The organism is Maricaulis sp. MIT060901, assembly GCF_047123815.1.
Classification (GTDB): domain Bacteria; phylum Pseudomonadota; class Alphaproteobacteria; order Caulobacterales; family Maricaulaceae; genus Maricaulis.
On sequence record NZ_CP138920.1, the window covers coordinates 1,880,207 to 1,936,724 of the forward strand.

52 protein-coding genes and 3 pseudogenes (2 of these 55 cut by a window edge) are annotated in these 56,518 nt (G+C 61.3%); 22 read left to right on the forward strand and 33 right to left on the reverse strand.

All coding sequences use genetic code 11. The annotated features are described in order from the left end of the window. The 4 genes and pseudogenes from SIC17_RS09310 to hemC all read right to left on the reverse strand — a co-directional run. Positions 1 to 1,041: the 5' portion of a COG4223 family protein gene (locus SIC17_RS09310; RefSeq protein ID WP_412545179.1), read on the reverse strand. The gene continues 270 nt to the left of window position 1, outside the view; 1,041 of the gene's 1,311 nt are visible here — the first part of the coding sequence; its start codon is at positions 1,039 to 1,041; its stop codon lies off the left edge, out of view. A gap of 34 nt (positions 1,042 to 1,075) precedes the next feature. Continuing rightward, entirely contained in the window at positions 1,076 to 1,591 is a 516-nt protein-coding gene (locus tag SIC17_RS09315) for a uroporphyrinogen-III synthase (RefSeq protein WP_412545180.1), read from the reverse strand. Between the two features lie 52 nt (positions 1,592 to 1,643). Continuing rightward, positions 1,644 to 1,814 (reverse strand): annotated as a pseudogene (locus SIC17_RS09320) (uroporphyrinogen-III synthase); the annotation flags it as partial. Next, complete coding sequence (gene hemC / locus SIC17_RS09325) at positions 1,811 to 2,776, reverse strand: hydroxymethylbilane synthase (RefSeq protein WP_412545181.1); 966 nt, start codon at positions 2,774 to 2,776, stop codon at positions 1,811 to 1,813. The gene hemC and the pseudogene SIC17_RS09320, both read right to left, overlap by 4 nt. 37 nt (positions 2,777 to 2,813) lie before the next feature. Here hemC and tsaD point away from each other — a divergent pair, with 37 nt between their 5' ends. The 4 genes from tsaD to SIC17_RS09345 are packed head-to-tail and all read left to right on the forward strand — an operon-like array spanning position 2,814 to position 5,570. Beyond that, positions 2,814 to 3,944, forward strand: coding sequence for a tRNA (adenosine(37)-N6)-threonylcarbamoyltransferase complex transferase subunit TsaD (tsaD, locus tag SIC17_RS09330; protein ID WP_412545182.1), 1,131 nt, complete (start codon positions 2,814 to 2,816; stop codon positions 3,942 to 3,944). After that, positions 3,941 to 4,942, forward strand: coding sequence for an NAD(P)H-dependent glycerol-3-phosphate dehydrogenase (locus SIC17_RS09335; protein ID WP_412545183.1), 1,002 nt, complete (start codon positions 3,941 to 3,943; stop codon positions 4,940 to 4,942). The genes tsaD and SIC17_RS09335 overlap by 4 nt, the downstream gene beginning before the upstream one ends. Beyond that, positions 4,942 to 5,238, forward strand: a complete 297-nt coding sequence (locus SIC17_RS09340; protein WP_291891205.1) for a YciI family protein — start codon at positions 4,942 to 4,944, stop codon at positions 5,236 to 5,238. Before SIC17_RS09335 ends, SIC17_RS09340 begins: the two co-directional genes overlap by 1 nt. Beyond that, a complete protein-coding gene (locus tag SIC17_RS09345) occupies positions 5,235 to 5,570 on the forward strand; it encodes a Rieske (2Fe-2S) protein (protein ID WP_291891207.1) in 336 nt (111 codons plus the stop codon). Before SIC17_RS09340 ends, SIC17_RS09345 begins: the two co-directional genes overlap by 4 nt. A 1-nt stretch (position 5,571) precedes the next feature. Here SIC17_RS09345 and SIC17_RS09350 read toward each other — a convergent pair whose 3' ends face one another. The 3 genes from SIC17_RS09350 to SIC17_RS09360 all read right to left on the reverse strand — a co-directional run bounded on the left by SIC17_RS09350 (position 5,572) and on the right by SIC17_RS09360 (position 8,041). Then, positions 5,572 to 6,057 (reverse strand): hypothetical protein, encoded by a 486-nt coding sequence (locus SIC17_RS09350; protein ID WP_412545184.1) that lies wholly within the window; start codon positions 6,055 to 6,057, stop codon positions 5,572 to 5,574. Between the two features lie 80 nt (positions 6,058 to 6,137). Further along, positions 6,138 to 7,277 (reverse strand): Kelch repeat-containing protein, encoded by a 1,140-nt coding sequence (locus tag SIC17_RS09355; RefSeq protein WP_412545185.1) that lies wholly within the window; start codon positions 7,275 to 7,277, stop codon positions 6,138 to 6,140. 5 nt (positions 7,278 to 7,282) lie between these two features. Further along, positions 7,283 to 8,041 (reverse strand): creatininase family protein, encoded by a 759-nt coding sequence (locus tag SIC17_RS09360; RefSeq protein ID WP_412545186.1) that lies wholly within the window; start codon positions 8,039 to 8,041, stop codon positions 7,283 to 7,285. 324 nt (positions 8,042 to 8,365) lie between these two features. On the opposite strand from SIC17_RS09360, the gene SIC17_RS09365 reads away from it, so the two are divergent. Beyond that, on the forward strand, positions 8,366 to 9,151 hold the full coding sequence (locus tag SIC17_RS09365; protein ID WP_412545187.1) for a class I SAM-dependent methyltransferase: 786 nt from the start codon (positions 8,366 to 8,368) through the stop codon (positions 9,149 to 9,151). A gap of 62 nt (positions 9,152 to 9,213) precedes the next feature. On the opposite strand, the gene SIC17_RS09370 is transcribed toward SIC17_RS09365, so the two are convergent. From SIC17_RS09370 to rlmN, 4 genes are all read right to left on the reverse strand, one after another. Then, complete coding sequence (locus tag SIC17_RS09370; protein ID WP_291891216.1) at positions 9,214 to 10,671, reverse strand: methyl-accepting chemotaxis protein; 1,458 nt, start codon at positions 10,669 to 10,671, stop codon at positions 9,214 to 9,216. Next, the gene (locus SIC17_RS09375; RefSeq protein WP_291891218.1) at positions 10,668 to 11,033 is read right to left on the reverse strand and encodes a hypothetical protein; all 366 of its coding nucleotides are present in this window, start codon (positions 11,031 to 11,033) and stop codon (positions 10,668 to 10,670) included. Before SIC17_RS09375 ends, SIC17_RS09370 begins: the two co-directional genes overlap by 4 nt. A gap of 161 nt (positions 11,034 to 11,194) precedes the next feature. After that, positions 11,195 to 12,040 (reverse strand): GNAT family N-acetyltransferase, encoded by an 846-nt coding sequence (locus tag SIC17_RS09380; protein WP_412545188.1) that lies wholly within the window; start codon positions 12,038 to 12,040, stop codon positions 11,195 to 11,197. 50 nt (positions 12,041 to 12,090) lie between these two features. Continuing rightward, on the reverse strand, positions 12,091 to 13,275 hold the full coding sequence (gene rlmN / locus SIC17_RS09385) for a 23S rRNA (adenine(2503)-C(2))-methyltransferase RlmN (protein ID WP_412545189.1): 1,185 nt from the start codon (positions 13,273 to 13,275) through the stop codon (positions 12,091 to 12,093). Between the two features lie 345 nt (positions 13,276 to 13,620). Here rlmN and SIC17_RS09390 point away from each other — a divergent pair. After that, positions 13,621 to 14,085, forward strand: a pseudogene (locus SIC17_RS09390) (DUF4303 domain-containing protein). Between the two features lie 30 nt (positions 14,086 to 14,115). Here the strand turns inward: SIC17_RS09390 and SIC17_RS09395 are convergent. The 3 genes from SIC17_RS09395 to SIC17_RS09405 form a co-directional block, all read right to left on the reverse strand. After that, positions 14,116 to 14,619 (reverse strand): hypothetical protein, encoded by a 504-nt coding sequence (locus SIC17_RS09395; RefSeq protein WP_412545190.1) that lies wholly within the window; start codon positions 14,617 to 14,619, stop codon positions 14,116 to 14,118. 107 nt (positions 14,620 to 14,726) lie between these two features. Then, a complete protein-coding gene (locus SIC17_RS09400) occupies positions 14,727 to 15,248 on the reverse strand; it encodes a TrmH family RNA methyltransferase (protein WP_291891228.1) in 522 nt (173 codons plus the stop codon). 9 nt (positions 15,249 to 15,257) lie between these two features. Beyond that, the gene (locus tag SIC17_RS09405; protein WP_291891230.1) at positions 15,258 to 16,121 is read right to left on the reverse strand and encodes an isoaspartyl peptidase/L-asparaginase family protein; all 864 of its coding nucleotides are present in this window, start codon (positions 16,119 to 16,121) and stop codon (positions 15,258 to 15,260) included. Positions 16,122 to 16,504: 383 nt separating this feature from the next. On the opposite strand from SIC17_RS09405, the gene SIC17_RS09410 reads away from it, so the two are divergent. Then, positions 16,505 to 17,287: an SDR family NAD(P)-dependent oxidoreductase gene (locus SIC17_RS09410; protein ID WP_291891231.1), complete on the forward strand. Its 783-nt coding sequence runs from the start codon at positions 16,505 to 16,507 to the stop codon at positions 17,285 to 17,287. 266 nt (positions 17,288 to 17,553) lie between these two features. After that, positions 17,554 to 19,671 carry a TonB-dependent receptor gene (locus SIC17_RS09415; RefSeq protein WP_412546917.1) on the forward strand — a complete coding sequence of 706 codons (2,118 nt, stop codon included), beginning with the start codon at positions 17,554 to 17,556 and terminating at the stop codon, positions 19,669 to 19,671. Between the two features lie 88 nt (positions 19,672 to 19,759). Here the strand turns inward: SIC17_RS09415 and SIC17_RS09420 are convergent, their stop codons facing one another. From SIC17_RS09420 to dapF, 5 genes and pseudogenes are all read right to left on the reverse strand, one after another. After that, positions 19,760 to 20,281 carry a CC0125/CC1285 family lipoprotein gene (locus tag SIC17_RS09420; RefSeq protein WP_291891236.1) on the reverse strand — a complete coding sequence of 174 codons (522 nt, stop codon included), beginning with the start codon at positions 20,279 to 20,281 and terminating at the stop codon, positions 19,760 to 19,762. Positions 20,282 to 20,387: 106 nt separating this feature from the next. Further along, on the reverse strand, positions 20,388 to 20,663 hold the full coding sequence (locus tag SIC17_RS09425) for an usg protein (RefSeq protein ID WP_412545191.1): 276 nt from the start codon (positions 20,661 to 20,663) through the stop codon (positions 20,388 to 20,390). Between the two features lie 74 nt (positions 20,664 to 20,737). Further along, a complete protein-coding gene (locus tag SIC17_RS09430; RefSeq protein ID WP_412545192.1) occupies positions 20,738 to 22,027 on the reverse strand; it encodes a hypothetical protein in 1,290 nt (429 codons plus the stop codon). Positions 22,028 to 22,126: 99 nt separating this feature from the next. Beyond that, a pseudogene (locus SIC17_RS09435) lies at positions 22,127 to 22,591 on the reverse strand (YtoQ family protein). Next, complete coding sequence (gene dapF / locus SIC17_RS09440) at positions 22,588 to 23,430, reverse strand: diaminopimelate epimerase (protein ID WP_291891244.1); 843 nt, start codon at positions 23,428 to 23,430, stop codon at positions 22,588 to 22,590. The pseudogene SIC17_RS09435 and the gene dapF overlap by 4 nt, the downstream one beginning before the upstream one ends. 85 nt (positions 23,431 to 23,515) lie before the next feature. Between dapF and SIC17_RS09445 the strand changes: the two genes are divergently transcribed. Beyond that, positions 23,516 to 25,705 carry a prolyl oligopeptidase family serine peptidase gene (locus tag SIC17_RS09445; RefSeq protein ID WP_412545193.1) on the forward strand — a complete coding sequence of 730 codons (2,190 nt, stop codon included), beginning with the start codon at positions 23,516 to 23,518 and terminating at the stop codon, positions 25,703 to 25,705. 235 nt (positions 25,706 to 25,940) lie between these two features. Here SIC17_RS09445 and SIC17_RS09450 read toward each other — a convergent pair whose 3' ends face one another. Both SIC17_RS09450 and SIC17_RS09455 read right to left on the reverse strand, forming a co-directional pair. Then, positions 25,941 to 26,462: a hypothetical protein gene (locus SIC17_RS09450; RefSeq protein WP_412545194.1), complete on the reverse strand. Its 522-nt coding sequence runs from the start codon at positions 26,460 to 26,462 to the stop codon at positions 25,941 to 25,943. A 75-nt stretch (positions 26,463 to 26,537) separates the two neighbouring features. Further along, the gene (locus SIC17_RS09455; protein ID WP_291891252.1) at positions 26,538 to 28,220 is read right to left on the reverse strand and encodes a hypothetical protein; all 1,683 of its coding nucleotides are present in this window, start codon (positions 28,218 to 28,220) and stop codon (positions 26,538 to 26,540) included. Between the two features lie 159 nt (positions 28,221 to 28,379). On the opposite strand from SIC17_RS09455, the gene SIC17_RS09460 reads away from it, so the two are divergent. The 4 genes from SIC17_RS09460 to SIC17_RS09475 all read left to right on the forward strand — a co-directional run bounded on the left by SIC17_RS09460 (position 28,380) and on the right by SIC17_RS09475 (position 31,479). Further along, positions 28,380 to 29,093 carry a response regulator transcription factor gene (locus tag SIC17_RS09460; RefSeq protein ID WP_291891254.1) on the forward strand — a complete coding sequence of 238 codons (714 nt, stop codon included), beginning with the start codon at positions 28,380 to 28,382 and terminating at the stop codon, positions 29,091 to 29,093. A gap of 25 nt (positions 29,094 to 29,118) precedes the next feature. Further along, a complete protein-coding gene (locus tag SIC17_RS09465; protein ID WP_412545195.1) occupies positions 29,119 to 30,732 on the forward strand; it encodes a stimulus-sensing domain-containing protein in 1,614 nt (537 codons plus the stop codon). A gap of 67 nt (positions 30,733 to 30,799) precedes the next feature. Then, positions 30,800 to 31,207, forward strand: coding sequence for a PTS sugar transporter subunit IIA (locus tag SIC17_RS09470; protein WP_291891258.1), 408 nt, complete (start codon positions 30,800 to 30,802; stop codon positions 31,205 to 31,207). After that, positions 31,204 to 31,479 carry an HPr family phosphocarrier protein gene (locus tag SIC17_RS09475; protein ID WP_291891260.1) on the forward strand — a complete coding sequence of 92 codons (276 nt, stop codon included), beginning with the start codon at positions 31,204 to 31,206 and terminating at the stop codon, positions 31,477 to 31,479. Before SIC17_RS09470 ends, SIC17_RS09475 begins: the two co-directional genes overlap by 4 nt. A 75-nt stretch (positions 31,480 to 31,554) precedes the next feature. On the opposite strand, the gene SIC17_RS09480 is transcribed toward SIC17_RS09475, so the two are convergent. Then, positions 31,555 to 33,444, reverse strand: a complete 1,890-nt coding sequence (locus tag SIC17_RS09480) for a hypothetical protein (RefSeq protein ID WP_412545196.1) — start codon at positions 33,442 to 33,444, stop codon at positions 31,555 to 31,557. 195 nt (positions 33,445 to 33,639) lie between these two features. On the opposite strand from SIC17_RS09480, the gene SIC17_RS09485 reads away from it, so the two are divergent. Both SIC17_RS09485 and SIC17_RS09490 read left to right on the forward strand, forming a co-directional pair. Next, complete coding sequence (locus SIC17_RS09485; protein ID WP_412545197.1) at positions 33,640 to 34,074, forward strand: energy transducer TonB; 435 nt, start codon at positions 33,640 to 33,642, stop codon at positions 34,072 to 34,074. 273 nt (positions 34,075 to 34,347) lie between these two features. Next, positions 34,348 to 36,825, forward strand: coding sequence for an ATP-binding protein (locus SIC17_RS09490; protein ID WP_412545198.1), 2,478 nt, complete (start codon positions 34,348 to 34,350; stop codon positions 36,823 to 36,825). Between the two features lie 72 nt (positions 36,826 to 36,897). Here the strand turns inward: SIC17_RS09490 and SIC17_RS09495 are convergent, their stop codons facing one another. After that, the gene (locus SIC17_RS09495; RefSeq protein ID WP_291891269.1) at positions 36,898 to 37,218 is read right to left on the reverse strand and encodes a 2Fe-2S iron-sulfur cluster-binding protein; all 321 of its coding nucleotides are present in this window, start codon (positions 37,216 to 37,218) and stop codon (positions 36,898 to 36,900) included. A gap of 102 nt (positions 37,219 to 37,320) precedes the next feature. On the opposite strand from SIC17_RS09495, the gene tsaE reads away from it, so the two are divergent. The 6 genes from tsaE (at position 37,321) to trxA (ending at position 46,541) form a co-directional block, all read left to right on the forward strand. After that, positions 37,321 to 37,788: a tRNA (adenosine(37)-N6)-threonylcarbamoyltransferase complex ATPase subunit type 1 TsaE gene (gene tsaE, locus SIC17_RS09500; RefSeq protein ID WP_412545199.1), complete on the forward strand. Its 468-nt coding sequence runs from the start codon at positions 37,321 to 37,323 to the stop codon at positions 37,786 to 37,788. Beyond that, positions 37,775 to 38,875 (forward strand): aminoglycoside phosphotransferase family protein, encoded by a 1,101-nt coding sequence (locus tag SIC17_RS09505; RefSeq protein WP_412545200.1) that lies wholly within the window; start codon positions 37,775 to 37,777, stop codon positions 38,873 to 38,875. Before tsaE ends, SIC17_RS09505 begins: the two co-directional genes overlap by 14 nt. Further along, on the forward strand, positions 38,872 to 39,585 hold the full coding sequence (locus tag SIC17_RS09510; protein ID WP_412545201.1) for a nucleotidyltransferase family protein: 714 nt from the start codon (positions 38,872 to 38,874) through the stop codon (positions 39,583 to 39,585). Before SIC17_RS09505 ends, SIC17_RS09510 begins: the two co-directional genes overlap by 4 nt. Further along, positions 39,582 to 42,626 carry a double-strand break repair protein AddB gene (addB, locus tag SIC17_RS09515; RefSeq protein ID WP_412545202.1) on the forward strand — a complete coding sequence of 1,015 codons (3,045 nt, stop codon included), beginning with the start codon at positions 39,582 to 39,584 and terminating at the stop codon, positions 42,624 to 42,626. The genes SIC17_RS09510 and addB overlap by 4 nt, the downstream gene beginning before the upstream one ends. Next, on the forward strand, positions 42,626 to 46,138 hold the full coding sequence (gene addA / locus SIC17_RS09520) for a double-strand break repair helicase AddA (RefSeq protein WP_412545203.1): 3,513 nt from the start codon (positions 42,626 to 42,628) through the stop codon (positions 46,136 to 46,138). Before addB ends, addA begins: the two co-directional genes overlap by 1 nt. Positions 46,139 to 46,217: 79 nt before the next feature. Next, a complete protein-coding gene (trxA, locus tag SIC17_RS09525) occupies positions 46,218 to 46,541 on the forward strand; it encodes a thioredoxin TrxA (RefSeq protein WP_291900793.1) in 324 nt (107 codons plus the stop codon). Between the two features lie 67 nt (positions 46,542 to 46,608). Here the strand turns inward: trxA and SIC17_RS09530 are convergent, their stop codons facing one another. The 6 genes from SIC17_RS09530 to SIC17_RS09555 form a co-directional block, all read right to left on the reverse strand. Beyond that, a complete protein-coding gene (locus tag SIC17_RS09530; protein WP_412545204.1) occupies positions 46,609 to 47,970 on the reverse strand; it encodes a bifunctional folylpolyglutamate synthase/dihydrofolate synthase in 1,362 nt (453 codons plus the stop codon). Next, complete coding sequence (accD, locus tag SIC17_RS09535) at positions 47,927 to 48,856, reverse strand: acetyl-CoA carboxylase, carboxyltransferase subunit beta (RefSeq protein WP_412545205.1); 930 nt, start codon at positions 48,854 to 48,856, stop codon at positions 47,927 to 47,929. The genes SIC17_RS09530 and accD overlap by 44 nt, the downstream gene beginning before the upstream one ends. A gap of 31 nt (positions 48,857 to 48,887) precedes the next feature. Beyond that, entirely contained in the window at positions 48,888 to 49,676 is a 789-nt protein-coding gene (gene trpA / locus SIC17_RS09540; protein ID WP_412545206.1) for a tryptophan synthase subunit alpha, read from the reverse strand. After that, complete coding sequence (gene trpB, locus SIC17_RS09545; protein WP_412545207.1) at positions 49,676 to 50,908, reverse strand: tryptophan synthase subunit beta; 1,233 nt, start codon at positions 50,906 to 50,908, stop codon at positions 49,676 to 49,678. The genes trpA and trpB overlap by 1 nt, the downstream gene beginning before the upstream one ends. 11 nt (positions 50,909 to 50,919) lie before the next feature. After that, entirely contained in the window at positions 50,920 to 51,564 is a 645-nt protein-coding gene (locus SIC17_RS09550) for a phosphoribosylanthranilate isomerase (protein ID WP_412545208.1), read from the reverse strand. Positions 51,565 to 51,808: 244 nt separating this feature from the next. Continuing rightward, positions 51,809 to 52,738: a LysR substrate-binding domain-containing protein gene (locus tag SIC17_RS09555; protein WP_291891295.1), complete on the reverse strand. Its 930-nt coding sequence runs from the start codon at positions 52,736 to 52,738 to the stop codon at positions 51,809 to 51,811. A gap of 92 nt (positions 52,739 to 52,830) precedes the next feature. Between SIC17_RS09555 and SIC17_RS09560 the strand changes: the two genes are divergently transcribed. After that, positions 52,831 to 52,980, forward strand: a complete 150-nt coding sequence (locus SIC17_RS09560; RefSeq protein ID WP_291891296.1) for a hypothetical protein — start codon at positions 52,831 to 52,833, stop codon at positions 52,978 to 52,980. Here the strand turns inward: SIC17_RS09560 and SIC17_RS09565 are convergent. The 4 genes from SIC17_RS09565 to cmk all read right to left on the reverse strand — a co-directional run. Beyond that, positions 52,977 to 53,591: a putative metalloprotease CJM1_0395 family protein gene (locus SIC17_RS09565; RefSeq protein WP_412545209.1), complete on the reverse strand. Its 615-nt coding sequence runs from the start codon at positions 53,589 to 53,591 to the stop codon at positions 52,977 to 52,979. The two genes, SIC17_RS09560 and SIC17_RS09565, sit on opposite strands and share 4 nt — an antisense overlap. An 82-nt stretch (positions 53,592 to 53,673) precedes the next feature. After that, a complete protein-coding gene (locus tag SIC17_RS09570) occupies positions 53,674 to 53,979 on the reverse strand; it encodes an integration host factor subunit beta (protein WP_412545210.1) in 306 nt (101 codons plus the stop codon). Between the two features lie 125 nt (positions 53,980 to 54,104). Next, positions 54,105 to 55,808: a 30S ribosomal protein S1 gene (gene rpsA / locus SIC17_RS09575; protein WP_291891302.1), complete on the reverse strand. Its 1,704-nt coding sequence runs from the start codon at positions 55,806 to 55,808 to the stop codon at positions 54,105 to 54,107. Between the two features lie 182 nt (positions 55,809 to 55,990). Continuing rightward, positions 55,991 to 56,518 carry the 3' portion of a (d)CMP kinase gene (gene cmk, locus SIC17_RS09580; protein WP_291891304.1) on the reverse strand. It continues 99 nt past the right edge of the window, so 528 of the gene's 627 nt are visible here — the last part of the coding sequence; the start codon falls outside the window, past its right edge; its stop codon occupies positions 55,991 to 55,993.

Consider the following 56,518-nt stretch of genomic DNA (forward strand, 5'->3'; position numbering starts at 1 on the left):
CCGCTGGCCGCTGCCAGCTGCGGCACGGATCTCTTGGCCTGGGTAGGTCGTGCGCAGGTCATCGAGTGTCGGTGCGCCGGCACGAGAGTAACTTGCCAGCGCGGCCAAATCGGTATTGCCGCGCCAAAGGCGGGCAATGGCCGCGCGCTCGGCCTCGAACGCCCCCCCGGTGGCTGCGGCATCCCGGAGGGCTGTTAGGGCGATCGCGCGTGCGGCGAGAATGCGTTCGGCCTCTGTGTCGACCTCCGGCTCCCGTTCCGCGGCGGCCAGGGCGCCGTCGGCGGTGGTCTGGGCGGCGGCGACTGCTGAGCGTGCGTCCGCCAGCTCGGTTTCCAGGGCAGCGATACGGTTGTTGAGGGCCTGGATCTGTGCCGTGTGATCAGTTGCTGGCTGTGCGGCCGGCGCGTTTTCCAGCGCTGTGATGCGGTTGGCCAGGTTTTGCAGAAGTGACGGATCGATCGCCGCCTGGCTGGCGAGATTCGCCTGGTCCAGCGCGGTTTGTGTTGATTGACCCAGCTCTGCCTGTCCGGCTTCCAGGGCCTCGATGCGGGCGATCAGGCCGGACGGGTCGAAGGCAGCGACTTCGCCATCTCCGGTCGGGACCGGACGGGCTTCCAGTGAGGTCAGGCGGCTTTCGATGCCGGAGAGATCGGCCGTGTTTCCATCGCCCGTTGCTTGCGGGCGGGCTTCCAGCTCGCTGATGCGGTTTTCCAGCGAAGCGACTGCCGACTGCGCAGCGGTGCGCGCGTCAGCGGCCGGGTCTTCTGCTTCCATCGCGGCCAGGCGAGTTTCCAGTCCGGTCATGGACTGGGTCATCGTGGCGCGCTCGCTGGCCCCGGGATCGGTGCTGTCGCCCTGGCCCGGGAAGAACTGCACCGCGGCAAAGCCCAGCGCACCACCGGTCAGACTGGCGAGGGCAAAGGTGATGAGGCTGGCGCCCATGCGGGATGCGGCCTGGATATCAGGCGGCAATTCCTCGGAGCTGTCAGCGGGCTCGAACTCTGCGTCGAGCGGTTCCGGATCGATACTGGAGTCGGACATGACGGGCCGTGATTCGGGTTGAGACCCGAATACCCTAGGACGCGTTGCTCAGGGATGCCAGATCCATGGGTTGTCGCAGGGTCTCTAACAAATCCTCTTCTGTGGGACTGGAAGCCGGGATGAGGTCGGCGAAACCGGCGTTTTCCAGCGGTTTCAGCGCATTTCGGGACATGCCATAGACGCTGACCGTGCCCAGCCAGTGGTGCAGGCCGAAGCGGCGGGCCAGGTCGAGGAAGGCCTTGGCGCCACGACCGGAATGTACCAGCACCTGGACAGGAGAGCCGGAGACGATGGCGGCGATCGCCTCTTCGCTCAGCGCATCGACGGGTACAGTGCCATAGCCAATGGACTCGCGAGCGGTGAAACCGGCCTCGCGCAGGTCACCGGCCAGATTGCCAGCGGCATGAATGCCGCGCATATGCAGGATGGAGCCCTTTTTCGGCTTGAGCTTGCGCTTGAGGAGCGCGCCCAGTTTCTTCACATCGCCATTGGCCGAATAGACCTTGGTAAAGCCGATATCCCGGGCGACACGGGCGGTGCTGTTGCCCACGCAAAAAAACCGGTATGTCGCGCTCGGGGCGGCGTGGCCCCCAGGCGCGAACGCCATTGGCGCTGGTGAAAGCCAGGGCCTGCACGTCGCTCAGGTCGACATCAATCGTGGCGCGGAAATTCACGTCCAGCACAGGACAGATGATCGGATCGATGCCCATGGCTCGCAGTCCGGTCGCAGTCTGTTCCGCGCCCGGCCAGCCTCGGGTGACGATCACCGTCATGTGGTGAGGAACACCCTGGAAAGGTGCTCGCCTGCTGCTGATTTTACGATCGATCCCAGTTCCCGACCAAGCTGATCGGCGTCTGACAAAGACAATCCCGACATGTCCACGGATCTCGACTCACGCCACTTCATCTGACCGTCAGGAGTCAAAACTTCCGCGGTGAAGTCCATTGATACCTTATTAACGTGGGCGGCAATCGGTGTGCGACAGGAGCCGTCCAGCTCTGCCAGGAAGCCGCGCTCGGCCGTGATGGCGAGTGCTGTGGGTGCGTGGTGCAGCGGTTCCAGCAAGGCGCGGGCGTTATCGTCACCGCTGCGGATGGTGACGCCGACAGCGCCCTGGGCTGCCGCCGGCAGCATTGTGGAAGGATCAATCGGAGAGGCGTTTTCCAACTGGTGGCCCAACCGATTGAGACCGGCCTTGGCCAGGAAGGTCGCGTGGGCCTCGCCTGCGGCCAGTTTGGAAAGGCGTGTACCGACATTGCCGCGCAGGGGGATGACCTTGATGTCCGGGCGCAGGTTCAGCAATTGCGACTGGCGTCGCAGGCTGGCGGTGCCGAAGACACATCCTTCCGGCAGATCTTCCAGCCGGGTCTCGCCGCCCGAAGAAATCAGCACATCGCGTGGATCCTCGCGTTCCAGGATCGCTCCCAGTTCCAGACCCGCAGGCAGGGTCGTGGGCACGTCCTTCATCGAGTGAACGGCAAAGGCAGCGCGGCCCTCCAGCTGGGCTTCGTCGATTTCCTTGGTGAACAGTCCCTTGCCGCCGGCTTCAAGCAGGGTGCGATCTTGGATCTTGTCGCCAGTGGAAACGAGGCCGAGGATCGGGAAGGCCGCCTCCTTGTCGACCTCTGCGATCCCATGGGCTGCTGCCAGCAAGGCCTGGACTTCCAGGGCCTGAGCGAGGGCGAGCGGGGATTTGCGGGTTGCGATCGGCAGGGGGGAGGACAGTGCAGACACGTTGCAGCTTTCCGGTCAGGAGGTTATCGAACAGATTATGGACTTATCCCCCACTTCACCCGAAGCGCAAGCGCGCGCGCTCACCGTTCTCGGAATGGAATCCAGCTGTGACGAGACTGCAGCGGCTATCCTGCGTCGATCCGCCTCGGGCGAGACGGAGGTTCTGGCCGATCTCGTGCTCGGTCAGATGGAGGCGCATGCGCCCTATGGCGGCGTGGTTCCGGAGATTGCCGCGCGGGCCCATGCCGAGGCGATGGACGGTCTGGTTGCTGCCGCGCTGAAGGAAGCCGGTCTGACCCTGGACGAGATTGACGGCATTGCCGCGACAGCGGGGCCGGGACTGATCGGTGGTGTGATGGCGGCCTTGATGACAGCCAAGGGGTTGGCACTGGGATCCGGCAAGCCGTTAATCGCGGTCAATCATCTTGAAGGCCACGCGCTTTCGCCGCGTCTCTCGGAAGATGTGACGTTTCCCTACCTGCTCTTGCTGGTCTCTGGCGGACACACACAATTGCTGATCGCCGAGGGGATCGGGAAGTACAGCCGTCTCGGGTCCACGCTGGACGATGCGGCGGGTGAAGCCTTCGACAAGACAGCCAAGGTGATGGGGCTGGGTTTTCCCGGCGGACCCGCTCTGGAGCGTAGTGCCGTCACCGGTGATGCAACGCGTTTCGCGCTGCCCACGCCGCTAAAGGGCAAGCCGGGCTGTGACTTCTCCTTTGCCGGTTTGAAAACCGCCGCACGACAGATCTGGGACGGACTCGAAGCGCCGTCCGAGCAGGACAAGGCTGACCTTGCGGCCTGTGTGCAGCAGGCCATCGCAAGATCCCTGGCCAGCCGGTCCGCACGCGCCATGGCCATGTTCCGCGAGCGTTTTCAGGACGAGCAGGCTCCCGCTTTTATCGTTGCCGGCGGCGTGGCGGCCAACAAGACGGTGCGGTCAACGCTGGACCAGGCGGCTGCGGATCACGGCTTTGAACTCAAGGCGCCGCCGATGCGCTGGTGCACGGACAATGCAGCCATGATTGCCCTGGCCGGGCTGGAGCATCTCGCTGTCGGAGATGTGGATGAGCTGAACGCGCCCGCACGCGCACGCTGGCCATTGGACGAAAGCTCGGCCAAGCTGGCACCCGTGATCGGATCCGGACGAAAAGGACCCAAGGCATGAGCAATTATCAGTCTATCGGTGTGATCGGCGCCGGCGCCTGGGGCACGGCCCTGGCCCAGACCGCTGCTTCGGCCGGACGATCAGTGACCCTCTGGTCTTTCGAACAGGACGTTGCCGACGCGATCAACAACAAACACGAGAACACGATCTACCTGCCGGATGTGGCGCTGGAAAAATCCATCATGGCCACGACGGCGATGTCGGAGCTGGACGCCTGCGACGCCATCCTGGCCGTTGCCCCCGCACAGCATTTGCGCCGCGTTCTGGAGAGCTTCCTGCCCTATGCCCAGCCCGGCGTCCCGATCGCGCTCTGCGCCAAGGGTATCGAGCAATCCAGCCTGTCGATGATGACCGATGTGCTCTCCGAGACCATTCCGGGCGCAGTGCCGGCCGTACTGTCCGGTCCGAGTTTCGCCATCGACACGGCCAAGGGCCTGCCGACCGCGGTGACCCTGGCCTGCGCGGACGAGGCGATCGGTGCCGACCTGGTCGAGGCGCTGGGAACGACCCGTTTCCGTCCCTATCTGGCCAATGACCTTGTCGGCGCGGAGATTGGTGGCGCGGTCAAGAATGTGCTGGCGATTGCTTGCGGTATTTCCGAGGGACGTGGCCTGGGCAAGTCGGCTCACGCGGCCCTCATCTCTCGCGGGTTCGCCGAGATGACACGTCTCGCCCTGGCGCTCGGAGCGCAGCGCGAGACCCTGTCCGGCCTGTGTGGTCTGGGCGATCTGGTGCTGACCTGTTCCTCGCCGCAATCACGCAACATGTCTTGCGGATTGGCGCTGGGGCGCGGCATGCATCTCGATGATATTCTCTCATCGCGCAAGGCTGTTACCGAAGGTGTGGCCAGTGCACCGGCCGTTGTGGCACTGGCAAAACGTCACGGTATCGAAATGCCGATCTGTGAAGCTGTCGACACCATTCTCAAGGGCGATGTCAGCGTCGAGGAGGCTATCGAGGCCCTGCTGGCCCGTCCCTTCACCCTGGAGACCGCCTGATGTTGTTCATTGTTCACACCCGTGACCGTGAAAATGCGCTGGATCTGCGCATGGCCAATCGTGAAGCCCATTTGCAATGGCTGCGTGATGCGGGTGAGAGCGTGAAAGCCGCAGGCCCCTGGCTGGATGGGTCGGACAAGCCTGCTGGGTCTTTGCTGATCGTGGAAATGGCGGATCGCGCCGAGCTGGATACCTGGCTGGCCAATGACCCCTATGCGCTTGCAGGCGTGTTCGAGAGCGTTGAGGCGGCACCCTTCCGCTGGGTGATCAATCCGCCGGAAGGCGTACCGCTGTGAGTTCGGCGCCGGCGCCGGGAACGGTTCTCGGACGTCTTGACGAGCTGGAAGACGGCAAGGGCCAGGTCATGCATGGCGGACCGGGCGGCACATTCGTTGTGCGCTCCGGGGAAGAAGCTTTCGCCTGGCGAAATCTCTGCCCGCATGCGGGCCTTCCGCTGGGCATGCCGAACGGGCGGGTTCTTGTTCACCAGGGACAGAATATCGTCTGCCCCGTGCATGGCGCTAGTTTCGATGTGAAGTCCGGAGCCTGCACAGGTGGTCCGGCCGCCGGCGATGAATTGACTGCTGTGCCCGTTGATGTCGTCAATGGCGAGATAGTCGTACGCTAGCCTAGTTGGCCGCAACGATGGCCTCGGCGATCGCATCCGCCTCGCTGGCAAGCGGCCCGGCGATGTCCGCGACATTGGTGACCGTGCAGAAGGATCCGTCACGCTCGCGGTCATAGATCACCGCGTCGGTGGTGATATCGAACACATTGCCCGCAGCCCGGAAAAAGCTGGCTGAAGCCGCTTCAGTACGGGCGACAAGGGCCTGGTCCATTTCCACCAGGTTGAAGGCGTAATTGGCCTGGCGACCATCCAGATTATAGGAAATGTGCACGATGGCGGCGGGGCCGCGCTCGAGCAGGGCCTGGCCATCCAGCAGCTGGGCGGCGCGATCCGTCTCGTGGAAACAGGCCGCCGTCGTCGCCGGAGCTTCCGCGGTGTAGGGACCGGAAGCCGCTACTTCTTCAACCTCGGTCGGGCGAACAGTTTCCTCTGCGCCCGAACACGCGGCGAGTGCAAGCAAAACAGGACTGACGAGCCAGATTTTCATTTCGGTTCACTCCGAATTTTCAGCTTGCGGACCTATAGCGGCTCGCGATTTGCGCGTGAAATGAATGTTTTGTGTCGGGGTTAGTGGCACCCTGAGATGATAATCGTATCAAGATCGTCAAGGGTCGGCAGTTTCGTCACGCCATCCGTGACGACTTGACCTTGCATCATGCCACCGAGGATGAACGCATTTTGCGGGTCAAAGGCGATGATTCCCCGGATGTCCATGATCGCTGGGGCCGTCGGCATCGTTGTCCATCGAGGCGCGCGCCATACGACTGGGCTTGCGTTCGTCCACTCCCGACAAGAGCCCTCAAACGCGTTCCGGAATAGCCCGCCTTGCGCGTCTGCGCGTGGTTCACTTGGCGCCTGATTGTATCCGATGCCATTGAAGTTAAAGGCGTTGTCTGTCCCAGCCCAGAATGAAACGAAATGCGTTTCAAATGTTGTTGCTGCCCCTCGGTAAAACGGGCCGCCGGGCAGCTCACCGACATTGCCCCACTGAATGACCTCGGGGGCATCGACAATGACGCCGGCCCAGCAGTCTGAAATGGCCCGGAAAGACCGACGGGCGCCGTCGGATTCAGGTGGAAACACCGCGGTGCCGCCGCAAACCAGCATCTGCGCCTGAAATCGCGAATCCTGTCCGAGCAGAGCCCCCGCATGCCCGAACACTGGTGCGCCAGGAAAAGGTGTCGCTTCGAACCAGCGATCTTCCTCGACGTCATAGACCTGGACGAGGTCGACATTGTCCGTGTCGTGCCAGCCGCTGACGAGGTAGATGTAGCGATCCTGGTGCACCAGGGCGACAGTGTCATCGACCGGAACCGGGATGTCGGTGATATGGGTGTAGGTCTCGCTGGCCGGGTCGAAACGCCAGACCTCCGGCGTCGAGCGCTCGGAATGATCCTCGGCTACCGTGTAGCCGCCGAAAATATAGATCTGTCCGCGCACGGTCACCGCGACGGATGCGAGGCGGCCAATCCCGTCAGGAAGGCCGTCGATCTCGCGGCACGTCCGGACCGTGAGATTGCAGGCATAGGCATCCGCTGTAACATCGCGCCAGGTCTTGCCTTCGTGCAGGCCGGCAAAGGAATAGGCCATCAACTGACCGTCCAGTTCCACCCCCGCGACGGCGTTGTTGGTGACTGGCTCGGGCAGGCGCGCCCAGGCATCGTCCTGGACGGTCAGGGTGAGGGCAGTGAGGAGGTAGAGGATCACGCTTGCTACTCCGCGGCCGCTTCCAGCTTGGTCTCGAAGAAGATGGAGAGCTCGGCAATCAGCGCCTGTTTGGCGATCGAGACGATTTCCGCGCCCGCTTCCGGCGTTGCCTGAGACGGGTCAGAGGCGATGCGGCCGTCGGGGAAGGTTGCCCGGTAGTCGGCTGCGTCGGTGAAGCGGCCGTTCGGTGCGATTTTCGGGTCCATCTCTACCCGTTTGATGGCGTCGGGATAGGCGTATTGCGTTACCGAGACCTCCGAGGCGGTGGCGTGTGCCCCTTCGCCGACCGGGAAGAGCTTCTTGCAGGTCGCCATGACGCCCGGCAATTCCCACCAGTTCTGCTGCGCCAGCCGGACCGGGCAAGGGGCGTCATCGAGCGAATAGTTCGCGTAGTACTCGGCGAAGGCGGCATTGACCGTGGTGATGTTTCCGCCATGCCCGTTGAAGAAATAGATGCGGTCAAAGCCGTGTCGGACCAGCGAGGCGATCCAGTCATTCATGGCCGCGATCATGGTCGAGGGTCGCAGCGTCATCGAACCCGGAAAGGCCAGGTGATGCTGGGCAATGCCGACATTGAAGGTCGGGCCGACGAGAAAGCCGGATTCCTGGCCGGCTTCATGAGCGATGATTTCGGGACAGATCGCATCCGTTCCCACCAGGCCATTGGGGCCGTGCTGTTCGAATGAGCCGATGGGGATGATGATGCCCTTGCAGCGTTCCAGATAGGCTTCAACTTCCGGCCAGGTGGATGTGTTTAGCAACATGCGGATCTCCTCGTCTGGCGAGGAGAATGACGCCTGTTCGCGGAAGTGCAAGCGGGAAGAAAGGAGGCCGGCGCTTAAGCGCGCCGGCACTCCGCACGGTAGTGATAAGCCGCTCCGAGCGCCAGAAGCGCCGAGAGCAGAAGTATGATTTGCATTGTACGGCCTCCCCGGCCCCCCCGGTACGAATCAGTATCGGGTCGGGAAGAGAATCGCGCTCAAGTCCAAACCAAAGGTAAAATACCCGCGGGGGTGTCACGGGTTCGTGACTGGAAGCGTAAAGTATTTCTGTTGCAAGTATTCGACAGGGAGCAAATGGGGAAATCAATGAAGCCTGTTTATTGGTTGAGTGCGGCAACACTCATGCTGGCAGCCTGCAGTGGGGGAAGCGACCAGGCGGAGGACCAGCAGGTGGTCAGCGATGCGCCCCAGACGCGCTGGGACACGATCATGGAGGCGGTCGACGACGAGCAGAGGCCGGACGAGGACCGCGTGCTCGACGTTAATCGTCATCCGGCGGAGCTTCTGGATTTTGCAGGCGTGCAGCGGGGCTGGGTCGTCGCGGATATCGTCCCGGGTGGAGGCTATTATTCCCGCATCCTGTCGACGGCGGTCGGTGATATGGGGCGTGTTTACTCATTTAATCCCAGCTGGGTTGCCGAGCAATATGGTGACGCCAACGAAGCCATGAATGCCATGGCCCGCCGTCGCGCCAACCTCTCGCATCATGCTGATGATCTGGAGGATTTCGGCACCGGTTTTGACCGTCCACTCGACGCAGTTTTCATGGTGCTCTTCTATCATGACACTGGATATGACGGGACGGACCGCGCGGCGATGAACCAGGCGATTTTCAATGCGTTGGCACCGGGTGGAGTTTTTCTTGTTGTTGATCACCATGCGGTCGAGGGCAGCGGTCTTGATGCGGTCCAGACCCTGCACCGTATCGAATCTGCAGTCGTCATGCAGGAAGTAATGGCGGCCGGCTTCGAGTTTGTTTCCGAGAGCGACATGCTCGCCAACCCGGAAGATCCGCGCGACATTTCGGTCTTCGCGCCAAATATCCGGCGCAATACGGACAGGTTCGTCTATCTTTTCCGCAAGCCGGAATAGGGGCACGAAAAAGGGGCGGCCCGTCGAGCCGCCCCTTTTTTTGATTCTGGTGATGTTCAGGCCTAGGCGGCGTCAAGCGCAGCCTTGAAGGAGTCGAGTTCCTCATCGAGCTTGGAAGCGTTTTCGCTCAGAGCGGAGGACGCGCCCGCGAACTCTTCGGCAGCAGTACTGGCTCGGGATGCCGCCTCGTTTACCTCATCCATGTCGCGCGTGACATTCGCGGTGGCACTGGCAGCCTGTTCGGCAAGCTGGGCGATTTCACGGGTGGCATTGTCCTGTTGGGAGAAAGCATCACGTACGCTGCCGGATGCGGAGCGGATCTCGTCGATGATTTCGGAAATGCGGCCTAGCGCGCTGGCTGCACCACCGGACGCGCCACGCATGGCGTCGATCCGGCCGGCAATGTCGTTAGACGCGCGTGTGGTCTGTTCCGCCAGAGCCTTCACTTCCGAGGCTACAACAGCGAAGCCCTTGCCCGCTTCACCGGCGCGAGCCGCCTCAATGGTCGCGTTGAGCGCGAGCAGATTGGTCTGTTCAGCGACTCCGGCGACCATTTCCATGATCTCCTCGATCTCGCGTGCGGCAGACTGAAGCTCGTCGATGGAGCGACCGGCGCCTTCTGCCTCGGTGACCGCCCGCTCGGAGACTTCGTCCGAGTTTTCAAGGATGCGTGCCACCTCGGCGATGGAGGCGGAGAGTTCCTGTGCGGCAGCCGCTACGGACTGGACGTCGGAATTGGTGTTGGACGCTTGCGTGGACGCGCTTTCCGCGCCGGAACGTGTTGCGCGCGCGTCGCCATTGAGTTGGTCCGCGAGGCCGGCGACCTGGGAGGACGCACCGGAAACGGAGGTCACCACGACACGCAGGGCCTGCTCGAAATCACCAGCGATCTTGGCGATCGCGGCGCGGCGATTCTCGGCTTCAGCCTGAAGGCTGGTCTGAGCTTCGGTCGCGTCATCAGCTGCGGTCTGGGCTTCCGTCGCCTCACTCATGCTTTCATCAGCATCGGTGAGAGCCTTGGCGGTCTGATAGGTCATCCAGATCAGGGCGCCAGCCTGGCCGACGACAACCACGGCGTGGAAGACAACTCGGCCGAAATCTGCCCCGTCCGGGAAAACCGCCCAGGGAAGGGCAAAGTTCAAGGAGAGGTGGTGGACGGCCGTAACCGCAGATGCTGCGACGATGGCGCGCCAGTCAATCATGATGGCCGTCGCCGAGAGACAAGCGAAAAAGACCATGTGCATGTCAAGCTGCCAGGTGGCACCGCTCATCATGTAAACGAGCACGGCCGGGAAGGCCATGATCGCGGCCGCAGTTGTCGCGCGTGATGCGACTGTGTTTGAAGCGGTGCGCCAGCTCAGGAAGGATATCGCTGCCACTAGGCCAAGGAGGAACGTCCCGGGAATGACGCGGCTCGGCGCCACGAAGAAGGCAATAAGTGGGTAGGCGACAGCCACACCGATCGAGATGAAGGTCAGTGCCTTTTGCGCTTGGGCACGCAGGGTATCGAGACGGGTCATGATGCGGTTCCAGTGAGCTGGGACGGTGGAAGTGCCGAGGCTTCGGCACCGATCAGGCAGCCGCCGAGGACTTGCGGGTCGAGCAGGAGCAAGGCTCCGGCAGCGCGTAGGCTCTCAAGGTCTGCCTGGGAGGAAAATTCGACAATGCCGACATTGGGCAGGGCGCCGAAGCGCACGAGATTTTGTCCGGCCTGTGCTGAGGCGAGGAGAACATCCCGCTCGGACCAGCCGGGTGGGAAAATGGCAGCCACCTGGTCGCCTCGCAGCGGTTCGGCGAGGCCCAGCAGCGGCGTGCACACAACCGCCAAGCCGATCAGTATTAGCGGTGCAAAAGCAGAGATGTTGCCGGTGTTGGTGGTCAAATCGAATCTCGTTTTCAGGTGGCACGATTTGAACGAAACAAGGTTAACCAAGCCTTGCTGGGCTGGAAAGTTCGGTTGTTTGACTTGCGCGGTTGGCGGCCTGTCTAGAGCAGATTCGACGAAATAATGTCGCGAATTCGATGTGAGGATGGTCTGCCGGTCTACGCAGCCAGGTCTTGTGAAAGCATGCCGTAAATCAGTGTGTCGCGAACACCGATATGGGTTTTCCAGGCCCCCCGAAGACGGCCTTCATACTTGAAACCCAGACGCTCTACCAGCTTGATCGAGCCCGCATTGTCCGGGTCGATATCGGCGTAGAGTCGGCGGATTTTTCGCGTGGAAAAGGCGTGGCGCACCAGTGCTTTGCCAGCTTCCAGGGCATAACCCTTGCCCTGCGCCTGCGGACAGAGAATGTAACCGATCTCGGCCTGGCCGGACTTGCGATCCATGAGAATGATCCAGCCCAGGGCCTTAGCTGTATCCGCCTGTTCGGTAATGGCGAAACACTCGATATTCGCGCCGCGCACATTCCAGGTGATGTAGTCGCGCGCCTCGCCCAGCGTGGTGATCGGTGCGCTGGACCAGAAGCGCATGTTTCCGTCATCCGTCAGCGCTGGCAGCAGCGCCTCGGCATCGTGGATCGACATCGGTCGAAGGATCAGACGGGCCGTCGTCAGGATGACAGGGTCGGTCTTTGGCGTGCGGTCCTGCAGGAGGTCATTGGTCAGCTCCAGACGGGTTTCCTCGAAGCGTTCCTCGATGCAGTCCTGCATGCGCTGGAAACACTCCCGCGAGAACCAGTCGGTTTCGTTGAAGCACATCTGCCGTGCCTGTTCCGACGGCCAGCAGGCATAGGACCAGTATGTTCCGTCCTCACCCTTGTGCAGGATCGCGCCGTGCGATCCGCAGAGTTGATGGATCTGGCGCGTGCCTTCTTCCCAGGCCTGACGGAATTCCTCGTCACGGCCGGGCTTGAGTTTCCAGTGATAGAGAACGGCAGAGGTCATGGTGAAGGGTTAGCGTGAGCCGCCGATCCCGTCCATGACCCGCAGGGCGATCAGCCCTGGTCTTCGCCCGCGAGGCGCTGCTTGCGCAGCTCGCTGGCGCGGACTTTCTGGCTTTCCGAGCGCAATTGTCCGCAAGCGGCGAGGATGTCGCGGCCGCGCGGGGTGCGGATAGGGCTGGCATAACCGGCGCGATTTACGACGTCGGCAAAGGCCTCGATCTGGTCCCAGTCAGAACATTCATACGGGCTGTCCGGCCACGGGTTGAACGGGATCAGGTTGATCTTGGCGGGCACGCCCTTGAGCAGTTTCACCAGCTCGCGCGCCTCGGCCAGGCTGTCGTTCACACCCTTGAGCATGACGTATTCAAAGGTCACGCGCTTGGAGTTGTTGAGGCCCGGATACTGGCGGATGGCGTCCATCAACTCGGCCAGCGGGTACTTCTTGTTAAGCGGGACCAGCTCGTCACGCAGATCATCATTGGTCGCGTGCAGCGAGATCGCCAGCATGGTGCCGGTGCGCTCGCCCAGCTCCTTGATCTTGGGCACAACGCCCGATGTCGACACGGTCGTGCGGCGGCGGCCAATGCCCATGCCTTCGCCATCGGAAATGATGTCGATGGAATCCGAGACATTGTCGAGATTGTAGAGCGGCTCACCCATGCCCATGAAGACGATATTGGTGATCTTGCGGTTTTCGTTCGAGGTCGGCCATTCCTGAAGGTCATCGCGCGCGATCATCACCTGGGCGGCGATCTCGGCGGCGGTCAGATTGCGCACCAGCGCCTGGGTGCCGGTGTGGCAGAAGGTGCAGTTGAGCGTACAGCCGACCTGGCTCGACACGCAAAGCGCGCCGGACTTGGCGACGTCGGGAATGAAGACGGTCTCGCATTCCACGCCCGGGGACAGTTCGATCAGGTATTTGCGTGTGCCGTCGACAGAGACCTGGCGCTCGGTGAGCCTGGGCCGGGCCAGCGTGAACTCGGCCGCCATTTTGGCGCGCAGATCCTTGGAGATATTCGTCATATCGTCGAAGGACTGGACGCCGTAATGATAGATCCAGCGCCAAAGCTGCTCCGCGCGCATCTTGGCCTTTTTCTCGTCCACACCGATCTGGATTGCCGCCTCGCGCAATTGCGCGCGCGTCATGCCGGCCAGCGAGGTGGGCAGCGCGGTCTCACCCTCATTGAGGCGAGGGGCGTTCGGGTTGGCGGCGGAAATGTTCAGCGCGTGGTTCATCGAGTGTCGTCTTCGGTTCTGCAGCAGGCCGGGGCGTCTATCACAGAATACGCCGGATTCCTAATCCTGGCGCGACGATCGATAATTTATTGGGTGTCGGCGCCGGGGTAGCACCACCCAAGCTTGCTTGAGGGCGCGCGGTTGGCATAGTGCGATGCGAGATTGCTAATTCAGCGAGGAAATCGCGTGTTCAAGTTCAATTCGATTCCAATTGACAATCGAGACCGCCGTTTTCCTGAACCGGCATTTGGCGGCGTCGTTGAAGCGGTCTGCTCGGATGTTGGGGCGGTGTTCACTCGCGCTATTCGCGAGCGGTCTGGGGAGCAATTCTACGCTTTTGCTTTGATGGCCAGCGAGGATCTGGATCATATGGGAGCGGCCGCGATGACCGAGGAGCAATTTGCTTCCCTTTGGGAGCGGCGAGGGAACTTCATGCGCGCCTTCGGCGGGCCAGCGTACTATCGATGGTCGTGCGTGGAGTGGGAGGATGGAGAAAACCTCGACCGGCCGGGAGAACTTCGGACTAGTTTAGCAGCTATCGAAGAAATGATGCGGTAGATGACATCAGAAAGTGAGCTTGATGAACACGGGAACTCGTTTGGATGGAGTGAATATCGAGACGCGTTCTTCGCGTCGATGATCGCTTCGTTGAAAAAGATGGATGCTGCACGCGTGTTTGCAGATGCAGGAGACCGTGATCGGTTTGTGTTTTTCGCGACCATCACAGATTCAGAGTTCACATCCGCGTTGGAAAAGAAGTCTGTACAGGTTTTGAACCCGCCGGCGGCTCGGAAGTCATGGCAAAGGTGAGGTTTCAGAACACTCGTTTGGGGATGATATCTAGCACAGCGCATCCACGCGCTGCAGGGCTGCCGTCACACCGCGCAGGGAAAACTCATAGGCCGCGGAGACGCCATCGCTCGTGGTGGCCTGGACACGCATGACCGAGCCGCGCCGCATGGAGCGGATGACACGGGGTTCGTCGTCGAGCTGGTCGAGGAAGCCTTCCTGGCCGTCGGTGAACATGGAATAGCGGCTGGAGCCGATGCGCACTTCCGGCGGGCTGGTGGGGCGCAGATCATAGCCGACCAGGATATTCGGCTGTTCTGTCACCGCGCCGTTCTGCCAGCTGGAGACGATGAAATAGACCGCGCCGTGTTCGTGATTGCGTGGCGCGCTGTCGGTCGGACGGCTGAGGGCGTAGCAGACTAGGCCCTGATCGGTCTGACGTGTGAAAACACGCCAGTCGGTATACTCGCCGCGAAATTGCGGATCGGCCTGGGCCAGGGCGGCCGGAGCGAAACAGGTCAGGGAAAGAAGGGCGGCAGCAAGCAGACGGCGCATGGGCAGCGACACTCCGGTTAAATGCAACAGACACGAAACAAGCGCATCGACATGGCCGTTTCAAGGCAGGGTTAACCGGAATTTACCGTCAGGAGATTGCCGGGAAGTTATCGGTGCGAACCGAATTTCTTCCAGCTGTCGGGAGATTTCAGTTCCGGGCCGCCGGGCATCAGCGGGCGTTCCGGATAACCGCCCATCGAGACCGTGCGATCATACAGCGTGACAGCGCAGGCGACTGAGACATTGACGCAGAACTTGGTCGGTATTTTCACGATGTGGGCACAGCGTTCCTGCATCTCTGCGGTCAGGGATCCCCGCTCGCGTCCGAAAACATAGGCCGCGCATTTGGGATGGCGGAAGCTGGGGAGTTCAACGGCATCATCGGTCAATTCAATGCCGACCAGTTGGCAATTGGACGGCAACAGCATGTCATCCAGCCCGTCCCAGCCGTAATAGGGCAGGTGGTCCATGGATTTGGATGTGTCCGCATCATTGATCTCGCGCACCCGGTGGTGGGCATTGACCGAAAAGGCGAAGCTGGCGCCAAAAGCATGGGCGGTGCGCAGGATGGCCCCGAGATTCATCGGTTTGGAAATGCCTTCCGCGCCTACGGCAAAATATCCGCGCATGGAGAAACCCTAGTCGACCGCGACACGAATTTCGCCGGCGGTGTTGACGACCGCGCGTTTCATGCCGGGAGAATTGAAAATATCGACGACCGTGCCGTCACGTCCCACGGCGATGATACCGCCTTCTCCGCCCAGCTTGCCAACAGCATCTACAGTGGCGCGGGTGGCGTCGGTGACACTGGCGCCGCCGAACTCGATACGAGCCGCCAGGTCCTTGGCGGCTGCCAGTCGCATGAAAAACTCGCCCTGGCCGGTACAGGAAATGGCGACCTGGTCATCCGCCCAGGTGCCCGACCCGATGATCGGACAATCGCCTACCCTGCCTTCAAGCTTGTTCAGTGTTCCGCCCGTCGAGGTGGCCGCGGCAAGGCGTCCCTGGCTGTCCAGGGCAACAGCACCGACCGTGCCGGTGGGAAACTCACGATCGTCCGGCTCGGCCGCGGGGACATAATAATCATTCACGCTCTCGACGCGTTCGAACGCGCCCAGGCTGGCGAAGTTTACCGCCCCATTGCCGGCGACCATGACATGCGGTGTCTTTTCCATGACGGCCCGGGCCACCCGGATCGGGCTGACAAAGCCGGTCAGCGTGGCGACGGAACCGGCCGCGCGGCTTTCGCCGTCCATGATGGCAGCATCCAGCTCATAGCTGCCGGCGGCGTTGGGGGAAGAGCCCTTGCCTGCCACGTAAAGTCCGGAGGCTTCCAGATCCTCGACCATAGCAGTCACGACATCGATTGCCCGGCCGCCGGAATGCAGCATGCTGCGACCGCGCTGCGCCAGGGCAGAAAGATGGGCACGCACATCCTTGTAATCATGATCGCCGAGAACGCCGGCGCCGCCATGAATGGCCAGGGCTGTGGGAGAGGTCATGGTCAGGGCTCCTCAAACCGCGAGTGATTTGGCGCCTCTAACATTACGCGCGGGGAAAGCGAACCAAATTTTGCCTGCGACACTTCTCCCCTGCGCCCGCGTGTCGCATATACCCGCTATGAAATTGTGGTTAAATGGTCAGGTCGAAACGCTTTGAGGGCGGTCTTTCCTATCCCGGTGCCTTCCTCAAGCGTAGAGATGCACAGACCTGACCTGGTTTTGCTCACGCTCACGAGCAATACCGGCCATCCGGACAGGCAGTCTTCCCAGTCTGTCTGTCCTCTTCCCGACACGCGCGACCTGGACGCAGGTCGCGCGTTTTCTTTTCGCCGGCGACGCGTTATGTCCCTTGGATAAATTCAACGTCGAGGGGATGAATTCCGATGAAACTTGACTCTTCCATCGCCGCCATCGTGACCGGCGGTGCTTCCGGTTTGGGCGAAGGTACGGCACGCCGCCTGGCGGCCGAGGGCGCGAAAGTCGCTATTTTTGACATGAACGTCGAGCGCGGCGAACAGGTCGCCAGCGAAATCGGTGGTGTGTTCTGTCACGTCAATGTCGCCGACGAGGACAGCGTCAATGCCGGTTTTGAAAAGGCCCGCGCCGCTCACGGCCAGGAACGTGTTTTGGTGAATTGTGCCGGCATTGGTGCAGCGGAAAAGACCGCGCGCCGTTCCGGTTCCACCGGCGAGGTATCGGCACACGATATGGGCCGCTTCACCCGCGTCATCTCGATCAATCTCATCGGTTCCTTCATGTGTGCAGCCAAGGCGGCTGAAGGCATGATGGGCCTGGACCCGCTGGACGGCTCCGGCCGCGGCGTCATCATCCACACCGCATCGGTGGCGGCACAGGACGGCCAGATCGGCCAGGTCGCCTATTCTGCCTCGAAGGGCGGTATCTATGGCATGACCCTGCCGATGGCCCGCGATCTCGCCAAGGAAGGTATTCGTGTGAACACGATCCTGCCGGGCTTCTTTGAAACACCGATCTATCAGCAGATGCCGCCGGAAGTGAAAGTGAACCTCGCTGCGCACCTGCAATTCCCGCAGCGTTTCGGCACGCCGGAAGAATATGCGGACCTGGTGAACTTCATGGTCTCCAGCGACTACATCAATGCCGAGTGTGTCCGTCTGGACGCCGGCGCCCGCATGCCTCCGAAATAGGGCTCGGCGGTAAGCAACAAAGCAAATCTGTTATGCAAAAACGGTGACCTCAAGGTCGCCGTTTTTCTTATTAAAAGCAATTAATTAACCCGTTTTTATTTGTTGCAAATATGTCGCATAATCAAACAAAAAAGCTGAAGGAACCCTGTTTTGCGAAGATGTCGCAGGTATAGCGCAGTTGATAATCATTCCTAAATATGATGCATTTGAAAATCATTCTTAAAAGCTTTTACCGGCGCAGATATCTATTGAGTGGGACCACACAAATGAAACTTCGAGTCACGAACTTACTTACCGCTAGCGCGATTGCTCTCAGTGTCGCCGCTCCGGCTGCATTCGCCCAGGATTCGGGTGGAGTTGCTGATCAGATCGTCGTTACCGGCACATACCTGTATACTGACCAGGTCAATGCGCTGCGCACGCCGACTCCAATTGTCGACGTTCCGCAGAGCTTGACGATTGTTACCGCGGATCAATTCCACCAGCAGGGCTTTGATAGCGTTGGTGACATTATCAATTACATCCCGGGCGTCTCCAATTCCCAAGGTGAAGGTCATCGTGATGCCGTGGTGTTCCGCGGTGTTCGGTCCACAGCCGACTTCTTCATCGACGGTGTTCGTGACGATGTCCAGTACTATCGCCCGCTCTATAATATCGAACAGGTAGAGATCCTGCGTGGTCCAAATGCGCTATTGTTTGGTCGCGGGGGTACTGGCGGCATTTTGAATCGTGTCACGAAAAAGGGTGTTCTCGGTGAGGATTTCACCGGCTACCGCGCGTCTGTTGATACGTTTGGTGCGTTCGGTGTGGAGCTGGACACGAATTTGTCCACGAGCGACAGCTCCGCAATTCGCCTCAACGCGATGTACGACAGTCTCAACAATCACCGAGATTTTTATGATGGCGAGCAGATCGGTCTAAACCCGACAGCTCATTTCGAGTTGTCTTCAGCAACGACGTTGGATCTCTCCTATGAGTTCATCGACCACGAACGTTTCATCGATCGTGGTATTCCGACCGGCACCAACGGCGAACCTGTCGAGGCGTTCCAGGACATCGTATTCGGTGATCCGGAACTTAATACGACTGAGCTCCAGGCGCATATTTTCCGCGCGACACTCCAGCACCGTTTCTCTGACACGCTCAAGGGCCGTGTCAGCGCGTTTTACGGTGACTACGACAAGATGTACCAGAATCTCTATGCATCTGGCTACGACCCGGCCAATTCGCCGAATGTCGTTACCCTGGACGGCTACCTCGATACGACCCAGCGTCAGAACTTGATTCTGTCGGGTGATCTGATTGGTGAGTTCCAGATGGGTGGTCTGCGTCATACCGTCGTTGCGGGCGTTGAATACATCGACACCGTGAACAACAACGATCGCTACAACACCTTCTTCGACCAAACTTCAGACGACAATGAGAGCTTCATCATTGAGCGTCCGTTGAACATCCGCGGTGGCGTTGGCGTCAATGCAAGCGGCGATCCGACCAGCAATGATTTCACCGTTTCGATTAATGACGACACCGAAGCAGACGTATCCGTATTCTCGGTCTATCTTCAAGATGAGATCGAGATCTCCGAAAAACTAGACATCATTATCGGTGCTCGTTTCGACAGCTTCGACATCGACGTCTACAACGTCGTTGCAGACGAAAGCCGTTCGCGTACCGACGAGGAAATCTCTCCGCGTTTCGGCGTCGTCTATAAGCCGATGGAAAACGTCTCTCTGTACGGCAGCTATTCCGAGAGTTTCCTGCCCCGTAGTGGCGAGCAGTTCGCCAATATCAACGGCAGCAATAACGCTCTCGACCCGAACACATACACGAACGTGGAAGCAGGCGTTAAATGGGATTTCTCCTCAAATCTCAGCTTCACTGCTGCGGTGTTTGAGATCGAGCAGAGTTCTCCGCAGGTTGCCGACAATGATCCGTCCACGCTTGACGTGATAGACTCCGAGACGACGGGCTTTGAAGCTCAGTTGCAGGGTCAGCTTACCGACCAGTGGTTCGTGTCCGCTGGCTACAGCCGACTAAATGGTGAAATCGTCAATCGCAATGGAGCAACGGGCCTGCGTCCGCGGGAGTTGCCCGAAAACATGTTCTCGATCTGGTCCGGCTTTCAGCTCAACGACCAGTTCGGCTTTGGCGCTGGATTGACCTATCAGGATGAGAGTTTCATCAACAATTCGAACTCGGCGGTTCTGCCGGCATTTACACGTGTAGACGCCGCTGTTTTCTACGACGTGTCGGATAATTTCCGCGTGCAGTTGAACGTCGAGAACTTGACAGATGAGCTCTATTTCCCGAACTCGCACAGCACGCACCAGGCAACTGTTGGGGCTCCGCTGAACGCACGCCTCACGATTAGCGGTCAGTTCTGATTTTGGAAGTTGGTTCGTTACGAGCTGAAAAATGAGGAAGCCGGGGCGGCGCGCCCCGGCTTTTTCGATTCAGGAACGGGCTTGAAGACTATTCGACTTCCGGCCTGACAATGTCATCGCCCAGATTGGCCATGACATCGCGGGCATCGAAGGCGCGCGGATGGTCGGGTTTGTCGCCGTGGCCGAGAACGATTTCTGCACTGGCCTCGTATCGAGTGCTTTCACGCGGCGGGATGTCATCCCAGAAGGGGTCATACATGCCTCGCCAGCCCCATCGGGGGTGGAAATAGGCATAATGAACGCCGAATGCGTCGTAGCGGCGACGTCGATCTCGGTAGCGAGTCTCGGAATCAACCGCTCGCTCGACCAATTGAAAATAATCATAGCCGTTCTCAACCGTGAGCTCCGCGCTGCGATAGAGCAGATATAGTTCAACCGTGTCGCGGTCCGTCAGGGCATTGCCGCCAAAGGAGACGCGGAACCGGTTCTGTTCGATGCGGGTTTCTTCGAACCCCCAGCGTTCGCCCGTCGCGGACTGATAGGGCGTTGGAACTGCCGCACAGGCGCCAAGAGTAGCCGCTGCTGCCAGCGTCAGGAGAAAGCGTTTCATTGGAAACTCCACCAGTCTTCGTCCTCGCAAATCAAAGTATGACCCGAGTTGCGCGCGAGGAAAGGAGAAATTCCAAAAAAAGAGTGCTTCCCATCGCCGCGAGGGCCTAGTTTAACCGAAGCTCGATGTCCGCGCTGGACCATTCCGCCGGGCCAATCAGGCCGCGATGAGCGATGCGTACCGTATGGATCACCGCGTGGATCTCCTGTCGCCAGAAACTCAGGAAGCGCAATAGTCGCGGGTAGCGTGGCGCCATGTCATTGGTCTGCCACAGAAAGCTCTGGAGCAGGCTGGGATGGTCCGGCAGGTAATACAGGATCTCCGCCGTCGTGAGCCGTTTTCCGTTCAGCTGGGACGTAAAGTCCCGATCAATCTCCATCATCTTGGCCTCCTTTCGCTAAGCGTGGAGCTCTTCAAGATTATGAGAAATTGCTGAACGGAATCTGACCGGTGCGTTTACCGCAAATCCATTTCCAGGATTGTGGTTGTGGGGCGTTCTTGATCCGGATCGCTGCCGTCCTCCGGGAATAGCGGCCAGGCACCATTGGCTACCAACCAGGCCCGGCCGTCGGCCAGGTCGACCAGCGTCGGCTCGGTGCCCGGACTCATGTCCGGGTGTCCGCGCAGCAGAACCTCGACATTCTCGACAGCCGTGCCCTCGTCATTCAGGTCGATCGCCATCATCTGGTGCGGACGGGCACCGTTGCGTACGGCGACCAGACGCCCGTCGCGTGTGTTGAGCAGGCCGTCGATACCAATCAGCGAGACATCATTCGGACGAACCAGCGTCACGGACTGGTCTCCCAGATCAACGCGCCAGATGCCCATGGAATAGTCCGCCACATAGAGTGCGCCACGGGCCAGCGCGACACCCTGCAGGTTCACAAAACGCGGATCCTCGGCCAGGACTTCCAGCTGCCCGGACACGCTGTCGAGGACATAGACGCGCGGGGCACGGCTGTCAGAGACATATACGATCCCGTCGCGAACGACGAAGTCGGCCATCTGCTGGGCGCCTTCGATTTCATAACGGCGATAAAGATCGCCGGTCATCAGGTCGAAGGCGAACAGCGCGGTGCCTTCTTCCTCGCCCTCTTCCATCGGGGTTTGCGGAACCACACCGGATGCGGCCCACACGAGGCGGGTACGGTCATCCACAGCAACGCCAAACACGGACCAAAGCCCGTCATCACGGTCAGCGAAGACGATCGGTTCATCGCGGGCGAACGGTTCCAGCAGGATGATCTGACGCTGGGCCACGGAGGACAGGAAAAGACGGTCCGTCTCGATGTCCATGGCCACGCCCTCAATCAGCGCATCCGGCAAGTCGACCACGGCAAAACGCTCGGCCTGGCCAGTCGCGGCGGCATTGGCTTCCAGCGAAGCGATGATCGCATCATACCTTGCTGTGTCGGCCTCGCGCAGCATGGCCTCAGCTCGGGAGGGGTCATAGGTCAGACCGGCGGCAACCATCGCATCGAGTGCTTCGAAGGCGTCATTCGCGTTACCCCCCCGGTTTGCGACCGCAAAAAGTCCTCCCAGGGCTGCTGGATGAGCCGGTTTCAGCGCCAGCACCGCTTCCAGCGCGCGCTTTGCGGCTTCCAGATCTCCTTGTCCGAAATAGGATTGCGCCAGGCCGAACAGTTCGGTTGAGACTGTTTGTGGTGTTGGTGCTTCCGTTTCCTGCGCCATGGCCGGTGCCGAAAGACCCAATGAAACCGCAAGGGCAAGAATTTGATTTCGCACAGCTATTACTCCCCGAAAGCGCAACCCCGATTGCGCTTGACGGGGGCAGCTTACCAAATGAGACGCCCTGATCCAAAGCTCCGCATCATGACGATGTTGTCATCGTGTCAGCGTGCCGTCGATGACATAGGCGAGGACGTCTGCGACCTGTTCAGGCTTTGTGCAGGTGGCCAGCGCTGCAGCGTCCACCTCCTTCATCGGATGGGTCAGGCTGTCATCGCGCAGGGTAATGAGGGGCGTGCCGATCGCGGCGGTGTAACCCGCATCGAAAGCGGCATTCCACTGGCGATATTTCTCGCCGAAGCGCACGACGACCACGTCCGCCCGATCCAGCAGGGTGCGGGTCCGGATTGCGTTCAGCTTGGCGCCCTTGTGGTCGCGCCAGAAGGGCTTGTCTTACTCGCCCATGATCACGGCGCCGCAATCATCACTGTCCTCGTGCACCATGACCGGGCCGACAAAGTCGACTGGCAGGTTCATGGTCTTGACGGCGTCGACAATGCGCTCGCGCCAGTCGGTATGGATCTCGCCCGACAGATAGACTGTCCAGATTGCTTCACTCATCCTGTGTCTCCCCCGGAGTTTGTTATCGTCAGGTGGATTTCGCCCTCGTCCTCGACCGGGCCGGTCATGATCACGTGGTTGTCGCTTTCACGCCATTCAATGATCAGCTCCCCGCCATCCGCCATGATAGAGGCCTTGCGTTCAGCGAGGCCGCGGCGGTGTGCAGCGACCAGGGTCGCGCATGCGGCGGTGCCACACGCCGCGGTTATGCCTACACCGCGTTCCCACACGCGAAGCCGGATATGGGCCCGATCATAGATCTGGGCGAAACTGGCATTGACCTTTTCCGGGAAGATCGGATCCAGCTCGACTTCCGGACCCAGCCGGTCGACCGGGAACGTCTCGACATCGCGAATGAAGAAGACAGCGTGCGGATTGCCCATATTCACGGCGCCCGGTCGTTCTATGGCGATACCGTCCGCCTCGAAGCTGACACCCATCTCCACGGTGTCCAACTCCCGGGCAAGCGGGATGTTCTGCCAGCCGAGTCGTGGCTGGCCCATGTCGACGCTGACCTGCATCTCGCCGGCATTGCGGGCAAATAGCAACCCGCCTGCCGTCGCGATTGCGACCGTATCGGCCCCGCTTTCCTGCAACAGAACCCAGCCTGCGGCGCGGGTCCCATTGCCACAGGCGCCGACCTGGTCTCCATCCGCGTTCCAGATGCGCATGAAGGCATCGCCGGTATCGCTGTCCTCCAGCGCCAGCAACTGGTCGAACGCGTGCTGCTGTGCCCATCGGCGCACAGTTTCCGGGCCGATCTCCAGGAAACCGGCCTGGCCCCGGGCATCGATCAGGATGAAGCGGTTGCCCGCGCCGTTCATTTTTCTCGCAATCATGTGCTTCGCATACCGCCGAGGCCGCTTTACGTCCAGCACCGGTCTGGTCTTAACTGCGTCGGGAACTTTTCTAGGGGAGCTCGAGATGTCGAGACGTATCGCGACTTGGTCAGCGGCGATCAGCGCGCTGACGATTGCAGCCTGCAGCCCGTCACAGCCAGGAGACCAGGAAACAGTGGCCAGCGACACTGAAACCGAAAACACCGGGCGCCAGATCGTCCAGATCGATCCCAGCAATGACCCGCGGGTCTGGCTGGAAGAGGTCGAGGGCGAGGATGCCATGGTCTGGGTCGAAGGCCAGAATGAACGCACTTATGAACGCCTCCAGGGTGATGCGCTCTACCAGGAGCTCTTCGATGAGGCGCTCTCGATCTATGAGAGCAATGACCGTATTCCTTACGGCTCTTTTTATGCCGGTTATGTCTGGAATTTCTGGCAGGACGCCGAGAATACGCATGGCCTCTGGCGTCGTACCTCGCTGGAAAGCTATCTCTCTGACAGCCCGGACTGGGATGTAATCCTGGACCTGGATGCCCTGTCCGAAGCGGAAGGCCGTAACTGGGTCTGGCGGGGATCCAACTGCCTGACTCCGGATTATGACCGCTGTATCCTGACGCTGTCGGACGGTGGTTCCGATGCCGCGGTTCGCCGCGAATTCCTGATCTCCGAACGCGCCTTTGTCGAGGACGGTTTCATTACGCCGGAATCCAAGGGCGGTATCGACTGGATCGACGAGAACACGGTGATGATCGGTCTTGCCATCGGTGAGGAAGACAGCACGGATTCCGGTTATGCCAGTGTCGCCTATCGCTGGGAACGGGGCACGCCGTATGAAAGCGCCACCGAGATCATTCGCGGCGATCGCACGGACGTCGCCATGTGGGGCTTCCGCATGGAAGACAGCGACGGCACCGCCTACATGATGATGAGCCAGGCCGTCACCTTCTATGACACGGTGTACTGGCATCTGCCCGATGGCGGCGAGCCGATGCAGATGCCTCTGCCGGCCAAGTCGTCCCTGCGGGCCCTTTACCAGGACCAGCTGGTCTTCACGGTCGAGGAAGACTGGACCCCGGTCGAGGGTGGTACGACTTACGCCCAGGGCTCGGTTCTGTCCTTCTCTATGTCGGAATTCGCGGCCAATGGTGAACTGCCTCAGGTCTTCACCGTCTACATGCCGCGAGAGCGCCAGTCCGTCGGCTCGATCCAGTCGACCCGTTCTGCCCTGCTCATGGCGATCGACGAGAATGTTGTTGGCGGTATCGAGGCGTTCAGCTTCGCGGGTGACGAATGGACCTCCGAATCCGTTCCGGTCCCGGAAAACCTGACCTTGTCGATCAGCTCTGCGGACAGCGGCGAGGATATCTTCTTCTTCAATGCCGAGGGCTTCCTGACGCCGGACACGCTCTACATGGGCAATGTCGCCGACATGACCGTTAACCCGATCAAGTCGATCCCGGAGCGTTTCAATGCCGAGGGCCTGATCGTGGAACAGCTGGAGTCCACGTCTGCGGACGGCACGCGCATCCCGTATTTCGTGGTCCGCCACGAAGATACGGTGATGGATGGGTCCACGCCGACGCTGCTCTATGCCTATGGCGGTTTCGAGGTGTCCATCCGTCCAAGCTATTCCGGCTCCCGCGGGCGTCTGTGGCTGGAGCGCGGCGGCGCCTATGTCGTAGCCAATATCCGCGGTGGTGGCGAGTTCGGCCCGTCCTGGCACCAGGCTGGTCTGAAAATGGATCGCCAGCGTATCTATGACGACCTTATCTCGGTTGCCGAGGACATGCATACGCGTGGCCTTACGAGCCCGCGTCGCACGGCCGTCTATGGCGGATCCAATGGCGGCCTGCTGACCGGTGTCATGTATACCCAGCGTCCGGACCTGTGGAATGCCGTGGTCTCGGCGGTTCCGCTGCTGGACATGCTGCGTTTCCACACCCTGTTGGCCGGGGCGTCCTGGATGGGCGAATACGGCAATCCGGAAGATCCGGATGAGGGCAGTTTCCTGCGCTCGATCTCGCCCTACCACAATGTGGATGCGAACGGCGATTATCCGGAAATCTACATCTACACCTCAACCAAGGATGACCGCGTCCATCCGGGCCATGCCCGCAAGATGGCGCACCTCCTGGAAGAGCTTGGCCATGAGTATCTCTATTACGAGAACACCGAGGGCGGTCATGCCGCCGCAGCGGACCTCTCCGAGTATGCCCGCCGCGACGCTATGCTCTACACCTTCCTGATGCAGAACCTTATGGGTGAAGACGAATAGGAGCCATGTTGCTCCACAGGAAAACCCCCGGCAGCGATGCCGGGGGTTTTTTATTGCCCCTCATCGCCCCTTCGGGGCACTTCTCCCCTCGGGGGAGAAGGATGGTGATGTTGGGTTGTCCCTCTCCCCATGGGGAGAGGTCGAGCGAAGCGAGGGTGAGGGGCGTGAGCGAAGGGAACAAAGAAAACCCCCGGGATTGCTCCCGGGGTTTCATCAAAGACAGGTCAGCGCAGAATTACCGGGCGCCGCTGTATACAAACGCCTCGTCGACCTGGATGTCCTCGGTCTGCTGGCGCCAGAGGATGGAGGCGATTTTCCATTCGCCCTCGATCTTGAACAGGGTGATGAAATTGACCCCGATCAGGAAGACCTCGCCGGTTCGGCCATTGGTGCCTTCATAGGATGAGCGTGCCACGGCGATCTCGCCCCAGATGTCAATATCGGTGCGGGTCGCGGTTTCGTCGAAACCGTTCTCGACCAGCCATTCGCCCGAGCGTTCGATGTAACCTTCAACACCGAACACCATGCCGCGTCCCTGGCCGTCAGGTCCGGCACCAACCGCGCCCATGGATGCGTTTTCGACAAACAGCGAGCGCATGCGATTAAAATCGCGCGCCTCACCGACCGGACCGGAAATGACGTCGTAGAGTGCATTGATGGTGGTCTCGATATCGGAACGATCATCGGCAAAGGCCGGAGCAGCCACTAGGCTGGCCAGCGTTGCTGCAGCAACAGCAAGTGTCTTGAGTATTTTCATGAATCCCCTCCAGAAGATGTGCCTACAGGCTCCACCATCTGGCCGGAGATTGGCAAGTTACGGGTTTGACAGGCTCTAGCTCGCCAGCTGTTGCAGCATCGTCTGGATGTTCACCAGCTTGGGGCGGGCTTCCGGGGTCTGGGCTTCTTTCAGGCCCATTTCCGATTTGATCTGGCGCAGGGCGCGGGCCTGGGCGTCAGTGCGGCACTGGCCGGCGGGCAGGGCACCTGCGGTGGCGAGTTTCAAAAGGCCCTCGGCCTTGTCCAGCGCGGGGCGCGGGCCGGCTTCCACGGCGTTGAGGATCTTGGTGTCATCGATGATCTTCAAGCCCATCTGGTCGATCATGCCGGAGAGGTCGGCCTTGTCGGCTTCATTGAACTTGCTGCGCAGGATACGGGTCTGGTGCGAGGTCAGAAGCGACATGCGTTCCAGAGGCTTGCCGTCGCCGCGCACAAAATACTGGTCAGTCTGGTTTGACCCTAGCGCGGTGCGGACATATCCGGCGAGTTTCGCCTTGTTGGCATCGCCAACGATGTTTTCTTCCAGCTGCAGGAGCCGGTCCAGCTCTTCACTGGCGTCGTTGGAGAAGCGCAGGAGCTCGTCGATCGTCTCCGGCTGCAAGAGGCGGGCGGAGCGGGCGGTAAAGGCCTTGCTCATCTGGTCCAGCGGCAGGTCCTGGCCCGCACAGGTCACCAGTTTCTGTGCCAGTTCACGCGCCAGGCGAACTTCCTCGCGCACACTTTTGGGGCGCAGGCGTTTGGGCTTTTCCAGTTCCTTGAGCAGGCGTTGACCGATGTATGTGCGACACTCGTCGAGTTCACCCGCAGAGATGCGTTTGGCCATACGGCGCGCGCCGCTGGGGGCCATGTTCATCGCGTCGGCGTGCGGGTCGCCGTCATAAAGACAGATCAGCCGCTCAATCGTCTCGCCCAGATCATTACACTTGCCCAGAAGCGCCTCGCCCCCGGCTTCAAACCCGATGACGTCGGCCAGATACCCGTCCACTTCGGCGCGGGCAAATTCACGGGCCTTTTCGTCCTCCGGCAATTGTTCAGACATGTCGAGCAGAGCGTCGAGCTTGTCCCCATAGCTGCGCTTGCCCATGAGCGCGTCGGCCATGGCGCCGCGCAGCGTATAGGCGCGACTGTCCTTGGCGTGGATATCGGCCGCTACTTCCGCAAAATCCTTGCCCTTGGGATAGGTCGGAATGCGACCGTCGCGCTGGTCCTTGTAGATGCGTTTCAGACCGCGCTGGACCAGGTCATTGAGCTGTTTGACGAACGTCTGGACATCCGCATCGCTGTCCTGGGCGCTGGCCACGGCGATCTTTTGTACGGCGTGCTGAAGTTCGGTGCCGGAGGCCTCCAGCGTTTCCACCAGGTCCGGCCGGTGCAACAATTCCATCGGAACGGCCTTATTGCGCTCGAACCAGCCGGTCAGGGAGCGGCGGATGGTTTCGCGGGCGTGTGGCTTGGCGAGATCATCCGGCGTCAGGCAGGGAAGGGTGGCTTCCCGGTCATTATCGGTCTCGATCTGGTAGCGGTCATGGCCGCCCTCGAAAATCGGTACCGAACGGAACTTGCGTTCGCCGTCGTCGAAATTTTCCTTAGTGACCAGGACTGAGCCGTCCTTGAACTCGCGCAACAGGGCGTGCGCCTTGCGAATGGCATCGTCGCGAACCGGAAGCGCGTCATGCAATGCCCAGCCCGCATTGCGGTTCTTCTTCAGGAAGATTTCGAAGTGAAGCTCTTTGCTCATGGTCCTGCCCCTTGTGCATTAACCATCGCAGATTTGGTTTAAGACGGAGTGAACCTGGGGTTTTGCCGCGTTTGCCGCTTGGCGTGTTGCGCCGGACGCGTCTATGCTTTCAGGCGAAGACCACGACAGCTGCGCACATGCGCGAACTGCGGAGACGGTATGGCTACCATCGCGCTCGTCGATGACGACGAGAATATCATCACCTCGGTGTCCATCTTCCTGGAAGACCAGGGCTATAATGTTCGAACCTATAATGATGGCGCGTCGGCCCTGACCGCCCTGGCCGATGATCCGCCGGATTTGGGTATCTTCGATATCAAGATGCCGCGCATGGACGGTCTGGAATTGCTGCGCCGTTTGCGCCAGTCCTCCAACCTGCCGGTGATCTTCCTGACCTCCAAGGATGACGAGTTCGACGAGGCGCTCGGTCTCAATCTCGGCGCCGATGACTATATCGCCAAACCCTTCTCCCAGCGCCTGTTGGGTGAGCGGGTGAAGGCGGTGTTGCGTCGTGCACGCTCGTCCAACGAGCCTATCACGCCGAACAATGTGCTCGAACCGGGCGACAGCAAGCCGCTGGAACGGGGCAAGCTGCTGCTCGACCCGAACCGACACGCCTGTTCCTGGGAAGGCGAACCTGTTCGCCTGACGGTCACAGAATTCCTGATTCTGCAGGCCCTGGCCACGCGTCCGGGTTATGTCAAAAGCCGTGATAACCTGATGGACGCGGCCTATGACGACCAGGTCTATGTCGATGACCGTACCATCGACAGCCATATCAAGCGCATCCGCAAGAAATTCCGGGAAGTCGACAAGTCGTTCGACTCGATCGAGACGCTCTATGGCGTTGGATACAGATACAAAGAGGACTAGCGCCTCTCCGTCTCAGCTCAAGCAATTGGGTCGAGCCCTGGTCCAATGGATTCAGGGCGCGGGCCCGTCTGCATCCTCGCGTCTGGCGCAACTGATCCTCATCGCCAATCTCCTGGCGCTGGGTGTGCTGATCTTCGGCATGCTGGCGCTGACGGAGACCCGTCGTGGTCTGGTCAATGCAAAGCTCGATTCCCTGACTGCTCAGGGCGAGTTGATCGCCAACGTGCTGGCAGAGGGGGCCGCTGTTGGTATTCCCACTCCGGCGCTGAACAATGCCGATGCGCGCGCGCTGTTGCGCCAGCTCTATGTGCCCGAAGAATCGCGCGTTTTGTTGTTCGATAAATCGGGTGAGACGATTGCCGACAGTCACTTGCTGGCAGATGTGTTTGAAACCCAGATGTTGCCGCCACCGGAGGGCGAAACCCCGGACCTGGCAGCTGCAGCGCGAGACTTGCCGACACGTATTCTCGACGGTTTCTCGTCCATTCTTTCCTCGCCGGAAGAGCGTGCTGCGCTCGACCGGAACCTGCAGGAGGAAGTGCGCCAGGTAATCGCCGGGGAACGAATTGCCGGTGTGCGTCGCGACGCGGAAGGTCGCCGCGTGGTGTCCGTTTCCATCCCCATTCAGCCGGTGCGGGCGGTGATCGGTGTGGTCACAATGGAGTCCTATGACCTCGACAGCCTGATCGAAGCAGAACGTCGCGCGCTGCTGCCCTTCATGCTGATCGCCATTGTGGTGACGGCAATGTCCTCACTGGCGCTCACTGTCTTCATCGCCCGGCCCATCCGCCGTCTGGCGCGAGCTGCTGACGAGGCACGGCGCGCGGGGGGGCGCCGAGTGAGCATGCCGGATCTACGCTCCCGCAGGGACGAGATCGGCGAGCTGGGCGTTTCGCTCTCTGAAATGACCGAGGCGCTGTATGACCGTCTCGATGCGATTGAGCGATTTGCGGCGGATGTCGCTCACGAGCTGAAAAATCCGCTTACCTCGATCCGGTCGGCCGCGGAAATCCTGCCCCGGGCCAAGGATGATGAGCGCCGGGAGCGCCTGCTCGCAGTGATCGCCAATGATGTCAGCAGGCTCGATCGCCTGATTACGGATATTTCCCGGGCCTCCCGCGTGGATGCGGAGCTGGCGCGTGAAGATGTCGAGCCGTTTGATCTGTGTGGCCTGCTGAGCGAACTGGCGGATACCTATAACGAGGCCGATGGCCGTGAGGTCGAGCTGGTCTTCACCAATGAAGTTCGCAATGGCCTGGTCATGGGACGCGAAGTGCCGCTGGGGCAGGTTTTTCGCAATCTGATCGACAATGGGCTGACCTTTTCTCCACAAGGCGGCAGGATCGAGATCTTCGCTCGGCGCGGACATCGTCATGGCAAGGCCAGTCTGGTGATCACGGTCGAGGATGAAGGTCCGGGCATTCCCGAGGAAAACCTCGAGACCATTTTTGAGCGTTTTTATACTGAGCGCCCCAGGGGTGCGGCATTTGGATCCCATTCCGGACTGGGCCTGGCGATCTCCCGGCAGATCGTGAAAGCGCATGGCGGTCAGATTTATGCTGTAAATAGAACAGGTTCCGAGGGACAGGTTTTGGGGGCACGTTTCACCGTCGACCTGCCCGCAGCGCCCGCGACCTGATGTTTCGCATGACAAGATTGCAAAAAGGCGCTTCCCCGGCGGGCCAATGCGCGTTTAGATGATTCACATGATTGGACTTGTCATTGTCAGCCATGGCCGTTTGGCCGATGAACTGGTCGCCGCGACGGAACATGTTGTGGGGCCAATGGATGCGCTCTTGGCCGTTTGCATTGGACCGGACGATGACATGGAGCGCCGTCGCGCTGATATTCGTGATTCAATCGCGGATGCCGACCGCGGAGAGGGTGTTCTGGTTCTCACAGACATGTTCGGTGGAACCCCGTCCAACCTCGCTATTTCATTGCTTGATCCAGGCAAGGTGGAAGTCATCGCCGGGGTGAACCTGCCAATGCTGATCAAGCTGGCCGAGGCGCGTTCCCGCGCCGATCTCGACAGTCTTGCCCGTATGGGTGTTGAAGCCGGCAAACGCTATATCGCCATTGCATCCTCTGTCCTGGAAGGGGCTGGCAAGTGAGTGTGATTGAACGTCGCGTTACCATCTGCAATGCGCGCGGCCTGCACGCGCGCGCAGCCGCCAAATTTGTTGAAACCGCGCAGCGTTTTGACGCCGTTGTTTATGTCACGCGTGAAGGCGAGACAGTGCCGGCGGATTCGATCATGGAATTGCTGATGCTGGCCGCCAGCAAGGGCGCGGAGATCGCCATCGCGTCCGAAGGTGCTCAGGCCGCGGACGTGTCCGAGGCGCTGGTTGAGCTGGTCGAGGCCGGGTTCTACGAGTCCGAATAGCTCCGCGTACATGACGCAAAGCAAAAGGGCTGCGAGTGATCTCGCAGCCCTTTGTTCTTAAAGCGAAGGTCCGGCCTATTCGGCAGGGCGCGGTTCCACCTCGACCTCGGGTGCACCCGGAGCAAAATCGCTCTCCATGGCATTCTCGGTCATCGGGTCATTGCCATCATCCATCACCGGGTCATCAACCGGTGCCGGCATGTCGGGAGCTGGCGCATCCTCCACGGTGGCTGCTTCTGCGGCAGGCGTGGCGTCCGGAGCGTCGATGGCGTCTGCAGCTGCGAGAATGTCCTGCAACTGAGCGTCGACAGCGTCAGTCGCTTCCTCGACCTGCTCGAGCTGGGCATCGACCGCGTCGGTCATGCTCGTTTCCGGGACGTCGTCCTCGGCAGCGGGTTCAGCAGGCGTTTCCGCCGGAGCTGCCTCGACGTCTTCCATGGTGCGTTCGGCCTGAGCCTCCACAGCGGCCGGCATCGGCGGCGGCGGTGGGACAGGCATGGTGCTTTCGTCTTCCAGGTCGATCTCGGCGCTGTCGTCGGAGCCGAGATCGTCTTGTTCGCTGGCGTTCAGAGCAGCGGCTTCAGCGACTGCTTCCATGCTTGGAAGGTCATCCTCGATGGTATCTTCGGTTTCCTGGGTGACAGCCTCGCCTACAACCGGTGCGTCATCTTCTGCAGGCTCAGCAGCCTGGCCAGCATCCTCTGCGGCTGCCTCCAGGGTTTCCGTGTCGGAGACTTCTGGTGCGGCGGTGGATTCCGCGTCCTCGGAGAGCAGGTTTTCTGCTTCCGCCGTGATAGCGTCTGAAGGCGTCTCTGCCACGATTTCAACCGTGGCGGCGGAAACGTCTTCAACCGGGGCGTCGGCAACGTCCTCGCTCGCTTCTACTGCGGGCAGAGCGCTCTCAGTCTCAGCTTCAAGGGCCTCTGCAGCCTCGGATGCAGCCGTCTCGGTGCTTGCCGGGGCGGTCGCCTCTTCGACCATTGTCTCAGCGGGGTCGCTGGCTTCGAGAGCGTCAGTTTCGACGATGGCGGTCTCGGCGGCGGCCGGTGCATCCTGCGTTGCGAGCACGGTTGCAGCGGCGGCAGTTGCGACAGCAGCTGTCGCCGGCATGTCGGCACTGCGCACTTCTTCCTGAGGCGGATTGCGCATGACGTGTTCGGCAAGGCGTTCGACGCGGGCATTCAGGCGTCCGCTATCGCGGATGCGGTTGACCAAACCGCCAGCCAGATAGAGCGCGAGACCACCAGCCAGAATGATCAGGCTGGTTTCAGCTGCACCAAACATGGCACCGGCGATCAGTGAGAAAGCGGCGAAAGCCGGGATGTACAGGAGGCGCCAGGACCGAGATGAGAAAGCGAGAATTGCCAGCAGGGCCGAAACGGCGAACACGCTGAGCGCGGTAAGCTGGTCCATGGCGATGAAGCCTAGACCGGCAATGGCGTCGGCAATACCGGTCGGTAATGCTGTTTCAAGCCGCCAGTCGGCCAGGCCCGGCACGCGTGCCAGGATTTCGTCATAGACCGAAAACGCAGGAATTCCGGCCATCATGCCGGCGTTTACCTCAGTCAGGAACACATGGAGGGTCGGCCAGATGGCGACAGTAGCCGTGAGGACCATGGCCAGGATGGACAGCCACCAGTTAAAGGAGCGGGTGACACCCGAGCGCGCCAGGATCGCCGTGGCGTCCGGAGCGGCCCGCATCCACACACCGCGTGAATGATTGACAATGGCGACAGGGCGGGAGCGCCGGTTTGGTCCGGACTGGACACGGACAATCGTCGCGCTGTCACCCGGCGCAAAGGCGTTGGATTGCTCGATGAGTTTTACGTCGTGTTCCAGCCCATCGGGATCGGTGACCCGGCCAGTGCTGGCATCAGACGAAGAAACTTGACCCGAGACTGTAAAAAAATCGATCCGGCGCGAGCCGTAAGATTGCCCCGCATGGGCGGTCGGCAGCAAAGACATAAGTACGAACACCTCACCTGTCGGAATACCGCCACACAGTGTCACGGCCCGATTGCATCCCCATCCCCCCGTATCATACAAGCTGGGGTATGCATTTTGAAACAGCTTAAGGGCTCTTTAATCAAATTATCAAGTCTGTTGCGGGGTTACGGTTAACGTCCGCAACGTCTTGTCTTGAAGGGCAACCAGATGACCATGCGCCTCATTTCTCTCATTATGGTTTGCGTCCTGGCGTCTTGCGCCGGTATTCCGCAGCTTCGGCAGGACAGTCAGCAGGGACCGTTTCGGCCGCGCGACATCTATCCGACGACGCCAAATGTCGAGCGCCTGATCGGCCCGGAGGATTGTCGTGGTTCCACCCTAGCGGCAGTACAGGCCGAATTGCCGAGCTATCCCGGGCGAGCTTATCAGAATGGCCGCCAGGGTTGGGTTGTGGTTCGTTTTGACGTCAATACGGACGGGAGTGTTGCCCGCACGCGCATTGCGCGATCTGTTCCCGACGGTGTCTTTGACCGGGCGTCGCGCCGAGCGGTGTCCAGCTGGGTGTTTCGTCCGCTTGAGGGCGAGCAGATCCTGGAAAACTGTGTAGTTATGTTCGAGTTTCGCGCCGGCGAGGTCCGCATTCGCTGATCGGCGTTAACCTTTCGATAATACTTTCCACAGGTTCGTGCAGGCTTGGTTGCAAGATTCAACGCTTTGAATCAACACATTGAGCTGACTCTGCTTTTTCCACGCTTTGTTCACGGAAAACTCGGGTTTCTGCCCGGAAACCTGCTTGTCCGTACATAACTTATTTAGTTTTTCAGCGGTGCGAGCATCGCGCCGCTGTTAGCCCGTCGTTATCATGGCGATTCGTTGGGGGCTCTCATCACGGGGTGAGCCCGCTAACAAGGGCGACAAAATATGATCGGACAGATTCTCCAGGCTGCGCCAGTAATGGTCACGTTTGGATCCATGGCCTTTGCACTGGTGGTGGGGGTATGGGCTTTCAGAAAGACTGCGGGCGCGCGAGCGACCCACGCCATCTGGCGAAGGAGAACCGCTGAGCTTGAAGATCGGGTTGCGCGCGCTGACAGCGTTTTTGGCGCGCATCCGGGCTTGGTCGTCGTTTGGGACGAGCCGCCGTTTAATGAGGATGATAACGGCTGGGGACAGCCCAAGATATTCGGGTCCTCCGTCGCGCTGGCATCCTTGCTGCGTTTCGCTGAAGCTACAGATGGTCCGGACCCGGCTTCCATCCTGATGGAAGGCCTGGCGGATTACGAGGCTCGATCTTCGTCCGGTGAAGAGACGACTCTGCGCCGCCGCTTCCAGGATCTGATGCAGCAGGGACGCCCGTTCTCGCTGACGATCATCGGCCCGAGTGGCCGTTTTCTGGAAGTGGATGGACGCGCGGCCGGAACCCAGCTCGTTGTCTGGTTGTCGGATTCTACAATCCGTGGTCTCGAGGAGTCGGGTGCCCGTGGACGCATCGAGGAAGCGCGCCGCGTGGTCTCCAAGGACCCGGTCGCATTCCTGGACATGCTGGGACGTGCGCCGTTCCCGGCCTGGCGTATCAATGCCTCCGGCCGTATCGAGTGGGCCAACCCGATTTATGTGAAGGCTGTCGATGGTGAAGTGCTGGACAATGTCCTGCAGGACCAGACCTATCTCGACGCCGGCATGAGGGAACAGACGATACGTGCGATCGAGAGCAGTGCTCCCGTCAGCGAGACACGGATTGTTGTTGTGAACGGTCGTCGTCGCGCCATGGAGTTCCTGATCTTCCCGGTATCCGGCGGCGCGGCTGGTATTGCGATCGACCAGACCGCGTCGGAGGAGGCCAAGGCAGACCTCAAACGATTCCGCCGGGCCCACGATGAAACCCTCAATCACATGGCCGAGGCCGTCGTGGTGTTTGATCGTTCCAAGCGGATGAGTTTTCACAACACGGCCTTTACCAGGCTGTTCAAGCTGGATGATGCCTGGCTCACCGAACGCCCTGGGCATTCCCAGATGCTGGACCGCATGCGTGAGAAGCGCTTGCTGCCGGAGCAGGCGGACTATGCCGCTTGGAAGGCAGATGAGCTGGCGCGTTATGATGATAGTCCGAATGATGAAAGCCCGGATGAACTGTGGCCGTTACCTGATGGGCGCACCCTGCGGGTTGCCCGTCAGCGTCACCCGCTGGGTGGTGTCATGCTCATCTTTGAGGACAAGACTGACGAACTGGCGCTCAAGGCCCGTTACAACACGCTGATCAATGTCCAGCGTGCTACGCTGGACAAGCTGCACGAGGCTGTGGCCGTGTTCGGTGCGAATGGCCGTCTGCAGTTGAATAATAACGCCTTCGAGGAGCTCTGGGGTTTCCGGGCTGGCGAGCTGGAGGGCGAACCGTCTTTTGATGACGTCGCGGAAACCTGCGCCGCCCTGTTCGCCGATGATCGTGTATGGACGGATATCAAGGGCCGTGTAACTGATCCGAGCCCGCAGGCGCGCAAACAGGTCACCGGCGAGATGCGTCGTTCCGACGATCGTGTCCTGACCTATCTCACCAGACCCCTGCCGGACGGTGCGACGCTGATCTGCTGGGACGATGTCACCGACAGCCGCCGCATCGAAGAGGCCCTGCGCGAACGGGCTGAGGCACTTGAGGCTTCCGAGCGCATCAAGACCGAGTTTGTCGAGCATGTGAGTTACCAGTTGCGCACGCCGCTGACGACGATCGGTGGATATGCCGACATGCTGGCGCACGGGTTTGCCGGCGAGCTGACCGACCGTCAAAAAGAGCCGATGTCAGCGATCCAGTCTGCTTCCACACATCTGGCCAAGTTGATCGACGACATTCTCGATGTGGCCGCGATCGATGCCGGCAAGCTGGAACTGGATCTCGGTGATGTCGCCATTGCCGATGTTGTTGGTGAGGCTGCGGAACTCGTTGCGGCCAAGGCGGATCATGAATCCATCAAGCTGGAGGTAAAGGTCGATGACGATTCAGGTCTGCTGCGTGCTGACCGCAATCGTCTGAAACAGGTCTCCATGAACCTGCTCTCCAACGCCCTGCGCCATGTCGATCCCGGGGGGCATGTTGAAATCGGCGCCCGGCGCGCCGACGAGCAGATCACACTTTGGGTCAAGGATGATGGCGAGGGTATCGCGCCGGAACAACAGGCCAGGGTGTTCGATCGTTTTTCCCGAGGCGAGCGTGGCGGGGCCGGTCTGGGTCTGGCACTGGTCAAGGAAATCGCCCAGCTGCATGGCGGTTGGGTAGAGCTGGTTTCCGAGCCAGGCAAAGGCACGGAAGTTTCTTGTCACCTGCCGCTGGAACCGCGTGGCAGGGGAGTGCCGCCCGAGCTGGCTCTGATGGGGTCAACCACGGCCAAGCTCAGCGAGACGGTCTGAGCCCGCTCGACTTCGACAGCACACGATAAAGGGCCCGGTGAGTAATCATCGGGCCCCTTGTTTCGGGTCTACCTAGCCCTGGTGTTCCGGGATGCGTACGATCAGGCCGTCCAGCGCGTCGGATACCTTGATCTGGCAAGACAGGCGGGAATTGTCCTGAACACCCTCGGCAAAATCGAGCATGGAATCTTCCATCGCCTCGCGCGCGCCGGTCTTCTCGGTCCAGGCCGCGTCCACATAGACGTGGCAGGTTGCGCAGGCGCAGGCGCCGCCGCAATCAGCATCAATACCCGGGACCATGTTGCGCACAGCGCCTTCCATGACCGTCAGGCCCTTGTCTACGTCGAGCGTATGCTCATTGCCATTGTGTTCGATGTAAGTGATCTTCGCCATATCAAACTCCGCTAGTGCCCCGGAAATGAACAGCGTTCACGCGCAAGTCAAGATGGAGCATCACTGCTTGCCCCTTCTGGCGGGCTCGGATAAGCCGAATGCATGCCGTCCTCACATGCGATCCAGCTGGCAAATCTCCAGGAAACCCGTGCGTTGGGCAAACGCCTCGCGGCGGTTCTTCGTGCGGGGGACTGTGTGTTCCTGACGGGTGATCTCGGTGCGGGCAAGACCTCCCTGGCGCGCGGTGTGATCGAGGCCCTGACGGGTGAGGCCGATGCGCCCAGTCCCACCTATACCATCGCCCAGACCTACAGCACGCACGAGGGCGGCGAGTTGATCCACGCAGATCTCTACCGGATTGAAAACGAGGGCGAGATCGAGGAAGTCGGGCTGGAGGAGGCGTTCGATTTTGCCATCACGCTGATCGAATGGCCGGACCGGCTGGGGGCTGCAAAGCCCCCGGACCGGCTTGAACTGGACATACGCCACGAAGAGGGCGATGACCCTGGAAAACGACAAGTCCGCATGACGGGGCGGGGAAAATGGGAGAGCAGAGTTGACGACCTCTGATCGCGCCGAGGCGCGCAAGGCTTTTGTGGCCGCGGCCGGGTGGGATGGCGCCGCTATCGAGCCGCTGGCGGGTGACGCCTCAACACGCAGCTATTTCCGCGTCCGTGAGGGTGAGCGCAAGGCCATGCTGATGGATGCGCCACTGGGCGCTGAAGCGCCGGCCTGCCCGCCGGGAGCCCGTCCGGAAGAGCGTGCGGAGCTCGGTTATAATGCAGTTGCGCGCCTCGCCGGTCCAAATCTGGTGGCTTTCGCCGGGCTAGCGCGGGCGCTCGGGGAGCGCGGATTCTCGACACCGGAAATCTACGCCAGCGATATCGATGAGGGCTTCCTGCTGATGGAGGATCTGGGCGATGATCTTTTTGCCCGCATCATCCCGTCGGACTGGCATGAGGGCACGCTCTATTCCCACGCTGTAGATCTGCTGGCCGCGCTGTATCGCTCGAGCCTGCCGGGCGAGGTCGGGGTCGATGGCAAGACGTGGCCGCTGCAGGATTATGATGCGGTCGCCATGCGGGCTGAGACAGATCTCTTCCTGGACTGGTTTATGGACCAATACTCCGGTGTCTCGCTGAGCCAGCAGGCGCGCGATGACTGGAACGCAATCTGGGACAAGGCCTTTGCCCGCCTGGAGAACTGCCCCAAGGGCATTGTCCTGCGTGATTTTCACGCGGAAAACCTCATCTATCTGCCCGAACGCGAGGACGAGGCCTGTGTCGGCCTGCTCGATTTTCAGGATGCGGTGATGGGGCATCCGGCCTATGACCTCGTGTCCCTGCTGGAAGACGCGCGCCGGAATGTCGACCGCAAACTTTCCGTTCCGCTCAAGGCGCGGTTCGTGGCCAAGGCCGGGATCGCGGATGTCGCCGGTTTCGACGCCAGCTATGCCGTGCTGGGTGCGCAGCGCAATGCCAAGATCCTTGGCATTTTTGTTCGCTTGGCCAAGCGCGATGGCAAGGAGAAGTATCTCGACATGTTGCCGCACGTCGCGCGCCTGTTTGTTGGCGATCTCCAGCATCCTGCCCTGATGGATCTGTTGATGTGGACCAAGACCCACGCGGATGCGGTCTTCAGGGAAGCGCACAAATGATTGATATCCGGACCGGCATGGCCCTGGCGGCGGGCCTGGGCACGCGGATGCGCCCGTTGACCAATGACCGACCGAAGGCATTGGTCGAAGTCGATGGCCGCACCCTGCTCGATTATGCCTTGGACCGGATGGCCCGGTCCGGCGTCGAGCGCGCGGTGGTGAATATCCACCATTTTGCCGATCGCATGGAAGAACACCTGGCGACCCGAAAGGGCGGCCCGGAAATCATCGTTTCGGATGAGCGCGGAGAGGTGCTTGAAACCGGTGGCGGTGTTGTCAAAGCCCTGCCCTTGCTGGGGGCCGAGCCGGTGTTCATCACCAATATCGACGCGCTATGGTTTGATGCCGGCGCGGCAGAGCTGGACCGCATGCGGGCGGCCTGGAACCCGGACGAGATGGATGTCCTGCTGTTGCTGGCGCCCCTGGACCAGACGCTGGGATTTGACGGTCCCGGCGATTTCTTCCTGGGCGGGGACGGCCGTGTCAGCTGGCGCGGCGATACTGATCACGCGCCCTATGCCTATGCCGGTACCCAGATCCACAACCCTGCCATCATGGCGGGGCGGCCCGAGGCGCGTTTCTCCATGGTCGAGGTCTGGAAGGAACTTGTTCCGGCTGGCCGTGTCCACGGTATCGTCATGGACAGTTTCTGGATGCATGTCGGCGACCCCGGCGCACGTGATGAAGCGGAGGCTCGAATCCGCGCTTGACGGCTCGCCTGTTCGATACGCCGAACCCGCGGGTCTTCAATATCCCGCCCAGCACGGACTTCCTGTCCGCCGTTGTTGAGACGCTTCGCGCCGAGCTCGAAAGTGAACGCGATCCCGATGCGTTGACCAAATGCCTGATCCTGGTGCCCACACGCCGTGCTGCCAAGGCACTGGGGGATGCGTTTGCGCTCAGTGCAGGGTCCGGTGTGGCGCTGCTGCCGATGATCCGACCGCTGGGCGATATCGACGTCGATGATCCGCCATTTGAACCGGGTGAGCTGGCCGGAATTGCGCCACCGGCAGTCTCGCGAACCCGGCGCCTGTTTGAACTCTCCCGTCTGATCTTGGCCAAGGAAACGGCCCTGGGGCGCCCTATTGGCACACCGGGAGCGCTGGCTCTTGCGCGCACGCTGGCTGAATTGCTGGACGACCTCGCGGATGAATCCGTGACCTCGCTGGAGCCTCTGCGATCAGCGATCAGCGACCACCTTCCCGAGGACCGGCGCGAGGCGATCGAATTTCTGTCCATTGTTGAACAGATCTGGCCGGGCCGGCTGGCCGAGCTGGGGCTGTCAGACCCGTCGGCACGGCGATCGCTGGTGCTCAATGCGCTGTCCGATCGATGGCTCAAACATCCGCCGCAGACGCCGGTCATGGTGTTGGGCTCCACCGGATCCATCCCGGCAGTGCGGCGTCTGATGGGGGTGGTCTCGCGCCTGCCACAGGGCGCTGTGGTCTTGCCGGGGCTGGACTGGGACGCGGATGATCATGCCTGGGACAGCCTGGATGACGGACACCCGCAATGGGCCATGCGTGATTATCTCAGGGAGAACGAGACTGCGCGCAGCGAAGTCCAGCCCTGGCCCGGACACGCCGAGGCGGCCTCTGCCCGCGCTCGCCGCCGCCTGGTGGCCGAGGCCCTGCGACCGGCAGAAGTCACCGATGAATGGCTGGCAAGGGTCGACCACCTGCGCCAGGCCAATGGCGCGGCGTTTTTCGACGACGCACTGGACGGTCTGTCGCTTGTGGAATGTCCGGACCCGTTGAGTGAAGCCAAGCTCTGCGCCCTGCTTTTCCGCGAAGTGCTGGAGCACGAAGGCAAGACCGCGATCCTGGTCACGCCGGACCGCTCACTCGCGCGTCGTGTGAGCGTGGAAATGCAGCGTTTTGGCGTGAGGGTGGATGATTCAGGCGGTACTGCCCTGCCTGAAACGCTGGCCGGTGCCTTCCTTGACCGCCTGCTGGACGTTGTTGATGACCCCGGCAGTGTCGTCGCCCAGACAGCGCTGTGGAGCTCTCCGCTTTATGCCATGGGCCAGGCTCGTGGCGAGGTGCACTCAGCCCTGCAAAAATTCGAGGCGGACGGGTTGCGTGGTGTGCGGCCGGGTCCCCGTCTCGCCGATATTATCGCCCGGCTGGATCATGAGCGCTCTGAGCTGTTCGAGGCGGACCGTGAGCTTGTCCGTGGTGTCCTGAACGCCCAGATCGAGGCGCAATCGGACATGCTGGCTGATGAGGCGCGCAGCGTGGCCGACTGGGCGCGTCACCATGCCATGCTTGCCGAGGCTGTCGCGCGTGATGGCGAACAGGACGGGGCGCTGAGGCTCTGGCGGTCCGAGGGCGGCGAGATCGCTGCGCGTGTCCTGTCCGAGCTGATGACCGAGAGCGAGGTTCTGCCGGAGTTGAGCTTGCCGGAATACACCGGCGTTTTCCGCGAACTGTGTTCAGCCCAGCGCATACCACCCGCAACGGGCGTGCATCCGCGCCTGCAGATCCTGGGGCCGATGGAGGCGCGCCTGGCCTCGGCAGATCGTGTGATCCTGGCCGGGCTCAACGAGGGTATCTGGCCGACCGGGGCAGGGGCTGATCCGTGGATGTCACGGGGCATGCGCCAGGAAGTCGGTATGGGTGCAGCAGAGAAACGTTATGGCCTAGCCGCCCACGACTTTGCGCAAATGGCCGCGGCGGGCGAGGTCTTCATGACCCGGGCCACGCGGGCGGATGGTGCGCCAACCGTAGCCTCGCGCTGGATCTGGCGATTGAAGACGCTGGTTCAGGGCGCGCTTGGCGAGGCAGGAGAGAAGCGTCTGGCAGGTGCCGCTCACTATGTCGGCTATGCGAGCGCTCTGGATCGCTGTGATGCGCCTCCCCGGCCAGCGGTATCGCCTGCACCCACCCCGCCGGTTGCCGCTCGCCCTAGAGGGCTTTCGATCACCGAGATCAGGACCTGGGTGCGCGATCCCTATGCGATCTATGCGCGGCATGTCCTGGGGCTGCGCCCGCTCGACCCGCCGGACATGGTGCCGGGTCCGCGTGAACGCGGCACGGCGCTGCACGCGGTTCTGGAAACGGCAATGGAGACGTGGCGCAAGGCGTTGCCGGAGGATGCGGTTGCGCAATTGCTGGATCTCGCCGCGCAGGAATTGCGAAAGACAGGGATTGGCGAACAGGCGCTGGATATCGAGCTGAGGCGTTTTGCCCGGGCGGCCGAGTGGATTGTGCAATGGGAAACGCAGCGCCGGGCAGACGGTCATGCCATTGCCGCGATCGAGACACGTGGCCGGATCACGCTGGATGCTCCCGCGGGGGAATGGACCTTGCGCGGGCGTGCGGACCGGATCGACAGGCGTGCCGATGGCGGACTGGACGTCATTGACTACAAGTCCGGCAATCCACCCACGGCCAAGATGATCAATGCAGGGTTTGACCCGCAATTGCCGTTGACGGCCGCCATTATCGAGCAGGCCGGCGGGTTTGAAGGCCTTGGCCAGGAAGCCGTCAATGCGCTGAGCTATGTGAAAATCTCCGGCGGCAGCGAGGCCGGTCGGGCGACACGGATCGATGGCAAGACGCCGGCTAGTGATATGGCGAGCAAGGCGCTGGACGATTTGTGTGACTGGATCGCGCGTTTTGATGACGAGGCCGAGGCGTATCTTTCCCAGCCCCGTCGTCAGTATCGCAATGATTACGGGGATTACGACCATCTCGCCCGTCGCGGCGAGTGGGCGATCGCGCCCGGCGAGGACGGAGGCGAGAACTGATGGCCCGGTTCAATCGCGAAATCGCGGCCTCGGCCAGCCAGGCCCAGCAACGCGCCGCAGATCCTGCTGTGACCGTTTTTGTGGAAGCCAATGCGGGATCCGGCAAGACGCGTGTCCTGGTTGACCGGGTGGTCAATATCCTGCTGACCGGCACCGCTCCGGATCGCATCCTGTGTGTGACCTATACCAAGGCTGCAGCTTCGGAGATGAAGGACCGGCTGTTCGGACGTCTGGGCAAGTGGTCGGTACTGGATGACGAGGCCCTGCGGGCCGATCTGACCGAACTCGGCCAGCAAGAGCTCGACGCACGCAGTCTCGCTGCAGCCCGCCGATTGTTTGCACGCGCCCTGGAAACGCCCGGCGGGCTGAAGATCCAGACGATCCACGCGTTCTGTGAAAACCTGCTGCGCCGTTTCCCGCTGGAAGCCGGAGCCTTGCCGGGGTTTGAAACGCTGGATGATGGTGAGGCGCGCGAACTCAGCGCGCGGGCCCAGGCGGGTGCAGCCAGTGCACTTGTTACCGCTGATATCGACATCATACTGGCCACGGGTGGTGCGGATGCCTTTGCGGAACTGGCCGATTGGGCACGCAGTAATCGCGCTCGTGTCCGTCAGGTCGCTCAGGGCGGCGCTGAAGTCGTGATCGAACGTACGCGTCTGGCCCTGGACGTGAAGCCGGACGAGACGCTGGCCAGTTGCGCGCAAGAGGCCTGGGAGGCGACGCCGGTCGAGCTCGTACGTGAGGCCGCCATTGCGCTGGAGACGAGTTCCGCCAAGGACCAGAAACAGGCTGCAAAGCTTCGCGCCGCTTTGTCAGCTCCGTATGCCCGGGCTGCGATAGAGGCTTATCTTGGCTATTTCCTGACCCAGAAGGGGGACCTGGCCAAGGATCTGACGACGGCCGCCCTTGCCAAGACCCATACCTGGCTCGACAGGCTCTACGGTGGCGAGAAGCGCGGTTATGGAACCGAGGTCGATCGCATGCTGGCCGTCCGGGATCGGATGCGTGCGATCAGCCTGGCTGAGGCCTCCGCCGCGGCAGCACGCTACACCACGGGCTATCTGGATGCGCTGGACGCAGAGATGCGCCGGCGCCGGGCGCTGGACTTTGATGATCTGATCCGGCTGGCAGGGGATTTGCTGAAGCCGGAGAACGCGTTTTCCGGATGGGTGGGTTACAAGCTGGATGGAATGCTGACCCACGCCCTAGTGGATGAGGCCCAGGACACCTCACCCCAGCAATGGGACATGCTGCGCGGTCTGACAGCAGAGTTTTTTGCGGGCGAGGGCGCGCGCGAGGATGAGCGGACGCTGTTTGTGGTCGGCGACGAGAAACAGTCGATCTATTCCTTCCAGGGCGCGGACCCGGCGATTTTCGTCAATGAAGGTGACCGCATCGAGGAGCTGACCCGTGCAACGGATCAGGCTTTCCGACGTCCGGGCCTGAATGTCTCCTTCCGATCGGCCCCGGAGATCCTGCGCGCCGTCGATATCGCCTTCGAGGTTCCGGCGGCGGCTCCGGAGACCAAATTCGTCGCAAGGCCTTTTTCACGTTATCAAAGCCATCTCGCCGCGCGTGAGGGAACACCCGGCTGTGTCGAGATCTGGCCGGCCATTCCCAAGCCGGAGATCGTGGAAGAGACCTCGATCTTTGATCCCGTGGACAGTTCCGCCAAAGGCACCTCGCGGGATTTGCTGGCAGCGCGTATCGCCGACGAGATCCATGCCCTGCTGAAGCGCGGTGATGGGGTCTGGCAGGAAGACAAGGGCGGTTTCAGACTGCGCGCTGCGCGGCCGGGCGATATCGGCATTCTGGTCGCCAAGCGGACCGGCGGGTTTGTCGAGGAGCTGATCCGGCGGCTCAAATTGCTGGGCGTGCCCGTGGCGGGTGCGGATCGCATGCTTCTGCGCGAGCAGACCGCGATCAAGGACCTGTTGGCGCTGGGGCGTTTCGCGATCAATCCGGCGGATGACCTCGCCCTCGCCGAAGTCCTCAAATCGCCCTTCTTTGAAGCTGCGAAGGACCCGGCATCCCGTCTGGGCGATGAAGATCTGTTTGTGCTGTCCCGTGATCATCGCAGCGAGCGCCGGGGCTGGCTGTGGCGCGCCCTCATGCGCTCCGAGGCGCCGCGTCTCGCGGAAGCGCGTGCAGCGCTGCTGGACTGGCGCAATCGTTCGGACAGCGTCGGGCTGTATGAGCTTTACGCCAGCTTCCTCAATGCGCGCAGTGCAACGGGTGAAACGCGCTGGGTCCGGATGTTTGCTCGATTGAGCGAGGAAGCGCGTGATGCGGTCGAGGAATTCCTCAATCGCGCGCTCGAATTCGATCAGGGTGAGGGCGGGTCCCTGGCCAAGTTCATTGCCCGGATTGCCGCTGACGAAACGGCGATCAAGCGCGAACAGGACAGTGGTCATGACCAGGTCCAGATCATGACCGTGCACGCGTCCAAGGGACTGGAGCGCCCGATCATCATCCTGCCTGATACCACGCGCTCGCCGCTGAGCGCCCGTGGCAGCCGCGTCTTTGCGAGTAGCGGCGGGGAATTGTTCTGGTCTCGAAAGAAGGATCAGGACCCGGATCTGGTGAAAGGCCTGCGCGAGGGGCAGGATGCTTTGCGCCTCGCAGAACACAAGCGCTTGCTCTACGTCGCGCTGACCCGGGCACGGGACCGCCTGATTGTCTGTGGCTGGAAACAGGGGCATGGCAGTGCGGGTCAGATTGCCAGTGACAGCTGGTATGAATTGCTGGACCAGCGCTGGCAGGGCGAAGACTGGGTTGAGTTCGAGCAGCACCCGGATGATGCCTCGCCCGCCCGCCGTTATGGACCCGCGCCCCAGGTGGCCGAGCGCGAGCAGCGCACCGAGCACGCATCGGAAGACCTGCCAGCCTGGTGTTTCACCGATGCACCCAGCGAGGGCGCGGCATTCTCCAGTGCGACGCCGTCCTCCCTGCTGGCCGAGGGCGAGGATGATCCGGAGATCTATTCCCCTCTGGGTGAGGACCGGTCCTGGCGTTTCCGCCGCGGTGAGGTGATCCACAAACTGCTCGAAACCCTGCCCGATCTTCCGCGTGAGGCTCATCGCACGGCCGCCGAGCGGTATGCAGAGGCGCAAACGGATCTGGACGAGGATACGCGCCGTGTTCTCGTGGAAGAGACTCTCGGCATTCTTGATCATGCAGAGTTCGGTGCCCTGTTCGGGCCGGGTTCGCGTGCTGAGGTCTCGCTGACGGGCGTCGTGGGCGGCCAGATCGTCCGGGGGCAGATCGACCGTTTGCTGGTCACGGATCACGATGTTCTGATCATCGACTACAAGACCAATCGTCCGCCGCCAAAAGCTGTGGATGATGTGGCCCGTGTGTATCTGGGGCAGATGGCGTCATACCGTAACCTGCTAAGGGAAATTTACGCTGGGAAAAGAGTGCGTTGCGCCTTGTTGTGGACAGATTCTGCTGACCTGATGGAGCTGCCTGACGCCTTGCTGGACACGGTCCTGCCGGGTCAGACGGCTTGACGAGCGGCGCTAGGGTCCTTACCTCACGCGCCATCGAAAGAGTCCCCAAGCGACTCGTCCCGAATAAAGGAGTAAGCCCATGGCGACCAAAGCGGTCAGCGATGATTCCTTCGAAACTGACGTGCTCAATGCCAGCGGTCCGGTTCTCGTGGATTTCTGGGCAGAGTGGTGCGGCCCCTGTAAGCAAATCTCTCCGGCACTGGAAGAGATCGCTTCGGAGATGGCCGGTGAGATCACCATCGCCAAGGTAAATATTGACGATCACCCGATGACGCCGGGCAAGTACGGCGTACGCGGTATCCCGACGCTGATGATCTTCAAGGACGGCCAGGTGGCCTCCACCAAGATCGGTGCCATGGCCAAGGGCAAGATCACTGAATGGGTCAAGGAAACGCTCGCTTGAGGGCGACACGTTTCTGAAATGATCAGGGCCGCTCGATCGAGCGGCCCTTTTTCTTTGGGTATTCTATCTAGCCCGGCGTCTTGTGCGGTGGGCATCCGCCCAGGGCGAGCGCCTCACCGGCAAGGTAGAGCGATCCACCGATCAGGATGCGGGGCGTCGGGCTCTCCCGGACCGCGTCCTTCAAGGCAGGGATCAGCCCGCCGGCCGGTTCTGCGTGCAGTCCGACTTCCTTGCACAGATGCACTACATCATTGGCGTGCAGGGAGCCGCCACGACCTGCATTGAACTCCACCGCAATGAGCTTGCGGGCCAGGCCGGCAAATTGTGAGGCCCAGGCGCGGACATCCTTGTTCGGCGAGAAGCCGGCAATGATCACCAGCGGACGGTCCTCGCGTTCATCCATATCGGCAAAGGCATGGGCCAGCGCGATCGCGGCGGCTTCATTATGACCGCCATCCAGCCACAGCTCGGCCTTGGCCTTCTGCGCGATCTCGCCCAGAGGCCCGCCCGTGATTGCCTGCAGGCGTCCGGGCCAACGGGCCTGTTCGATACCCTTGGCGACGGCTTCTTCCGGCCAGTCGAGCGCAGCGGCGCAGGCCGCAGCTGCGCCGGCGTTGAGCACTTGGTGTGGTCCCAGAAGACCGGGTGCAGGCAGATCCCAGACCCGGTTCTCATCCTCATAGACCAGCCGGCCGTGTTGCGGATAGCCGCGGTAATCCTGGCCCCAGACCAGGGTCGGCGCACCGACCTTGCCAGCTTCTTCCAGCAGGGCGTCCCGCGCTTCCGGCTTCTGGTCGCCGATGATCATCGGAACACCCGGCTTGGCGATTCCGGCCTTTTCCCGGGCGATCGTTTCCAGCTCGTCGCCGAGGAAGTCCTGGTGGTCGAGGCTGACCGGGGTGACGACCGTCAGCTCCGGTTTGGTAATCACATTGGTCGCGTCGAACCGGCCACCCAGACCCACTTCCAGGATCAGCCGGTCTGCCGGGTGCTCGCTGAACAGCAGGAAGGCGGCTGCGGTGGTGATCTCGAAAAAGGTGATCGGTTCGCCGAAATTGGCCGCTTCGGCGCGGGCAAAGGCCTCGATCAGGGCGCGGTCATCAACCGGCTTGCTGTCCAGCAGGATGCGTTCGTTGAAATTGACCAGGTGCGGGGAGGTGTAGATGTGCACACGCTCGCCCTTGGCCCGGGCCATCTCGGCCAGGAAGGCACAGGTTGAGCCTTTGCCATTGGTGCCGGCCACGTGGATGATCGGCGGCAGCTTGTCCTGCGGATTGTCGAGCGCCGTCAGCAGGCGCTGGAGGCGCCCGAGTGAGAGATCGATTTTTTTCGGGTGCAGTCGACCCAGGCGCTCAAGCGCGTCGTCAATCGCCTGACGGCGCGTGCTAATGGGAACCCCCGTCGCCGGACGCGGGGTCGGCGGGCACATGATCAGCAGCGGGTGGGGTCAGCGCGGCAGGCGCTGACGAACCAGGTCGTTTCAGCATCACGCGTAACATGCGCGACAGTGTAGCCGGAATATCGCGGCGATGCACGACTTTGTCGACCATGCCCTTTTCCAGGAGGTATTCGGAACGCTGGAAGCCTTCCGGCAGTTTCTCGCGAATAGTCTGTTCAATCACGCGCGGTCCGGCAAAGCCGATCAGGGCACCCGGCTCGGCCAGGTGAACATCACCCAGCATGGCGTAGGAAGCGGTCACACCACCCGTCGTCGGATCGGTGAGGACCACGACATAGGGCAGGCGCTCTTCCTTGAGCATTTCAACAGCGATCGTCGTGCGCGGCATCTGCATCAGCGACAGCGCGCCTTCCTGCATGCGGGCACCACCGGCCGCGGTGAACACGACCAGCGGCGCACGGCGCTTGATGGCTTCCTCGGCCGCGCGGATGAAGCTTTCACCGGCAGCCATGCCCAGCGAACCGCCCATGAAGGCGAAGTTCTGGACCAGGACAACCGTTTCCACGCCACCGATCTCGCCGACAGCGATCGCCATCGCGTCATCACGGCCGGTCTTCTTGCGAGCACCGGCAATACGCGAGGTATAGGGCTTGTCGTCCTTGAATTTCAGCGGATCCTTGGGGACTTCCGGCGTGTCGAGCTCGGTGTAGTCAGCGTCAAAGGTGAACTGGAAACGCCAGGCCGGGCCGATGCGCATGTGGTGACCCGCCGGGGTCACAAACAGGCCGGCTTCCAGATCCTTGTGGAAGACCATCTCGTCCGAGATCGGGCATTTGACCCACAAATTGTCGGGCGTATCCCGCTTGGAGAAGATTTTCGACATCCCCGGAGGGGTAAGCTTGGACAACCAGTTCATTTCCGCGTCCCGATCTTTCATCGGCCTTCACTCACCGTTTTGCGCCATGGGTTGCAGCAGAGAGGGATTTCACCAGCTCCACGGCAGCCTCGACACCACCTTCATTCATGGCGTCGACGATGGCGGATCCAACCACCACAGCATCGGCGCGTTCGGCAATAGCCTTCGCCTGTTCAGGCGTGCGTACACCAAACCCGACTGCAACGGGTAAACCGCTGGCAGCCCTGACGCGTGCAACAGCATCGCCGACCTCGGTAACAACACCGGATCCGGCGCCTGTCACGCCCGTCGTAGAAACGTAATAAACAAAACCGGACGTGTTTTCGACCACTGTTCCCAGTCGTTTGTCGTCGGTGGTGGGGGTGGCCAGACGAATGAGGGCGATACCATGCGCATTGAGCGCCGTGCGCAGCTCTTCATCCTCTTCCGGCGGAATGTCGACACAGATGAGGCCATCCACCCCGGCCTTCTCGGCGCGGCGGGCGAAATTCTCAAAGCCCATATGGTGGATCGGGTTGGCATAACCCATCAGGACGATCGGCGTGGTGTCATTGGCCTTGCGGAACTCCGCGGCCTGGGCGAACACGCCCTGCAGCGTCATGCCGGCTGCCAGCGCTCGCAGCGCCGCGCCCTGGATGGACGCGCCATCGGCCATCGGGTCGGTAAAGGGCATGCCCAGCTCGATCACATCCGCACCGGCATCCGGCAGCGCATTGAGCAGGGCCTGGCTGTCGCCATCCCCCGCCATCATGTAGGCGACGAAACCAGGACGGCCATAGGCGTCCAGCTCATTGAAACGTGTGGTGAGGCGGTTGGTCATTACAGGCTCACTCCCAGCATCTCCGCCACTTGCGGGACGTCCTTGTCGCCGCGGCCACACATATTCATCAGGATGACGCCCTCGGGGCCGAGCTCTTTGGCCAGGTCGCGGACGCGGGCGAGGGCGTGGGCGGGCTCCAGGGCCGGGATAATGCCTTCCAGCTTGGTGCAGAGCTGAAACATCTCCAGCGCCTCGGTATCGGTCGCCGAGACGTATTCCGCGCGCTTGGCATCGTGCAGGAAGGCGTGTTCCGGGCCGATACCGGGATAGTCCAGACCTGCCGAGATGGAGTGAGCGTCGATGATCTGGCCGTCATCATCCTGCAGCAGATAGGTCTTGTTGCCGTGCAGGATGCCGGGCTTGCCGCCTTTCAGGCTGGCGGCGTGTTCGCCGGTTTCGATACCGTGGCCGGCCGCCTCGACACCGATCAGGCGCACATCCTCGTCATCGATGAAGGGATGGAAAAGCCCCATCGCATTGGAGCCGCCACCGATACAGGCAACTGCCGCATCGGGGAGACGTCCCAGCCGGTCCATGATCTGGGCGCGCGCCTCGCGACCGATAATGGACTGGAAGTCGCGCACCATGGCCGGATAGGGGTGCGGGCCCGCCACCGTGCCGATTACATAGAACGTGTCGTGCACATTGGTGACCCAGTCGCGCAGCGCTTCGTTCATGGCGTCCTTCAGCGTGCCCGTGCCCGACGACACCGGCACTACCTCGGCGCCCAGCAATTTCATGCGGAAGACATTTGGCGCCTGGCGCTCCACATCGGTGGCGCCCATGAAGACCGTACAGGGCAGGCCGAACCGTGCGGCAACCGTTGCGGTGGCCACACCGTGCTGGCCGGCACCGGTCTCGGCGATGATACGGGTCTTGCCCATGCGCTTGGCCAGGAGGACCTGGCCCAGGCAGTTATTGATCTTGTGGCTGCCGGTATGGTTCAGCTCGTCGCGCTTGAACCAGATTTTCGCGCCACCGAACTCCTCGGTCAGGCGTTCTGCGAAATAGATCGGGCTCGGCTTGCCGACATAGTCGCGCAGGAATTCTTCCATCTCGCGCTGGAATTCGACATCACGCTTGGCGTCCTCATAGGCCGCTTCCAGCTCGAGGATGTTCGGCATCAATGTTTCGGCGACGAAACGACCGCCGTAATCACCAAATCGGCCACGTGCATCCGGCCAGGCGGAAAGCGCATTCGGTCGGGTTTCGACAGAGGCGGTATCGCTCATGGCTTTCTCCTTCAGGCGGTTTCGCTCAGCGCCTTGGCAAAGGCGTGGATCAGGTCGGCGTCCTTGACGCCGGAGGATGTTTCAATGCCGGACGAGACATCGACGGCGCTTGCGCCCGCCGCCTCGACAGCTTGGCAGACATTGGTGGGATCAAGCCCGCCGGACAAGAGCCAGGGCATCGATAAATACAGGTTTTTCAGTAGTGCATAGTCATAACCATGCCCCCAGCCGCCCGGTCGGTCGGCGCCCCTGGGCGGTTTGGCATCAAACAACAGCATGTCGGCGACGCCGTCATAGGCCCTGGCGGCGTCCAGATCGCTCGCCTCGGCCACGGGCAGAGCCTTGATAATGCCCTTGCTGGCATAGGCGCGGGCCTGCTCGACCCGCTGCGGCGTTTCCGAGCCGTGCAGCTGTATCCAGTCGGGCCGCATGGCATCGCGGATCTGCGCGAGCAGCTCATCATCCGGATTGACGACGACAGCGACGGTCTCGGTTCCGTCGGCCAGGTGAGCCAGCTCTCCCGCACGCACCGGGTCCACATGACGCGGGCTGGGCGGGAAGATGACATAACCGGTATAGCGCGCGCCGGCGTCACGTGCGGCAGCGACGTCGGGTCCGGTTTTCAGGCCGCAGAATTTGATGTCGATGGCGGGCATGTCCGGCTCGCATTGTAGTGCTGGGAGTGACTAGTAAGCTTCACGTCACATTCGGCAAGCCCCAGTTGGCGAATAGCTGCTTTTCATCCTCCCCACCGGGGAGGTGTCCCGAAGGGACGGAGGGGCAGGAGCGCGCAGCGCGGAGGTTTAGCACTCACCGGCGTTCGCACCCCCTTCGACCTCGCCTTCGCCTCTGGCGTCGGCGAGTCCACTTCCCCACCCATGGGGAAGATAAGCTGCTGGCCTACCCGCCCGCCTCGGGGAATGCCTTGGGTGCCCGGTTGAGGCAGAACGCCATGGGTTGGAACAACATCCATTGCACGAAGGCCTTGATCTTGGGCTCGTTGGCGCGCTCCGGATCAAACACCATGTAGTGCGCGTGCGTATGCGGGCTTTCGTGCTCGAAGGGCTGGGCGAGGGCGCCGGAGGCGATCTGTTCGGCAAAATAGATCGGGGTGACCATGCAGGCCGCATCTCCAGCCGCGATGGCTGCGGAGATTTCCATCGTCTGGGTCTCCAGCTCCAGGTGTGGGCGTGCAGGCAGAATGGCCGGGTCGATGCCCTGTTCCTTAAACCAGGCCTGCCACCAGGGCAGGGGCCCGAACAGGCGCAACTTGAGCAGGTCTTCCGGTTTTTCCAGCGGTCCAAACCGCTGCAGGGCTGCTGTAGGAACCAGGGGCGCCGTGGTGTCGTCAAACAGTTTGCGCGCTTCCAGCCCCTCCCAATAGCCATAGCCAGAGCGCAGGGCGATGTCGGCTTCCCCGGCCTTGATATCGGTGATGTCGCGATTGGATTCGATGCGGACGGCCAGGTCGGGATTTTCCATCTGGAAGGTGCCGATGCGCGGGACCAGCCAGTTGTTGCAAAAGGTCGGGATGGCCGAGATGTGCAGGATGTGGTCCTGCTCGTCGCGTACGGTCTCGAAGGTTCGCTCCAGCAGGCGGAAGGCCTCGCTGGTGCCGCGGGCGAGACGGGCGCCGCGGGCGGTCAGCTCGACATGGCGGGCTTTGCGATCAAACACCGCAAAGCCCAGCCGGTCTTCCAGCTGTTTGATCTGATAGCTCACAGCGGCCTGGGTCATGCCTAGGGCCTCGCCGGTGCGTGTGAAATTGCCCAGGCGGGCGGCCGTCTCGAAAACGCGTATGGCCTGGATGGGAGGTAGAGGTTTAGGCATAAATTCAGCTTATGACAGACCCTTGAGGTTTAGTTGGAATGGATCTCTATATCAAGCGTAAGACATGTCTCAGTTAATGACGGAGACGATAAATGGCTTACGATTGGAAGTATGACACCAACGCACCAGAAGATGCCCAGATCTATTACGGTCGCGCCGGCTGGCTGACGCGCCTGTTCAATGCGGCCGAGGGCTTTTTCAGATTTCTGGGCAAGTCCGGTGACTATAATCGCAAGGTTTAGAGAGGGGTGGCGGGTGTCGCCGGTGTGGTCGACGCGTAAACGCCCTGTGCGTAGGCCATCAGATCAAACGGCGCCACAACTCCCTGAGCCTGGTTCCCGGCACCCGCTTCCCGCTCTTCCCGGGCCGTTTCACGCATTTCGGCCAGCTTCTGGTTGAGATCGCCGCTCAACATGTTCTCCGGACTGTTCGGATCAGCCCCCTCCGTGCGCTGTGTGTTGAGTTCGGCCTGGGCCTTCATCATCTGTGCGTCAGCGAGAGCGGCCACCTTGCGGTCCTGTGCCGAGGGTTCCGCCGGAGCCAGGGCCGCAGCCTTGACGATGCGCATCTTTTCGATGGTCGCTTCCGGATCGCCGGCGATTTCGCTCGCATCGATCGGAACTTCTCCCCCTACGGCGTAGGAGCGACCATCGGGACCCTTCTGATAGTCGTAACTGATTGCGCCGGCATATTGGCCGCCGACATTCTTGTGCGCCTGCTCATGGGCGCGCACCTCGGTGTCGCGTGCTTTCAGCTTGGCGACCTGGGCCTGCTCTTCCTTGGAGAGCGGCTGGTTGAGGCCCCCGCTTTTCTGGGGGGCAGGCGCACTTGTCCCGGCCGATGCCTGGGGCATCGACGGCAAGCCGGATAACGCGCCAACACTGCTCATGCCGATATTATCGGCTGAGGCGCTTAATCAGATGTGAAAAGCAGGTTTAGGAGAGTTCCTTGACCGTATCGCGTGAGCCGTCGACGCGCTCGCGCAATTCCTTGCCGGTCTTGAAGAAGGGAACGTGTTTTTCCTTCACGGAAACGCTTTCGCCGGTGCGCGGGTTGCGGCCGGTGCGGGCCGGGCGCTGGCGAACGGAAAAGGCACCAAATCCACGAAGCTCGACCCGGTCACCGCGGGCCAGGGCATCGGTCACGCCATCAAGGATCGTATTGACCACACGCTCCACATCCCGGTGGTAGAGGTGGGGATTGGCTTCTGCCAGACGATCGATCAGCTCGGATTTGATCATGCCATGCCTCCGTGTTTGCTCGATAAAACTGCCTTGAGACAGAGTGCACGTCAACGCTTGATCAAAAAAAATCGGCCGAAGCAGTGCTCCGGCCGATCAATTTTTATTCGTTTGAACGTATGGGCTTAGCTTTTATCTTCGCCGTCGTTCTCGCGCAGGGCAGCGCCCAGGATGTCACCCAGGGATGCACCGGCATCGGAAGAACCATACTGCTCAACCGCTTCACGCTCCTCGGAGATCTCCAGCGCCTTGATGGACAGGGAGATGCGGCGGGACGCCTTGTCAACATTGGTGACGCGAGCGTCGACCTTGTCGCCTACAGCGAAGCGCTCCGGACGCTGTTCCGCACGATCGCGGGACAGGTCGGACTTGCGGATGAAGGCTTTCACAGCCGTGTCATCGCCGAAGGTTACTTCGATACCGCCGGACGTGATTTCCGTAACCGTACAGGTGACGGTGTCGTTGCGGTTGACGCCGGAGCTGTCCATCGGGTCACCAGCCAGCTGTTTGATGCCCAGGGAAACACGCTCTTTGTCGACGTCGACGTCGAGGACTTTCGCGTCAACCATGTCGCCTTTCTTGAAGGCTTCCATGGCTTCTTCGCCGGACTGGTCCCAGGAGATGTCGGACAGGTGAACCATGCCGTCGATATCGCCTTCCAGGCCAACAAACAGACCGAATTCGGTGATGTTCTTGATCTCGCCCTGGATAGCGGAACCGGACGGGTGGTTCTCTGCGAACACTTCCCACGGATTGCGCTGGGTCTGCTTGACGCCCAGGGAGATGCGGCGCTTCTCGGCGTCGACATCGAGGACCATGACCTGAACTTCCTGAGAAGTGGACAGGATCTTGCCCGGGTGGACGTTTTTCTTGGTCCATGACATTTCGGAGACGTGAACCAGGCCTTCAACGCCCTGTTCCAGCTCAACGAATGCACCGTATTCCGCGATGTTCGTGACACGACCTTCGAAGGTTGCGCCAACCGGGTATTTCGCGGCAACGCCATCCCACGGGTCGGACATGAGCTGTTTCATGCCGAGGGAGATGCGCTGGGTTTCCTTGTTGATCTTGATGATCTGGACGGAAACCGTCTGACCAACTTCAACAACTTCGGACGGGTGGCCAACACGGCTCCAGGACATGTCGGTAACATGCAGCAGGCCGTCAATGCCGCCGAGGTCAACGAACGCACCGTAATCGGTGATGTTCTTGACGACGCCTTCGCGGGCTTCGCCCTCAGCCAGCTGGCCGACGAGTTCTGCACGCTGTTCGGCACGGCTCTCTTCGAGGACGGCGCGGCGGGAAACAACGATGTTTCCGCGCGGACGGTCCATCTTGAGGATGGCGAACGGCTGTTCCTGGTTCATCAGCGGGCCAACATCGCGGACCGGACGGATATCGACCTGGGAGCCCGGCAGGAAGGCGGAAGCGCCGCCGAGATCGACAGTGAAACCGCCTTTGACGCGACCAACGATCGCACCATTGACCGGCTCTTTCTTGTCGAAGGACTTTTCCAGACGGTCCCAGCTTTCCTCGCGGCGAGCTTTGTCGCGCGACAGGATTGCGTCACCGAGCGCGTTCTCGATGCGCTCAAGGTAGACTTCAACTTCGTCACCCACGGACGGGGCTTCGGATCCCGGACCGGTGAATTCGCGCATCGGGACGCGGCCTTCGGTCTTCAGACCTACGTCGACAACAACAACGTCGTTTTCGATTGCGGTCACGGTGCCTTTGACGACTTGGCCCTCGGCCAGATCGCGGCCGGCCAGGCTTGCCTCGAGCATCGCGGCAAAGTCATCAGTCGTCGGGGTGAGTGTTTCGGTAGACATTTAAAGGGTTGCTCCAGTACAGCGCGGTCAGGCTGAAAATCGTTGATTGCGCTGTCTAAGTGCTGATGAATCAGCGGGTTAGAGTTCAAACAAGAGTGGGCCGAACGCTACCCTTTGCTCCGGAAGGGAGCATTTCAGGTGTCATCCGGTACTCGGCTGTGTTTGCAGAATCCCCGGAAGTGTCACGCCTTTTGGCGCTTTTCCACAATCCGGACGGCCTCCGCAATGGCCGCGTCTATACTCAAGGATGACGTATCAAGCAAGGTTGCATCATCTGCCTTGCGCATGGGCGCATCCGTGCGCTCGGCGTCGCGTGCATCCCGCGAGAGTGTCTGGGCGAGCATTTCCTCGAAGGTGATGGGGTCGCCCTTGGCATTGAGCTCGCTCTGGCGACGGCGGGCACGCGTCTCTGGATCGGCCGTGACAAAGAGTTTTACCTCAGCATCGGGGCAGATCACCGTACCGATATCGCGCCCGTCCAGAATCGCTCCTCCCGGCTGGGTGGCAAAGGCGCGCTGGACTTCGAACAGGGCGTCGCGAACAGCTTGTTGTTTCGCGACTTGGGAGGCGGCCTGGCCGACGGCTGCGGTGCGGATACGGGCTTCGTCAATCGACGTCACATCCAGCGTGCGCGCGGCCTCTACTGCGGCGGTTTCGTCGTTTGGGTCGTGGCCGGCATCCAGCACAGCCAAAGCGGCTGCGCGGTACAG

Excerpts from the sequence above, each read along its gene's own strand:
- SIC17_RS09335 (WP_412545183.1), top strand. The coding sequence starts at position 3,941 with ATGAGCAATTATCAGTCTATCGGTGTGATCGGCGCCGGCGCCTGGGGC.
- SIC17_RS09530 (WP_412545204.1), bottom strand. The coding sequence starts at position 47,970 with ATGTGCCCGCCGACCCCGCGTCCGGCGACGGGGGTTCCCATTAGCACG.
- SIC17_RS09410 (WP_291891231.1), top strand. The coding sequence starts at position 16,505 with ATGAAACTTGACTCTTCCATCGCCGCCATCGTGACCGGCGGTGCTTCC.
- SIC17_RS09470 (WP_291891258.1), top strand. The coding sequence starts at position 30,800 with ATGATTGGACTTGTCATTGTCAGCCATGGCCGTTTGGCCGATGAACTG.
- SIC17_RS09550 (WP_412545208.1), bottom strand. The coding sequence starts at position 51,564 with ATGCCCGCCATCGACATCAAATTCTGCGGCCTGAAAACCGGACCCGAC.
- SIC17_RS09560 (WP_291891296.1), top strand. The coding sequence starts at position 52,831 with ATGGCTTACGATTGGAAGTATGACACCAACGCACCAGAAGATGCCCAG.
- SIC17_RS09570 (WP_412545210.1), bottom strand. The coding sequence starts at position 53,979 with ATGATCAAATCCGAGCTGATCGATCGTCTGGCAGAAGCCAATCCCCAC.
- SIC17_RS09460 (WP_291891254.1), top strand. The coding sequence starts at position 28,380 with ATGGCTACCATCGCGCTCGTCGATGACGACGAGAATATCATCACCTCG.
- dapF (WP_291891244.1), bottom strand. The coding sequence starts at position 23,430 with ATGATTGCGAGAAAAATGAACGGCGCGGGCAACCGCTTCATCCTGATC.
- SIC17_RS09450 (WP_412545194.1), bottom strand. The coding sequence starts at position 26,462 with ATGAAAATACTCAAGACACTTGCTGTTGCTGCAGCAACGCTGGCCAGC.
- SIC17_RS09380 (WP_412545188.1), bottom strand. The coding sequence starts at position 12,040 with ATGACCTCTGCCGTTCTCTATCACTGGAAACTCAAGCCCGGCCGTGAC.
- SIC17_RS09370 (WP_291891216.1), bottom strand. The coding sequence starts at position 10,671 with ATGACCCGTCTCGATACCCTGCGTGCCCAAGCGCAAAAGGCACTGACC.
- SIC17_RS09485 (WP_412545197.1), top strand. The coding sequence starts at position 33,640 with ATGCGCCTCATTTCTCTCATTATGGTTTGCGTCCTGGCGTCTTGCGCC.
- tsaE (WP_412545199.1), top strand. The coding sequence starts at position 37,321 with ATGCCGTCCTCACATGCGATCCAGCTGGCAAATCTCCAGGAAACCCGT.
- SIC17_RS09420 (WP_291891236.1), bottom strand. The coding sequence starts at position 20,281 with ATGAAACGCTTTCTCCTGACGCTGGCAGCAGCGGCTACTCTTGGCGCC.
- SIC17_RS09400 (WP_291891228.1), bottom strand. The coding sequence starts at position 15,248 with ATGCGCGGATATTTTGCCGTAGGCGCGGAAGGCATTTCCAAACCGATG.
- accD (WP_412545205.1), bottom strand. The coding sequence starts at position 48,856 with ATGAACTGGTTGTCCAAGCTTACCCCTCCGGGGATGTCGAAAATCTTC.
- SIC17_RS09360 (WP_412545186.1), bottom strand. The coding sequence starts at position 8,041 with ATGTTGCTAAACACATCCACCTGGCCGGAAGTTGAAGCCTATCTGGAA.
- SIC17_RS09565 (WP_412545209.1), bottom strand. The coding sequence starts at position 53,591 with ATGCCCCAGGCATCGGCCGGGACAAGTGCGCCTGCCCCCCAGAAAAGC.
- trpA (WP_412545206.1), bottom strand. The coding sequence starts at position 49,676 with ATGACCAACCGCCTCACCACACGTTTCAATGAGCTGGACGCCTATGGC.
- trxA (WP_291900793.1), top strand. The coding sequence starts at position 46,218 with ATGGCGACCAAAGCGGTCAGCGATGATTCCTTCGAAACTGACGTGCTC.
- SIC17_RS09405 (WP_291891230.1), bottom strand. The coding sequence starts at position 16,121 with ATGACCTCTCCCACAGCCCTGGCCATTCATGGCGGCGCCGGCGTTCTC.
- SIC17_RS09495 (WP_291891269.1), bottom strand. The coding sequence starts at position 37,218 with ATGGCGAAGATCACTTACATCGAACACAATGGCAATGAGCATACGCTC.
- SIC17_RS09490 (WP_412545198.1), top strand. The coding sequence starts at position 34,348 with ATGATCGGACAGATTCTCCAGGCTGCGCCAGTAATGGTCACGTTTGGA.
- tsaD (WP_412545182.1), top strand. The coding sequence starts at position 2,814 with ATGGACTTATCCCCCACTTCACCCGAAGCGCAAGCGCGCGCGCTCACC.
- SIC17_RS09510 (WP_412545201.1), top strand. The coding sequence starts at position 38,872 with ATGATTGATATCCGGACCGGCATGGCCCTGGCGGCGGGCCTGGGCACG.
- SIC17_RS09365 (WP_412545187.1), top strand. The coding sequence starts at position 8,366 with ATGAAGCCTGTTTATTGGTTGAGTGCGGCAACACTCATGCTGGCAGCC.
- SIC17_RS09415 (WP_412546917.1), top strand. The coding sequence starts at position 17,554 with ATGAAACTTCGAGTCACGAACTTACTTACCGCTAGCGCGATTGCTCTC.
- SIC17_RS09340 (WP_291891205.1), top strand. The coding sequence starts at position 4,942 with ATGTTGTTCATTGTTCACACCCGTGACCGTGAAAATGCGCTGGATCTG.
- SIC17_RS09455 (WP_291891252.1), bottom strand. The coding sequence starts at position 28,220 with ATGAGCAAAGAGCTTCACTTCGAAATCTTCCTGAAGAAGAACCGCAAT.
- trpB (WP_412545207.1), bottom strand. The coding sequence starts at position 50,908 with ATGAGCGATACCGCCTCTGTCGAAACCCGACCGAATGCGCTTTCCGCC.
- SIC17_RS09480 (WP_412545196.1), bottom strand. The coding sequence starts at position 33,444 with ATGTCTTTGCTGCCGACCGCCCATGCGGGGCAATCTTACGGCTCGCGC.
- SIC17_RS09555 (WP_291891295.1), bottom strand. The coding sequence starts at position 52,738 with ATGCCTAAACCTCTACCTCCCATCCAGGCCATACGCGTTTTCGAGACG.
- SIC17_RS09425 (WP_412545191.1), bottom strand. The coding sequence starts at position 20,663 with ATGATGGAGATTGATCGGGACTTTACGTCCCAGCTGAACGGAAAACGG.
- SIC17_RS09350 (WP_412545184.1), bottom strand. The coding sequence starts at position 6,057 with ATGAAAATCTGGCTCGTCAGTCCTGTTTTGCTTGCACTCGCCGCGTGT.
- rpsA (WP_291891302.1), bottom strand. The coding sequence starts at position 55,808 with ATGTCTACCGAAACACTCACCCCGACGACTGATGACTTTGCCGCGATG.
- SIC17_RS09445 (WP_412545193.1), top strand. The coding sequence starts at position 23,516 with ATGTCGAGACGTATCGCGACTTGGTCAGCGGCGATCAGCGCGCTGACG.
- rlmN (WP_412545189.1), bottom strand. The coding sequence starts at position 13,275 with ATGAACCACGCGCTGAACATTTCCGCCGCCAACCCGAACGCCCCTCGC.
- addA (WP_412545203.1), top strand. The coding sequence starts at position 42,626 with ATGGCCCGGTTCAATCGCGAAATCGCGGCCTCGGCCAGCCAGGCCCAG.
- SIC17_RS09395 (WP_412545190.1), bottom strand. The coding sequence starts at position 14,619 with ATGCGCCGTCTGCTTGCTGCCGCCCTTCTTTCCCTGACCTGTTTCGCT.